At 67.9% G+C, this 53923-nt stretch carries 56 protein-coding genes and 1 tRNA gene (1 of these 57 only partly in view); 22 read left to right on the plus strand and 35 right to left on the minus strand.

Going from position 1 to position 53923, the window contains the following annotated elements:
* Positions 1-948: glutamine synthetase family protein (locus HMPREF2886_RS24650; protein WP_083318623.1), on the minus strand; the 948-nt coding region annotated here is incomplete at its 3' end.
* Between the two features lie 325 nt (positions 949-1273).
* Between HMPREF2886_RS24650 and dsdA the strand changes: the two genes are divergently transcribed.
* Positions 1274-2620 (plus strand): D-serine ammonia-lyase, encoded by a 1347-nt coding sequence (gene dsdA, locus HMPREF2886_RS24655; RefSeq protein WP_033975501.1) that lies wholly within the window; start codon positions 1274-1276, stop codon positions 2618-2620.
* 56 nt (positions 2621-2676) lie between these two features.
* Positions 2677-3555, plus strand: coding sequence for a DMT family transporter (locus HMPREF2886_RS24660; RefSeq protein WP_070748573.1), 879 nt, complete (start codon positions 2677-2679; stop codon positions 3553-3555).
* 4 nt (positions 3556-3559) lie between these two features.
* On the opposite strand, the gene HMPREF2886_RS24665 is transcribed toward HMPREF2886_RS24660, so the two are convergent.
* Positions 3560-4570, minus strand: a complete 1011-nt coding sequence (locus tag HMPREF2886_RS24665; RefSeq protein WP_003119630.1) for a DUF2955 domain-containing protein — start codon at positions 4568-4570, stop codon at positions 3560-3562.
* A 22-nt stretch (positions 4571-4592) separates the two neighbouring features.
* On the minus strand, positions 4593-5651 hold the full coding sequence (locus HMPREF2886_RS24670; RefSeq protein WP_033975503.1) for an HlyD family secretion protein: 1059 nt from the start codon (positions 5649-5651) through the stop codon (positions 4593-4595).
* A gap of 467 nt (positions 5652-6118) precedes the next feature.
* On the opposite strand from HMPREF2886_RS24670, the gene lecB reads away from it, so the two are divergent.
* Complete coding sequence (gene lecB / locus HMPREF2886_RS24675; protein ID WP_003098728.1) at positions 6119-6466, plus strand: fucose-binding lectin LecB; 348 nt, start codon at positions 6119-6121, stop codon at positions 6464-6466.
* A 53-nt stretch (positions 6467-6519) separates the two neighbouring features.
* Here the strand turns inward: lecB and HMPREF2886_RS24680 are convergent, their stop codons facing one another.
* From HMPREF2886_RS24680 to HMPREF2886_RS24700, 5 genes are all read right to left on the minus strand, one after another.
* Positions 6520-7038 (minus strand): AmiS/UreI family transporter, encoded by a 519-nt coding sequence (locus HMPREF2886_RS24680; RefSeq protein ID WP_033968569.1) that lies wholly within the window; start codon positions 7036-7038, stop codon positions 6520-6522.
* 42 nt (positions 7039-7080) lie between these two features.
* Complete coding sequence (gene amiR / locus HMPREF2886_RS24685) at positions 7081-7671, minus strand: transcriptional antitermination factor AmiR (protein WP_033968567.1); 591 nt, start codon at positions 7669-7671, stop codon at positions 7081-7083.
* A complete protein-coding gene (amiC, locus tag HMPREF2886_RS24690) occupies positions 7668-8825 on the minus strand; it encodes an aliphatic amidase expression-regulating protein AmiC (protein ID WP_033968566.1) in 1158 nt (385 codons plus the stop codon). The genes amiR and amiC overlap by 4 nt, the downstream gene beginning before the upstream one ends.
* 25 nt (positions 8826-8850) lie before the next feature.
* The gene (locus tag HMPREF2886_RS24695) at positions 8851-9966 is read right to left on the minus strand and encodes an AAA family ATPase (RefSeq protein ID WP_003098718.1); all 1116 of its coding nucleotides are present in this window, start codon (positions 9964-9966) and stop codon (positions 8851-8853) included.
* 83 nt (positions 9967-10049) lie between these two features.
* Entirely contained in the window at positions 10050-11090 is a 1041-nt protein-coding gene (locus HMPREF2886_RS24700) for an aliphatic amidase (protein ID WP_070748575.1), read from the minus strand.
* A 266-nt stretch (positions 11091-11356) separates the two neighbouring features.
* On the opposite strand from HMPREF2886_RS24700, the gene HMPREF2886_RS24705 reads away from it, so the two are divergent.
* Positions 11357-11695, plus strand: a complete 339-nt coding sequence (locus HMPREF2886_RS24705; RefSeq protein WP_033968564.1) for a YdcA family protein — start codon at positions 11357-11359, stop codon at positions 11693-11695.
* Between the two features lie 50 nt (positions 11696-11745).
* Here HMPREF2886_RS24705 and HMPREF2886_RS24710 read toward each other — a convergent pair.
* A tRNA-Arg gene (locus HMPREF2886_RS24710) sits at positions 11746-11822 on the minus strand.
* A 119-nt stretch (positions 11823-11941) separates the two neighbouring features.
* Here HMPREF2886_RS24710 and HMPREF2886_RS24715 point away from each other — a divergent pair.
* From HMPREF2886_RS24715 to HMPREF2886_RS24730, 4 genes are all read left to right on the plus strand, one after another.
* Complete coding sequence (locus tag HMPREF2886_RS24715; RefSeq protein WP_033975507.1) at positions 11942-12460, plus strand: GNAT family N-acetyltransferase; 519 nt, start codon at positions 11942-11944, stop codon at positions 12458-12460.
* Positions 12461-12652: 192 nt separating this feature from the next.
* Positions 12653-12931 (plus strand): hypothetical protein, encoded by a 279-nt coding sequence (locus HMPREF2886_RS24720; protein WP_033968561.1) that lies wholly within the window; start codon positions 12653-12655, stop codon positions 12929-12931.
* Between the two features lie 88 nt (positions 12932-13019).
* On the plus strand, positions 13020-13166 hold the full coding sequence (locus HMPREF2886_RS24725; RefSeq protein WP_003091766.1) for a hypothetical protein: 147 nt from the start codon (positions 13020-13022) through the stop codon (positions 13164-13166).
* A gap of 51 nt (positions 13167-13217) precedes the next feature.
* Positions 13218-13403, plus strand: a complete 186-nt coding sequence (locus HMPREF2886_RS24730; RefSeq protein WP_003091768.1) for a PA3371 family protein — start codon at positions 13218-13220, stop codon at positions 13401-13403.
* 38 nt (positions 13404-13441) lie between these two features.
* On the opposite strand, the gene phnP is transcribed toward HMPREF2886_RS24730, so the two are convergent.
* The 13 genes from phnP to phnC all read right to left on the minus strand — a co-directional run bounded on the left by phnP (position 13442) and on the right by phnC (position 24067).
* Complete coding sequence (gene phnP, locus HMPREF2886_RS24735) at positions 13442-14212, minus strand: phosphonate metabolism protein PhnP (RefSeq protein WP_033968559.1); 771 nt, start codon at positions 14210-14212, stop codon at positions 13442-13444.
* Positions 14203-14760: a phosphonate metabolism protein/1,5-bisphosphokinase (PRPP-forming) PhnN gene (gene phnN / locus HMPREF2886_RS24740; protein WP_003109293.1), complete on the minus strand. Its 558-nt coding sequence runs from the start codon at positions 14758-14760 to the stop codon at positions 14203-14205. The genes phnP and phnN overlap by 10 nt, the downstream gene beginning before the upstream one ends.
* Positions 14760-15923 carry an alpha-D-ribose 1-methylphosphonate 5-triphosphate diphosphatase gene (locus HMPREF2886_RS24745; RefSeq protein WP_033968555.1) on the minus strand — a complete coding sequence of 388 codons (1164 nt, stop codon included), beginning with the start codon at positions 15921-15923 and terminating at the stop codon, positions 14760-14762. Before HMPREF2886_RS24745 ends, phnN begins: the two co-directional genes overlap by 1 nt.
* Positions 15913-16629 carry a phosphonate C-P lyase system protein PhnL gene (phnL, locus tag HMPREF2886_RS24750; RefSeq protein WP_003098702.1) on the minus strand — a complete coding sequence of 239 codons (717 nt, stop codon included), beginning with the start codon at positions 16627-16629 and terminating at the stop codon, positions 15913-15915. Before phnL ends, HMPREF2886_RS24745 begins: the two co-directional genes overlap by 11 nt.
* 49 nt (positions 16630-16678) lie before the next feature.
* The gene (gene phnK / locus HMPREF2886_RS24755) at positions 16679-17494 is read right to left on the minus strand and encodes a phosphonate C-P lyase system protein PhnK (protein WP_042169985.1); all 816 of its coding nucleotides are present in this window, start codon (positions 17492-17494) and stop codon (positions 16679-16681) included.
* Positions 17491-18375 carry an alpha-D-ribose 1-methylphosphonate 5-phosphate C-P-lyase PhnJ gene (locus HMPREF2886_RS24760; protein ID WP_070748577.1) on the minus strand — a complete coding sequence of 295 codons (885 nt, stop codon included), beginning with the start codon at positions 18373-18375 and terminating at the stop codon, positions 17491-17493. Before HMPREF2886_RS24760 ends, phnK begins: the two co-directional genes overlap by 4 nt.
* The gene (locus HMPREF2886_RS24765; protein WP_033968553.1) at positions 18372-19472 is read right to left on the minus strand and encodes a carbon-phosphorus lyase complex subunit; all 1101 of its coding nucleotides are present in this window, start codon (positions 19470-19472) and stop codon (positions 18372-18374) included. Before HMPREF2886_RS24765 ends, HMPREF2886_RS24760 begins: the two co-directional genes overlap by 4 nt.
* Entirely contained in the window at positions 19472-20101 is a 630-nt protein-coding gene (gene phnH, locus HMPREF2886_RS24770) for a phosphonate C-P lyase system protein PhnH (protein ID WP_003113122.1), read from the minus strand. Before phnH ends, HMPREF2886_RS24765 begins: the two co-directional genes overlap by 1 nt.
* A complete protein-coding gene (gene phnG / locus HMPREF2886_RS24775) occupies positions 20101-20559 on the minus strand; it encodes a phosphonate C-P lyase system protein PhnG (protein WP_003098697.1) in 459 nt (152 codons plus the stop codon). The genes phnH and phnG overlap by 1 nt, the downstream gene beginning before the upstream one ends.
* 9 nt (positions 20560-20568) lie before the next feature.
* On the minus strand, positions 20569-21291 hold the full coding sequence (gene phnF, locus HMPREF2886_RS24780; RefSeq protein WP_079385229.1) for a phosphonate metabolism transcriptional regulator PhnF: 723 nt from the start codon (positions 21289-21291) through the stop codon (positions 20569-20571).
* Positions 21292-21311: 20 nt separating this feature from the next.
* Positions 21312-22106 carry a phosphonate ABC transporter, permease protein PhnE gene (gene phnE / locus HMPREF2886_RS24785; protein WP_070748579.1) on the minus strand — a complete coding sequence of 265 codons (795 nt, stop codon included), beginning with the start codon at positions 22104-22106 and terminating at the stop codon, positions 21312-21314.
* Positions 22107-22173: 67 nt separating this feature from the next.
* Positions 22174-23178, minus strand: a complete 1005-nt coding sequence (gene phnD / locus HMPREF2886_RS24790; RefSeq protein WP_003091795.1) for a phosphonate ABC transporter substrate-binding protein — start codon at positions 23176-23178, stop codon at positions 22174-22176.
* A gap of 52 nt (positions 23179-23230) precedes the next feature.
* Positions 23231-24067 (minus strand): phosphonate ABC transporter ATP-binding protein, encoded by an 837-nt coding sequence (phnC, locus tag HMPREF2886_RS24795; protein ID WP_003130253.1) that lies wholly within the window; start codon positions 24065-24067, stop codon positions 23231-23233.
* Between the two features lie 360 nt (positions 24068-24427).
* On the opposite strand from phnC, the gene amrZ reads away from it, so the two are divergent.
* From amrZ to tsaA, 4 genes are all read left to right on the plus strand, one after another.
* On the plus strand, positions 24428-24754 hold the full coding sequence (gene amrZ / locus HMPREF2886_RS24800; protein WP_003091802.1) for a transcriptional regulator AmrZ: 327 nt from the start codon (positions 24428-24430) through the stop codon (positions 24752-24754).
* A 153-nt stretch (positions 24755-24907) separates the two neighbouring features.
* Positions 24908-25273: a DUF2784 domain-containing protein gene (locus HMPREF2886_RS24805; protein WP_003098694.1), complete on the plus strand. Its 366-nt coding sequence runs from the start codon at positions 24908-24910 to the stop codon at positions 25271-25273.
* Positions 25274-25370: 97 nt separating this feature from the next.
* The gene (rhlG, locus tag HMPREF2886_RS24810) at positions 25371-26141 is read left to right on the plus strand and encodes a 3-oxoacyl-ACP reductase RhlG (RefSeq protein WP_033968550.1); all 771 of its coding nucleotides are present in this window, start codon (positions 25371-25373) and stop codon (positions 26139-26141) included.
* Positions 26142-26193: 52 nt separating this feature from the next.
* The gene (gene tsaA, locus HMPREF2886_RS24815) at positions 26194-26889 is read left to right on the plus strand and encodes a tRNA (N6-threonylcarbamoyladenosine(37)-N6)-methyltransferase TrmO (protein WP_033968549.1); all 696 of its coding nucleotides are present in this window, start codon (positions 26194-26196) and stop codon (positions 26887-26889) included.
* 24 nt (positions 26890-26913) lie between these two features.
* On the opposite strand, the gene HMPREF2886_RS24820 is transcribed toward tsaA, so the two are convergent.
* Positions 26914-27864 (minus strand): LysR family transcriptional regulator, encoded by a 951-nt coding sequence (locus HMPREF2886_RS24820; protein WP_033968548.1) that lies wholly within the window; start codon positions 27862-27864, stop codon positions 26914-26916.
* A 126-nt stretch (positions 27865-27990) separates the two neighbouring features.
* Here HMPREF2886_RS24820 and HMPREF2886_RS24825 point away from each other — a divergent pair, with 126 nt between their 5' ends.
* The 8 genes from HMPREF2886_RS24825 to HMPREF2886_RS24860 all read left to right on the plus strand — a co-directional run bounded on the left by HMPREF2886_RS24825 (position 27991) and on the right by HMPREF2886_RS24860 (position 38456).
* Positions 27991-29166 (plus strand): M20 aminoacylase family protein, encoded by a 1176-nt coding sequence (locus tag HMPREF2886_RS24825; RefSeq protein WP_070748581.1) that lies wholly within the window; start codon positions 27991-27993, stop codon positions 29164-29166.
* Positions 29167-29197: 31 nt separating this feature from the next.
* Positions 29198-30514: an MFS transporter gene (locus tag HMPREF2886_RS24830; protein WP_070748583.1), complete on the plus strand. Its 1317-nt coding sequence runs from the start codon at positions 29198-29200 to the stop codon at positions 30512-30514.
* Positions 30515-30796: 282 nt separating this feature from the next.
* A complete protein-coding gene (gene nosR, locus HMPREF2886_RS24835) occupies positions 30797-32944 on the plus strand; it encodes a transcriptional regulator NosR (RefSeq protein ID WP_070748585.1) in 2148 nt (715 codons plus the stop codon).
* A 42-nt stretch (positions 32945-32986) separates the two neighbouring features.
* Positions 32987-34897, plus strand: coding sequence for a TAT-dependent nitrous-oxide reductase (gene nosZ, locus HMPREF2886_RS24840; protein ID WP_033975518.1), 1911 nt, complete (start codon positions 32987-32989; stop codon positions 34895-34897).
* The gene (locus HMPREF2886_RS24845) at positions 34894-36180 is read left to right on the plus strand and encodes a nitrous oxide reductase family maturation protein NosD (RefSeq protein ID WP_073648725.1); all 1287 of its coding nucleotides are present in this window, start codon (positions 34894-34896) and stop codon (positions 36178-36180) included. Before nosZ ends, HMPREF2886_RS24845 begins: the two co-directional genes overlap by 4 nt.
* Positions 36177-37085, plus strand: a complete 909-nt coding sequence (locus HMPREF2886_RS24850; protein ID WP_070748587.1) for an ABC transporter ATP-binding protein — start codon at positions 36177-36179, stop codon at positions 37083-37085. Before HMPREF2886_RS24845 ends, HMPREF2886_RS24850 begins: the two co-directional genes overlap by 4 nt.
* Entirely contained in the window at positions 37076-37903 is an 828-nt protein-coding gene (locus HMPREF2886_RS24855) for an ABC transporter permease (RefSeq protein WP_070748588.1), read from the plus strand. Before HMPREF2886_RS24850 ends, HMPREF2886_RS24855 begins: the two co-directional genes overlap by 10 nt.
* Before the next feature lie 16 nt (positions 37904-37919).
* Positions 37920-38456, plus strand: coding sequence for a nitrous oxide reductase accessory protein NosL (locus tag HMPREF2886_RS24860; RefSeq protein WP_058178449.1), 537 nt, complete (start codon positions 37920-37922; stop codon positions 38454-38456).
* Between the two features lie 82 nt (positions 38457-38538).
* Here the strand turns inward: HMPREF2886_RS24860 and fpr are convergent, their stop codons facing one another.
* On the minus strand, positions 38539-39315 hold the full coding sequence (gene fpr / locus HMPREF2886_RS24865) for a ferredoxin-NADP reductase (RefSeq protein ID WP_070748590.1): 777 nt from the start codon (positions 39313-39315) through the stop codon (positions 38539-38541).
* A gap of 273 nt (positions 39316-39588) precedes the next feature.
* Between fpr and HMPREF2886_RS24870 the strand changes: the two genes are divergently transcribed.
* Entirely contained in the window at positions 39589-40515 is a 927-nt protein-coding gene (locus HMPREF2886_RS24870) for a LysR family transcriptional regulator (RefSeq protein WP_003091833.1), read from the plus strand.
* Position 40516: 1 nt separating this feature from the next.
* On the opposite strand, the gene HMPREF2886_RS24875 is transcribed toward HMPREF2886_RS24870, so the two are convergent.
* From HMPREF2886_RS24875 to HMPREF2886_RS24895, 5 genes are all read right to left on the minus strand, one after another.
* On the minus strand, positions 40517-40858 hold the full coding sequence (locus HMPREF2886_RS24875; RefSeq protein WP_033968533.1) for a YceK/YidQ family lipoprotein: 342 nt from the start codon (positions 40856-40858) through the stop codon (positions 40517-40519).
* 53 nt (positions 40859-40911) lie between these two features.
* The gene (locus tag HMPREF2886_RS24880) at positions 40912-42045 is read right to left on the minus strand and encodes an ABC transporter permease (protein WP_003098675.1); all 1134 of its coding nucleotides are present in this window, start codon (positions 42043-42045) and stop codon (positions 40912-40914) included.
* Positions 42042-43214 (minus strand): ABC transporter permease, encoded by a 1173-nt coding sequence (locus HMPREF2886_RS24885; RefSeq protein ID WP_033968531.1) that lies wholly within the window; start codon positions 43212-43214, stop codon positions 42042-42044. Before HMPREF2886_RS24885 ends, HMPREF2886_RS24880 begins: the two co-directional genes overlap by 4 nt.
* Before the next feature lie 3 nt (positions 43215-43217).
* Positions 43218-44189 carry an HlyD family secretion protein gene (locus HMPREF2886_RS24890; RefSeq protein ID WP_003091837.1) on the minus strand — a complete coding sequence of 324 codons (972 nt, stop codon included), beginning with the start codon at positions 44187-44189 and terminating at the stop codon, positions 43218-43220.
* Between the two features lie 112 nt (positions 44190-44301).
* A complete protein-coding gene (locus HMPREF2886_RS24895; RefSeq protein WP_003091838.1) occupies positions 44302-44787 on the minus strand; it encodes a phosphate-starvation-inducible protein PsiE in 486 nt (161 codons plus the stop codon).
* A 174-nt stretch (positions 44788-44961) separates the two neighbouring features.
* Between HMPREF2886_RS24895 and HMPREF2886_RS24900 the strand changes: the two genes are divergently transcribed.
* Positions 44962-45249, plus strand: coding sequence for a DUF3509 domain-containing protein (locus HMPREF2886_RS24900; RefSeq protein ID WP_003091839.1), 288 nt, complete (start codon positions 44962-44964; stop codon positions 45247-45249).
* Here HMPREF2886_RS24900 and HMPREF2886_RS24905 read toward each other — a convergent pair.
* The 6 genes from HMPREF2886_RS24905 to HMPREF2886_RS24930 all read right to left on the minus strand — a co-directional run.
* Entirely contained in the window at positions 45242-46597 is a 1356-nt protein-coding gene (locus tag HMPREF2886_RS24905) for a TolC family outer membrane protein (protein WP_003113107.1), read from the minus strand. The two genes, HMPREF2886_RS24900 and HMPREF2886_RS24905, sit on opposite strands and share 8 nt — an antisense overlap.
* The gene (locus tag HMPREF2886_RS24910) at positions 46594-47925 is read right to left on the minus strand and encodes an HlyD family type I secretion periplasmic adaptor subunit (protein WP_070748592.1); all 1332 of its coding nucleotides are present in this window, start codon (positions 47923-47925) and stop codon (positions 46594-46596) included. Before HMPREF2886_RS24910 ends, HMPREF2886_RS24905 begins: the two co-directional genes overlap by 4 nt.
* Entirely contained in the window at positions 47922-49712 is a 1791-nt protein-coding gene (locus HMPREF2886_RS24915; protein WP_003453185.1) for a type I secretion system permease/ATPase, read from the minus strand. The genes HMPREF2886_RS24910 and HMPREF2886_RS24915 overlap by 4 nt, the downstream gene beginning before the upstream one ends.
* A 217-nt stretch (positions 49713-49929) precedes the next feature.
* Positions 49930-50547: a heme acquisition protein HasA gene (gene hasA, locus HMPREF2886_RS24920; RefSeq protein WP_003091842.1), complete on the minus strand. Its 618-nt coding sequence runs from the start codon at positions 50545-50547 to the stop codon at positions 49930-49932.
* 85 nt (positions 50548-50632) lie between these two features.
* Positions 50633-53308, minus strand: a complete 2676-nt coding sequence (gene hasR / locus HMPREF2886_RS24925; RefSeq protein ID WP_083318613.1) for a heme uptake receptor HasR — start codon at positions 53306-53308, stop codon at positions 50633-50635.
* A 209-nt stretch (positions 53309-53517) separates the two neighbouring features.
* Positions 53518-53923, minus strand: partial view of a FecR family protein gene (locus HMPREF2886_RS24930; RefSeq protein WP_070748596.1) — the final stretch only. 581 nt of this gene lie beyond the right edge of the window; 406 of the gene's 987 nt are visible here — the last part of the coding sequence; its start codon lies beyond the right edge, outside the window; its stop codon occupies positions 53518-53520.

Consider the following 53923-nt stretch of genomic DNA (forward strand, 5'->3'; position numbering starts at 1 on the left):
GGCGCCCGGCAGGCGATTCTCGACGCGCCGCGCGGACGGCCCGCTGGCCGGGATGCGCAGGCCGGCGGCGCGGTTGTCGTGGGACCAGCAGGCGTTGTTCGGTGAAGCGTAGGGATGGCAGAGGCGCTGGAAGGAGTTCACATGCGGCGCGAAGAAGGGCGTGAAGTCCGCCAGGCAGGCCTGCTGGCCGCCGATGAAGTGGCGGAACGCGGCGGAAGGCTCGCCATCGGCTTCGCTGAAGATGTTTCGCCCGCCGTCCAGCTCGACGATGCTCTGGTGGATGTGCATCGAGCTGCCCGGCGTCTTCGCCAGCGGCTTGGCCATGCACACCACGATCAGGCCGTGCTTGAGCGCGACCTCCTTGAGCAGGTGCTTGAAGAGGAAGGTCTGGTCGGCCAGCAGGACCGGGTCGCCATGCAGGAAGTTGATCTCGAACTGGCTGGTGCCCATCTCGTGCATGAAGGTGTCGCGCACCAGGCCCAGCGCATCCATGCAGCGATAGACGTCTTCGAAGAACGGTCGCAGTCCGTTGTTGGAAGACACGCTGAAGGCCGAATAGCCCAGCTCGCGCCGGCCATCCGGCCCCAGCGGGGCCTGGAACGGCTCGTTGGGATCGGTGTTCGGGGCGAAGACGAAGAACTCCAGTTCGGTGGCCACCACCGGCTGCCAGCCGTGGGCGGCGTAGCGCGCCACCACCTGCTTGAGCAGGCCGCGGGTGGACAGCCCGGACGGCGTGCCATCCAGTTCCTGCGCGTCGCAGATGGCGAAGGCGCGCGGAGTGTTGCTCCAGGGCAGGCGATGGACCTGGGTCGGCTCGGCGACCAGCGCCAGGTCGCCATCGTCGCTGCCATAGAAGCGCGCCGGCGGGTAGCCGCCCATGATGCATTGCAGCAGCACGCCACGGGCGAGCTGCAGGCGCCGGCCGCTGAGGAAGCCCTCACCGGTCATCACCTTGCCGCGCGGCACCCCGTTGAGGTCGGGGGTGACGCATTCGATTTCTTCAACTCCAGCCAGCCGTTCGGCGAGTGAGCCTTGGCCTTCGATAGTCATGACTTCTTATCCTTGTTGGTATCGCGGATGCCGCACCGGGTGGCGGCCGCGTACAAAATACGCATCGCTTGTTCAAGATATCAAGCATGCGGCACATTCTCGCGTGTGCAAAGCCTTTCGCTGCAGAGGCGTTCTGCCTTGCCTGCCGGGTACGAGGAAAAACGCCGGCCAGGCGTATATCCTCTGTGCCTTCGCTGCCCTACCCGCCACAGGAGTACTGCCGTTGATTCTCGGAACACCCAAGGCCGACTGGCTCGCCGAGTTCCCGCGCCTGGCCGACCTGATCGCCCTGCGCCCGAGCGAGTGGTTCAACCCGGCCATCGCGCCGAGCGCCGAAGCCCTGGCCGACGTCGGCCTCGGCGCCGCCGACGTGGCCGACGCCAGCGCCCGCCTGCAGCGCTTCGCCCCGCTGATCGCCCGGCTGTTTCCGGAAACCGCCGCCAGCGGCGGCATCATCGAGTCCGACCTGGTCGAAGTCGCCGCCTTCCACGACGCCCTGCGCCAGCATTACGCCGCCGAACTGCCCGGCCGGCTCTGGCTGAAACGCGATAGCCACCTGCCGATTTCCGGCTCGATCAAGGCCCGCGGCGGCATCTATGAAGTGCTCGCCCATGCCGAGCGCCTGGCCCTGGAGCACGGCCTGGTCGGCCTCGACGACGACTACTCGCGGCTGGCCGAGGCGGATTGCCGGGCATTCTTCGCCCGCCACCGGATAGCGGTGGGCTCCACCGGCAACCTGGGCCTTTCCATCGGCATCATCGGCGCCGCGCTGGGCTTCCAGGCCAGCGTGCACATGTCCGCCGACGCCCGCCAGTGGAAGAAGGACAGGCTGCGCGCCCACGGCGTGACGGTGGTGGAGTACGCCTCCGACTACAGTGTCGCGGTGGAACAGGGCCGCCGCGAGGCGGCCGGCGATCCCTACACCCATTTCGTCGACGACGAAAACTCCCGCGACCTGTTCCTCGGCTACGCCGTCGCCGCCGAGCGACTGCGCGGCCAGCTGGACGCCGCCGGCATCCGCGTCGACAGCGAGCACCCGCTGTTCGTCCACCTGCCCTGCGGGGTCGGCGGCGGTCCCGGCGGGGTGGCCTTCGGCCTCAAGCTGGCGTTCGGCGACGCGGCGCACTGCCTGTTCGCCGAGCCGACCCATTCGCCCTGCATGTTCCTCGGCGTCTATACCGGCCGCCACGAGCAGGTTTCGGTGCAGGACTTCGGCATCGACAACCGCACCGCCGCCGATGGCCTGGCGGTGGGGCGTCCGTCGGGTTTCGTCGGCCGCGCCATGCAGCGCCTGCTCGACGGCTACTACACGGTGGACGACGACGAACTGTTCCGCCTGCTCGCGTTGCTCGAACGCAGCCAGGGCATCCGCCTGGAGCCTTCGGCCCTGGCCGGCGCGCCGGGCATCGCCCGGGTCACCCGTGAGCCGCAGGGCTATCGCGAACGCATGGGGCTGACCTCGGCGCGCCTGGCCAATGCCACCCACCTGGTCTGGGCCACCGGCGGCGGCATGGTGCCCGAGGCGGAAATGCGCGCCTACCTGGAGCGAGGCCGCTCGCTGCTGGACTGACACCGACACGCGCGGGGCGCCACGACCGTCCCGCCACCTCCCGACGAGGACCTTGCATGCGCACACCCGCCTGGCTCGGCAGCGGCATGCCGCTGCTCTTCGTGCTGCTCTGGAGCACTGGATTCCTCGGCGCCAAGTTCGGCCTGCCGTACGCCGAGCCCTTCACCTTCCTGGCCATCCGCCTGCTCCTCGCGGCCGCCCTGCTGGCCGCCTTCGCCCTGCTCAGCGGTGCGCCCTGGCCGGGCTCGGCACGGCTGGCCGGGCATGTCGCGGTCGCCGGCCTGCTGGTCCATGGCCTGTACCTGGGCGGGGTGTTCCTCGCCATCGAGCACGGCATGTCGGCCGGCCTGACCTCCCTGTTGGTCGGCCTGCAACCGCTGGCTACCGCGGCCCTGGCCGGCATCTGGCTCGGCGAGCGGGTCAGCCGCCGGCAATGGCTGGGACTGGCGCTCGGCCTGGCTGGCGTAGCCCTGGTGGTGCTCGGCCGCATCCACGGTGGCGCCGACGGCCTGGCCTGGGGCGCGGTGCTGATGGCGCTGGCGGCGATCACCTGCGGCACGCTGTACCAGAAGCGCTTCTGCGGCGGCATGGACCTGCGCACCGGCGGCGTCGTCCAGTACCTGGCCAGCGGCGCCCTGCTCGGCCTCGCCGCGCTGCTTTTCGAAAGCCGCGAGGTGCAGTGGAGCACGCCGTTCGTGCTGATCCTCGGCTGGCTGGTGCTGGGGCTCTCGTTCGGCGCCGTCGGCCTGCTCTACACGTTGATCCGGCATGGCGCCGCGTCGAAGGTGGCGAGCCTGTTCTACCTGGTGCCGCCAGTGACCGCGCTGGCCTCCTGGCTGCTGTTCGACGAGCGCCTGGCGCCGGCGGCGATCGGCGGCATGCTGCTGGTGATGCTCGGCGTCGCGCTGGTCAACTGGCCGGGCCGGCGCGCCTGAGGCCTCAGTGGCTGTAGTGCCGGGTGGCGGCGAAGCGGTTGAGGAACAGGTGGATCACCAGCACCGTCATCAGCGTGATCAGCACCGCGAAGCACACCGAGGTAAATCGGTAGAGCACGCTGTACATCATGTCGTGGGTTGGCGTCAGGTACTGGCCGAGGACGATCGCCAGGGTGGTCAGCGCGCCGAAACCGATCCCCGGTACGCCGTTCTCCAGCATGTGGATGCGCGCGCAGAACATCGCCGAGATCCACAGCAACAGGGCGACGAAGGGCAGGATGTCGTAGTGATCGTAGAGCAGCACCTGCAAGCCCACCGCCAGCGCACAGCCGAGCAGCGTACCGAGGGCGCGGATGCGCCCGGCGAAGTGCACGCCCTTCCAGTGCATGGGGAACAACACCAGGATCGAGGCGATCTGCGCCGACAGCGAGTCCTTCAGGTCGAAGGTCTGGAAGACCACGAAGGACAGGGTCGCCACCGTGGCCCCGAGCAGCGTCTCGTGGCGCCGGCTGGGGGCATCCTTGGCCGGCGCCTGGCGCGGCGGCCGCGGTTCGACGTCGGGGAACAGGTAGAACATCAGCACGGCGATGGCCACCGTCAGCCAGGTGGCGACCATGTTGCTGGCGAGCATGTCGAACAGATCGACGTCCGGATAGCTGGCAAAGTGCAGCAGCATCGAGAGGAATACCGAACTCAGTGCGCCGAAGAAGAATAGCGGGCCGCGCGCCATCAGGGCGAAGCGGTAGACGAAGAGGCCGAAGACGATAGGCGTCATCAGCAGCGGCCGGTCGCCGAACAACCCGTACAGCACCAGTACCTCGACGCTGATCACCACCGAGTTGGCGAGGAACTGGCGGACGATGTGCAGGTTGATCACCGGCGTCAGGCCGAGCAGCAGCATCGGGTAGACGCCGAAGAACGAGCCGTAGTCCCAGTTCATCAGCTTGCAGACGAAGAACCCCAGGGTGCCGCCGCCGGCGATGCGCAGGCACTGGCGCAGGTCGTTGGCGGACATCGCGAGCTTGGCCGGCATGGCGTCAGTAGACGTAGTGCAGCAGGCTGATGGCGACGATCTGCGCGCGACCGAGCAGGTGGCTCAGGCCGTCGCCGGGATAGAGCTGCACGGTGGCCTTGGCGCCGGTGGGCAGCAAGCCTTCGGGAAGTTCGTCGAGCACCACGTGCAGGCGCTGGCGCTGAGCGTCGCGGACCCAGCGGTCGGAGGTGACCGGCGCGGCGAGGTCGCCGTTGGCGTCCAGCTGGCCCTCCTTGACCCCGGCGTCGATGGCCGCCACCCGCGCGCCGAACACTTCGCCGGGACGCGCGTCGAACACCACCGCCGCACGGTCGCCAGGGCGCACGTAGCGCAGCGATTTCTCGCGGAAGTCGGCGACGATGTCGATACGATCGTCCACCACCGCCGCCACCGGCGTACCGGCCGGAACGTAGGTGCCCGGGGTCAGTTGCAGGTTGCTCAGGGTCCCGGCGCGGTCGGCCCGGACGCTGCTGTATTGCAGTTGCAGGCGGGCCTGGGCCAGGGCATTGCGCGCCTGGCGCAGGCGCAGGTTGTCCTCGCCGGTCGTGCCGCGTCGCGCGCTCAGCTCGCCGATCCGCGCCTGGGCCGCGGCGACCCGGGCACGGGCGGCCTGGGCCTGGGCGCTGACCTGCTCGTGCATCTGCTGCGACACATGGTGGCGCTGCACCAGTTGGGCGGTGCGGCGCGCCTCGCTGTCCAGCTCGCCGGCGCTGCTGCGCGCGGCCAGGAGGTCGGCTTTGGCCGAGGCGATGGCGGCATCCAGTTCGCGGTTGGTGCGCTCGGCTTCCTCCAGTGCCAGTTCGGCCTGGCGCACGGCCAGTCGGAAAGGCTCGGGATCGAGGCGGAACAATACTTCGCCGGGCTGCACGTGGCCGTTGTTGGACACCAGCACCTCGGCGACCTGGCCGCTGACACGCGGCGCGACGCGCACCACCGGCCGGGTCAACTGGGCCTGCGGGGTGAGCGGCATCCACAGGTCGGCGACCAGGAAGTAGACGAACAGCAACACGAATACCGCGATAGCGACTTGAACCCAACGGGCAAATCGTTGATCGGGAGTCATAGGGTACGAGCCTCGAATCCAGCGGGAATGCAGTCGCCGCAGCGGGGCCTGAATGCGGGGGTTGGCGCGGCCGGGATGGAACCGGCGACCCGGACGACGGCCAGTGGGTAGCCGTCGCCGCTGCGGCGACCAGGTGACGCAGTATATTTCGAGACAATCACCCCTGGCCTGCCGGCATCGGCAATAGATCGTTACATAAAACGTAATAATCGAACGAGCCGGCACGGCAGGCGGCTGCCGCAGTCCGGCACCGGGCCATGCATCGCCAGTGCCAGGCTCCCCCTGTAGCCCTCCTGCGAACTCTAGCAGTGGCCGCGCCCGGTCGACGGCGTAGATTGGCTGAACGATGCGTCCTTCCTGCCTGCGCATCGCCTGCCGCCAAGGACTGCGGATTTCTCCCGACACGCCATACCGCGCGCCAGACGGCTGCCTGAAAAGGCAGGCCAGGTATTCAGTGGAGATACACCATGGCAACACAAGGAGTGTTCACCCTTCCCGCCAACACCCGGTTCGGCGTCACCGCCTTCGCCAACTCGTCCGGAACCCAGACGGTGAACGTGCTGGTCAACAACGAGACGGCCGCGACCTTCAGCGGGCAAAGCACCAATAACGCCGTCATCGGCACCCAGGTGCTCAACTCCGGCAGCAGTGGCAAGGTACAGGTCCAGGTCAGCGTCAACGGCCGCCCCTCGGATCTGGTCTCGGCACAGGTAATCCTGACCAACGAGCTGAACTTCGCCCTGGTCGGCTCTGAAGACGGCACCGACAACGACTACAACGACGCCGTCGTGGTGATCAACTGGCCGCTCGGCTAGGCGTTCGGAAGGGACGGGATGGCAGCAAGCCGCCATCCCTTTCCGACTTCCTGCTATGCCTTGAGCACCTGTCCGAGCAGCAGCAGGCCGGGCAACCAGGCGGTGAATATGGCGCTGGCCAGGGTCAGGTAGGCCACCGGCTTCTGGATGCCGCGGGACAGCCCCAGCAGCAGGAAGAAACAGAACCAGAGCAACGCCCAGACTGTCCAGTTGACCGCGTTCCACAGGCCGAACGGACCACTGGCGCCGGCGAACGACTCGATCGCCACGGTGCAGGCGGTGAGGCTGACGAACAGGCAGAACCAGCCGAGGCCCTTGCCGTCCACCTCGAGGAACTGGTTGGCGGCCACCCACAGATAGGTAAAAGCGAATAGCAGGGTCAGCGCTCCGGCCTTCAGCGAGCCCTGCCCGGCTGCTGCGGAAAAGATCAGGTAGAACGCGACGCAGGCGCTCAGCACGCCGACCAGGAAGTTGATCACCGCCACCTCCCGACCGCTGATCTTGCCCAGCAACCAGACGGCATTGAGAAACAGCACCGCGCCAACGTACAGCAGAACCAGTCCCAGCATCATGACGATACCCCTCTTGTTATTGTTCTGGTCGGCCCGGATCGCTCAGGCGGACGGCTCGTTTCCCAGCAACTCCTGAGCGATCTTCAGGATCGGCTCGCGCCGCTTCATCGCTTCCCGCGACAGGTGCTGGTGCGCCTCGCGCTCGTCCCAGCCATGGCGCTGCATCAGCAACACCTTGGCCTGGTTGATCCGGGCCTGGCCGGCGATGCGTTCCTGGAGCTGCTCGGTCTTCTGCTTCAGCTTCGCCATTTCCTCGCTGATGCGCCGCGCCGATACCAGCACAGGCAGCACCCGGTGGGCATCGAGCGGCTGGGTGATCACGCCGTGGCACTCCAGCTCGATGATCTGCGAGAGCACCGCGGGGCTTTCGTACTCCACCAGCGCCACCAGGGTAGTGCGCGGAGTCCCGGCGGCGAGCAGCGCAGCGATCTCGTCGTGGTGGCGATTCTGGAAAATGCTGGTGAAGACCACGTCCACCGGCACGTCGAAGGCTTCCGGCGGCGGCCAGCACTGGCGCACCGAACAACCGATGCGGATCAGCTGCAAGACCAGGGCGTCGCTGACCTCCCCCGGCGGGTTGAGGACCAGCACCTGCAACTCGCGCAGGCTGCCGAGCAGCGAGTTGGCGCTCATGGGAGCGCTCCCCCGCCCATGCTGGCGGACCAGTCGTCGAGGTTATGCACGACGACATAAGGGTCGGGGCGAATCGGTTCGGGCGACTGCCAGCGGACCTGGAACACGCCGCGCGCATCGATTTCCGCGATGCGCGAAGACAGGCGGCTGTGGTTGTTCTGGCGCTCCACCCGGACCGGCCCCTGTGGCGCGTCGATGTCGATGTCGTACAGGTGCCGCTGCACGTCTTCCACCCGCCAGTTGCCTGCGGCCTGCGCGGCGCGGCCGAGCAACAAGGTCTGCCAGTAGGCCGCCTCGGCCCAGGCGGTGATGGTCGCGTTCTCCGGGAAGAAACCATGGCAGGCCTGGACGAAGGCCCGGCTGGCGGGCGTATCGATGCTGGAGAAGTAAGGCGCGACCACCACCTGCCCCTCTGCCACGTCGCTCTCCATCTTCGCCACCTCCGCCTCGCTGGTGGTCAGGCTGGCGATCGGCGGCCGCCTGCCATCGCCGTAGCGACGGGCGATGGCGCGATACAGCTCGGCGGTGCCGGTGCCCACCACGGTGGAGAAGACCACGTCGGCGCGCGCCTGGTAGATGCGCTCGACGGCGCGCTGCAAGTCGTCGTCGGAGGGATACAGCGGAATGTAGATTTCCTCGAGCACCGTGCCGCCGTGCTGGCGATACAGGTGGCGCATCACATGGTTGCTTTCCCGCGGATAGATGTAGTCCGAGCCGATGAACACCACCCGCTCGCCGTAGTGGCGAATCAGGTACGCCGCCAGCGGCGCACTGTTCTGGTTCGGCGCCGGACCGCCGTAGACGATGTTCGGCGAATACTCGAAGCCCTCGTAGGGGGTCGGGTAGCAGAGCAGCGCGTCGGCGCGCTCGACCACCGGCATCACCGCCTTGCGCGTGTGCGACATGTAGCAGCCCACGAGGAACCGTACCCCCCGGTTGCGAATGAAGTCCTCGGCGCACAGCCGATAGCGGTCCGGGTCGCCGCCGGGGTCCTGGGACAGCGTTTCGATCGGGCGACCGCCGACGCCGCCCTCGCGGTTCAGTTGCTCGACCGCGAGCAATGCGCCATAGCGCTGCGAGCGCTCGATATCGGCGGTGACGCCGGTTTCGGAGAACAGCAGGCCGATCAGCGGCCGCTCCTGGTGCGATCCCATCCGTTTCCTCTCCTGTGACTGTCGCTCAGCGCCGTACGAAGCGAACCCGCTCGTGCTCCAGGCTCGCCAGGTAGGTCGTGCAGTTCCCGTCGCCCGGCTGGTGGTGATCGAGCAGATGCTCGGCCAGCGGTACCTCGAGATGATGACGGACGCTGCGGCGCAACGCACGGGCGCCGAACTGCCGGTCGAAGCCGGCGCGGGCGATCTTCGCCAGCACCTCCGGGGTCGCCTCCAGGCGGCAGCGATGCTTCTCCAGGCGCCGGTTGAGCCGCTGCACCTCCAGCTCGACCAGGCGCGCGACGACGTCGCGTTCGATCCAGTTGAAGGTGACCACGCTATCGAGACGATTGACGAACTCCGGCGAGAAGGTCTTCAGCAGCCGGGCCCGGACCATCCCGTCGATGTCCCGCCGCCGGCGCTCGCCGCCGACCGGCAGCAGGCGCCAGGGCAGGCGCTGGCGACGCTCGTCGTAGCGCTGGATCTCATGGGCGCAGAGATTGCTGGTCATGAACACCAGGGTGTTGCGGAAATGGTAGGTGCGTTCGCCGGAAGCGACCCGTAGCAGGCCGTTGTCGAGTACGTTGAGCAACGCATGGACCACTTCCGGGCTGGCCTTTTCCAGTTCGTCGAAGAGAACGATGCCGGGGCGCCCGGGACTGCCGTCCAGCTTGTCCTGCTCCAACAGGGTGGTGCCCTCCTTCGCCCCGACGTAGCCCGGCGGCGCACCGGTGAGGGCGGCGGCATAGTGCTCCTGGGACAGGGTGTTCATGTCCACCCGGCAGAACCCCTCGGCGTCGCCGTGCAGGGCCCTGGCCAGGGCGCGCACGATCTCGGTCTTGCCGACCCCGGTGGGGCCGAGGAACAGCGCGCTGAACAGCGGACGGCGCGGGTCGGCGATGTCCGCGCGAACCACCTTGAGCATGTCCTCGACGGCCTGTAGCGCCGGTTCCTGGCCGAGCACCTCGGCGCGCAGGCAGTCCATCACCGCCGCCGGGTCGAAACGGAAACGGCTGTGCAGGGCGCTGCGGTGACTCAGGTGGGCCTGGAGCAGACTTGCCTCGGCAAGATTCTCCCGCGCCAAGGCCTGTTCCTCGTCCTGCTGCCGGCGGGACTGGTCGAGCATGTCGCTCAGAAAAGGCATGGATGAAACTCCTTCTGCCACAGGGGGGAAATGGCGGAGACGGCGTGCCGCACGACGGCACGCCGGGCTGGCGGCGTCTGCCGTCAGGCTTCCTTCTCCAGTCCCTCGTAGGGCAGCCGGCCGACCGGGCATTGCGCCACGCCGGTGGTCGAGCGGGTCAGTCGCTCGACATTGTCGCGCGCCTTCTCGGCGTCGGTGACCCAGGTGCGGTAGAACTCGAACGGACACTCCGCCAGGCCCCGGTCGCCGTCGCCGGACGCCTGCAAGCCGTTGTAGCCGCGGTGGAGGATCTTGAACAGGTGGTTCTGCGACTGATCGTTGGCGCGCGCATCGCGGATCTGCGAAAGCGACAGCTGGGCGTACTGGATACCCATTTCCTCCTCGCCGCACTCACCGAGGGTACGGCCGTCGAAGCCGATGATCGCCGAGTGGCCGAAGTAGGAATACACGCCGTCGAAGCCGGCGGCGTTGGCCACCGCCACATAGCAGTTGTTGGCCCAGGCCATGGCCTTGGCCATCATCACCTGCTGGTCCTTGGCCGGGTACATGTAGCCCTGGCAGCGCACGATCAGCTCGGCGCCCTTCATCGCGCAGTCGCGCCAGATTTCCGGGTAGTTGCCGTCGTCGCAGATGATCAGGCTGATCTTCATGCCCTTCGGCCCTTCGCTGACGTAGGTCTGGCCACCGGGATACCAGCCCTCGATGGGGCACCAGGGAATGATCTTGCGGTACTTCTGGACGATCTCGCCGTTGTTGTCGATCAGCACCAGGGTGTTGTACGGCGCCTTGCGCGGATGCTCCTCGTGCCGTTCGCCAGTGAGGGAGAATACGCCCCAGACGTTGGCCTTGCGGCAGGCGCGGGAGAATATCTCGGTTTCCTCGCCGGGGATCGCCACCGCGGTTTCCATCATCTCCGCCGGATCGTACATGATGCCCTGCAGGCTGTACTCGGGGAACACCACCAGGTCCATGCCGGGCAGGCCCTGCTTTATGCCGACGATCATGTCGGCGATCTTCCGGGCGTTGTCCAGGACCTCCGCCGCGGTGTGCAGGCGCGGCATCTTGTAGTTGACCACCGCCACTCCGACGGTGTCGTTGCTGCTGGAAATATCGCCGTGACGCATGGGTATCACCTCTTGTTGTTATTTTCTCGGGACGAAAAAAGGCCCTCCCGGGTAACCCCGGGAGAGCCCATTTGCTCTGTGCGTATGCGTTAGGTTCGGTCCCGCGACATCGACGCTGATGCGCATGACCTGATGGCGCCACTTATAAGCCCCGTCGGAAGGGGCTGTCAAGGTTCGTGTAACGTTATGTAATCGGCGCGATCGCGAAAGCACATGGTGCGAGCCTGAGATAGCATGCAGCCATCATTCGCACGGAAGCTTCGCTAATGAAACTCGGACTCTTCGCCTGGATCGCCCTCTTCCTCCTGTCGGTCTGCGCATTTCCGGCACTGGCCGCCAATAGCCCCTGCTCGGGAAAGAAAGGCGGTATCGCCGGTTGCGACGGCGACATCTTTCTCTGCAACGACGGCTCCATCAGCGCCTCGAAGCGCAGTTGCGCGGCCTACTTCGGCAACGCCGGCGGACGTACCGGACAACCCGCCGTACAGCGTCTGCAAGGCACGACGCAGGGCTGTGCCTGTGGCAGCGGCTCGTTCTGCACGGGCCCGCGCGGAGGGGTGTACTGCCTGACGCCGGGCGGCAAGAAAAGCTATCGGAGAAAGTGACGGCAAGCGGACTGGCGAAGCGGCGAGGGAAGCTGGAGCAGAGCATGAAATGGCGTCCCGGAGAGGGGTCGAACCTCCAACCTTCCCCTTAGGAGGGGGATGCTCTATCCAATTGAGCTACCGGGACACACCGGACATGGCGAGCGGTGCGCCGCGTCCGGGCGGCATGTTAACGGCAGAGAAAGCGTTTGTCATGCCACTGCCACCAAGGCTGCGCATAATTTTCCGCAACCCTGGAGGTGCAGCATGAACCAGACCGTCGCCATTCCCGCCGCACAGGACCTGCCGGACGCCCCGCGCCAGCCGCGGATACCGGACTCCCCCTTCGCCAGCTTCGATGTGCGGATCGCCAGCGAGCACGACGCGCCGCGCCTGTCATTGCTGCTACAGCAACTCGGTAGCGCCGATCCGCGCCCGGACCCGGCGTTGCTGGCCATCCAGCTGCAACGACCGCGCAGCGACCGGGTCACCCTGGTGGCCGAACGCGGCGAGCGCCTGCTCGGCACCTGCACCCTGCATCTGATCGAACACCTGGCGCACGATTTCGCCCGCTCGGCGATTCTCGAAGACATGGTGGTCGACCGCCACGCCCGCGGCCAAGGCGTAGGCCGCGAACTGATCGGCCGGGCCGTGGAGCGCGCGCGCAGTTGGGGCTGCTACAAACTGGCGCTTTCCAGTCATCAGGACCGGGAAACCGCGCAGCGCTTCTATGCCGCGCTGGGGTTCACCAGCCACGGCGTAAGCCTGGCGCTGCATCTGGGCTGAAATCATCATGCATTTTGCAACCGGCAAAATGCCAATCCGTGCAAAGCGCATGCTACAGAGTTCCAGGCACAGACATATATAATTGATTTAAAAGGATTTTTTATAGAAAAAAGTTGGCACAACCGCTGCTACAAGACCCTCAGGATCAAACCTTGGCCATCTGCCTGGCAAAGCTACGAAATGGAGGTGAACATGAGCAGCTCACGCAACCTGGTCGGCACCGGACTTCTTTCCCTGCTGGCTCTCGTAGTCTTCCAGAACAGCGCACTGGGCGACGAGGACAGGACGCAGGAACGCAACGGCGAAAGGCCGGTAGTGCTGGACAGCAACGCAACGCCGCAGTGGGCACCCGCTGCGCAGCGACTGGTGATCCAGGCGCCCGACGAATCCCCGCGCATCGTCACCGTAGGCGAGGACGAGCGCGGCACGGCGCTGGTGACCGCGGCCGACGAACAGGCCTGGACATTCTGACGAAGCAAGCGCCGGGAGACCGGCATCCAACGACGCTAAACCGCCGCACAGGTCCCCGGGATGCTGGCGGGCGGAAGGGAGAAAGAACATGTGGATCCTGGCTTTGCCGCTGACCGCCCTGGCCCTTTCGGTCGGCGTCTACGGGCTGCTCTGGCTGATAGAGCGCGGAGGAGACGAATATCCAGCGAAGCTTCCGCTGAGCGACAAGGGCGCCACGGAACCTCGGCGCCACTGAGCCGGCACAAGGAACAGCGAGCCCGACGGAGAGGGCTCCGGGAGTGAAACCATGTCACGATCCGCCGTCATTCTTCTGTTCGTGGTGATCGCCAGCGCGATCCTGGCGCTGAGCCTGCCGCCCGACGCCACCCTCCTCGCCTGGTGCGCCTGGGGACTGCTGGGCATATCCGGCGCCTGGCTGCTGTTTGCGCTGGTGGTGGGTCGGCGAATCCGCTTCGATCCCAGCCTGGACTGATTTCGCCCGCAGCGCTTTGCCTGGCGCTACAGCGTCGCTCACAGCGGCAGGCACATGCCGTCGCGCGCCAGTTCCACCCCTTCGGGCAACGCAGCGGGGTGGTCCAGCAGCCAGGCGTCCAGCGTATGCCCGACGTGGGTCAACACGGCCCGCCGGGGACGCAGCGATTCGATGCACTCCAGTGCCCGCGTGAGGTCGTTGTGGTTGCGCGGCGGCCGCTCCTGCGGCGGCATCGAGCAGTCCAGCACCAGCAGGTCCAGCGGCGCCGCGAGCAATCGCGAGGCGCTGTCCGCCGGCAGCCCGACGGTATCGGTGAGGTAGGCCAGGCGCCGTATCGTTCCCTCCTCGGAAGCCCCCTCCAGCAAGTAGCCAAAGGTTGGCTTCGAGTGGACCAGCGGCAACGCGGTCGCCGCCAGCGCGCCCCACTGGCGCCGCTCGAAGGCGCCGAAGGGCTGGCTGAAATCGAGGATGCCCGGATGCTTGTAGAGGTCGGCGAGGCCCTCCGGGTCAGCCGGGCCGTGCACCGGGATCACCAGGCCCTGGCCCCAGCGCAGGTGCAGCAGGCCCTGGGCGTGGTCGGCGTGGTAATGGGTCTGGAGGACGCCGTCGAGGCTATGGGGCGGGAAGCGCTCGCAGAGATCGACCAGGCCGCTGTCGATCAGCCAGCGCTGGCCGGCGCACTCCAGCAGCGCGCTACAGGGACGGCGACGCAGGCCGGCGTCGGCGCGGGCGTTGCGACAGGCCGGGCAATCGCAACCGTAGACCGGCACCTGGCGGGCGTCGCCGGTGCCGAGCAGGGTCAGGCGCATGCGCGGTCACTGCCGAGACGGGCCAGGAGGCTGCGTAGCGTGTCGTCGAGGTCACCGGAGTTGTCCAGTTGGAACAGCGGGCCCTCCAGGCCGGCGGCGAACTCGGCGTTGCGCGCCAGGCGCGCCTCGATTTCCTCGGGGCTTTCCCGGCCACGCGCCAGCAGGCGCTGGCGCAGCACCTCGGGTTTCACCCCGAGCAGGACCGCGAGCAGATCCGGATAGCGCCGGCGGGCCTGCGCCAGGTAGCCGCGCGAGCCGTTCACCAGCACGTCGTAGCCCTGCGCCAGCCACTCGTCGATCTGCACCGGGATGCCATAGCAAAGGCCGTTGGCGCGCCAGCTCATGGCGAACGCCGAGGCCCGCTCGAGGGTGTCGAACTGCGCCGGGGTCACCGCCTGGGCGTCCTCCCCCACCGCTTCCGCGGAGCGCGTGATCACCCGCCGCACGATACGGCAGCCGCGTAGCGCCAGGGGCTCGCGCGCGGCCTGCAACAGGCTGTCCTTGCCCGAGCCGGAAGGCCCCATCAGATAAATCAGTCTGCCTGTCATCAGAACACTCTCTGCCCGCCGCGCCAGACCTGGCGCACCACCGGCTGGTTGTTGCCGAGCGCCCGCGCCTGCAGCAGATCGGCGCGCAGGCCGACGCGGATTTCGCCACGATCGGTCAGCCCGGCGGCCAGCGCCGGGGTACGGCTGACCATCGCCACCGCGCGCGGCAGGTCGTAGCGGATCGCATCATACTCGCTGTGCTCGCCGGCGAGCAGCAAGGCCGCATGCAGCAGGCTGGCCGGATAGTAGTCGCTGGAAAGGATATCCAGCACGCCGATTCCCGCCAGTTGCGCCGCCGCCACGTTGCCCGAGTGGGAACCGCCGCGGACCACGTTGGGCGCCCCCATCAGCACCTGCAGGCCATGCTCGTGGCTGGCCCTGGCGGCCTCCACGGTGGTCGGGAACTCGGCGATGGCCATGCCGTAGCCGGCCGACTCGCGGACATGCGCGAGGGTCGCGTCGTCATGGCTGGCCACCGACAGGCCGCGTCCCTGGCAGACATCGACGATGGCCGCACGGGCGGCGTCGCTGTAGCGCTCGGAGTTGGCTACCTGCTCGACGATGAAGGCGTCCATCTCGGCATCGCTCAGGTGGTACTTGCCCTGGTAGTACTCGCGGTACTTCTCCAGCCTGGCGAACTGGCGCTGGCCGGGGGCGTGGTCCATCACCGAGACCAGTTGCACCAGCGGATGCTCGACCAGTTCGCGGAACACCTCCAGCGTCTGCGGATGGCTGACCTCGCAACGCAGGTGCAGGCGATGGTCGGCGCGCGCGTCGCCGCTGGCGGCGGCCTCGCCGATGGCCTCGAGCATCTTCGGCAACTGCTGCATGCGCCTGCCCTTGGGGTTGACGTCGCCGATGGACAGCGCGTCGAACACCGTGGTGATCCCCGCGGCGACGATCTGCGCGTCGTGCGCCAGCACCGCCGAGGCCGACGGCCAGTCGACGCCGGGACGCGGGCTCATGTGCTTCTCCAGGTTGTCGGTGTGCAGCTCGACCAGGCCGGGCAGCAGGTAGTCGCCCCCCAGGTCCTCGGCCCCGGCCAGGTGGCTGCGGCCTTCGTCGACCGCGGCGATCAGGCCGTCGCGCAGCAGCACGCTGCCGACGAAGACCCGCTCGGCGCTGACTACCCGGGCATTGCTGAGAACGCGTTCAGACGACATGGGCTTGCTCCTGGCGGGAAAGCTCCTGGCTCATGTCCAGGTAGCGGCTGGCCACCGCCTCGCGGGCGGCGCGGTCGTGGAAGATGCCGATCAACGCGGCGCCGGCGGCCTTGGCTTCGCCGATCAGTTCCAGCACTACCTGGCGGTTGGCTTCGTCGAGGGACGCGGTCGGCTCGTCGAGTAGCAGGATCGGCCACTCGACCATGAAGCCGCGGGCAATGTTGACGCGTTGCTGCTCGCCGCCGGAAAAGGTACCCGGCGCCAGTTGCCAGAGGCGTTCCGGGATGTTCAGCCGGGCCAGCAGGCTGCGCGCCCGCAGTTCGGCGCTGTCGCGGCTCCAGCCACGGGCCAGGGCCGGCTCCATGACCACGTCGAGGGTCGCCACCCGCGGGATCACCCGCAGGAACTGGCTGACATAGCCGAGGGTCTGGCGACGCACGGCGAGCACCTCGCGAGGCTCGGCGCCGACCAGTTCCAGCCAGTCGCCGGCGTGGCGCAGGCGGATGCTGCCGCCGGCCGGCAGGTAGTTGCCGTAGAGCGTGCGCAGCAGGGTGCTCTTGCCGGCACCGGAGCGTCCGTGGAGCACCAGGCATTCGCCGCCGGCGACATTGAAGTTGAGCCCGCGCAGCACATTGAGCACTACGCCCTGTTGCTGGTGCAGGGTGAAGGTCTTGCTGAGGTCGCGGACCTCGATCAGGTTGTTCATCGCTACTTCTCCGGGCGCCCGTCGCGCGGACCGGCGCCGACGCTTCGGCTCAGGGTTGCAGGACCGACGACACCAGCAATTGCGTGTACGGATGCTGCGGGTCGTCGAGAATCTGGTCGGTGAGACCGGCTTCCACCACCCGCGAACGGCGCATGACCATCAGGCGGTCGGCGAGCAGGCGCGCCACCGCCAGGTCGTGGGTGACGATCACCACCGCCAGGTCCAGCTCGCGCACCAGGCCACGCAGCAGGTCGAGCAGGCGCGCCTGCACCGACACGTCGAGGCCGCCGGTGGGCTCGTCCATGAACACCAGGCGTGGCGCCGAGACCAGGTTGCGGGCGATCTGCAGGCGCTGCTGCATGCCGCCGGAAAAGGTTCGCGGCAGGTCGTCGATGCGCAGCGGATCGATCTCCACCTGTTCCAGCCAGTCCAGCCCGGCCTGGCGCAGCCGACCGTAGTGGCGCACGCCCTGGGCCATCAGCCGTTCGCCGATGTTGGCGCCGGCGGACACGCCCATGCGCAGGCCGTCGCGCGGGTTCTGCTCGACGAAGCCCCACTCGGTGCGCAGCAGGGTGCGCCGCTCGGCTTCGCTGGCGGCGTAGAGGTCCAGCCAGCGGTCGCCGTCGTCGCGGTAGGCGACCGTGCCGGCGTCCGGCGGACAGCGCCCGGAGAGCAACGAGAGCAGGGTCGACTTGCCCGAGCCGGACTCGCCGACGATGCCCAGCACCTCGCCAGGGTAGAGATCGAAGTCGACCTCCTGGCAGCCCTTTTCCGGCCCGTACAGGCGGGTCAGGCCGCGTACCGAGAGCAGCGGCCGGTCGCGCGCGTCGAGGCCCGCATCGATGGATTCGCAGACCGCGTTCATTGCGCATCCTCCCCTTCTTCCTGGCGGGCACGCCGCTGCGTGCAGTAATCGGTGTCGGAACAGACGAAGCGCTTGCCGCCACGGTCGTCGATGATCAGTTCGTCCAGGTAGGACTCGTGGCTGCCGCAGAAGGCGCAGCTTTCCTCCCAGCGCTGGACCTCGAAGGGGTGGTCCTCGAAGTCCAGGCTCGCCACCCGGGTGAACGGCGGCACCGCGTACAGGCGCTTCTCGCGACCGGCGCCGAACAGCATCAGCGCCGGGTTCATGTCCAGCTTGGGGTTGTCGAACTTGGGAATCGGCGAGGGATCCATCACGTAGCGCTCGTCCACCGTCACCGGGTAGGCATAGCTGGTAGCGATATGGCCGAAGGTGGCGATGTCCTCGTAGAGCTTCACGTGCATCACCCCGTAGTCGTCGAGCGCGTGCATGGTCCGGGTCTCCGCCTCGGAAGGCTCGATGAAGCGCAGCGGCTCGGGGATCGGCACCTGGTAGACCATGATCTGCTCGCCGCTCAGCGCGGTTTCCGGTATCCGGTGGCGGGTCTGGATCACCGTCGCCTCCGGGGTCCGTTCGGTGGTGGCGACCCCGGCGGTGCGGGCGAAGAAACGCCGGATGGATACCGCGTTGGTGGTGTCGTCGGCGCCCTGGTCGATCACCTTGAGCACGTCGTCGGCACCGAGGATGGCCGCGGTCACCTGCATGCCGCCGGTGCCCCAGCCGTAGGGCAGCGGCATCTCGCGGCCGCCGAAGGGCACCTGGTAGCCGGGGATCGCCACCGCCTTGAGCAGGCCGCGGCGGATCATGCGCTTGGTCTGCTCGTCGAGGTAGGCGAAGTTGTAGCCCTGCTCCGGCGCGGCGCTGGCTTGCGGGGAAAGGCTCATGCGCGCTTCTCCTGGACAGTGGGTTGCGCGGATTCGGCGACGCCGGGACGACGCAGCTTGCGAATCAGCTCCAGCTCGGACTGGAAATCGACGTAGTGCGGCAGCTTCAGGTGCGAGACGAAGCCGCCGGCCTCGACGTTGTCGCAGTGCATCAGGACGAACTCTTCCTGCTGCGCCGGCGACACCACCTCCTCGCCGTATTCCTCGGCGCGCAGGGCGCGGTCGACCAGGGCCATGCCCATCGCCTTGCGCTCGGCGTAGCCGAAGGCCAGGCCGTAGCCACGGGTGAATTGCGGCAGCTCCTCGCGGGAACCGACGAACTGGTTGACCATCTCGCACTCGGTGACCTCGATCTCACCCACCGGCACCGCGAAGCCGAGTTCCTCGGGCTCCAGCCAGACCTCGCAGGCGCCGATGCGGATCTCCCCGGCGAACGGATGGTTGCGGCCGTAGCCGCGCTGGGTCGAATAGCCCAGGGCGAGAAGGAAGCCCTCGTCGCCGCGGGCCAGGGCCTGCAGGCGCTGGGCGCGGCCGGTGGGGAAGTCGAGCGGCTCGCGGGTGATATCCGGCACCGCGCCGGGCAGTTCGTACTCCGGCGTCATCAGGCCTTCCCGGTCGAGCAGGCCGAGCACGCGCGGACAAGGCTCCAGGGAGGCGCCCCGCTCCACCTCGGGGCCGGGGTAGTCGCCCTCGGCGAGCAGGCTGAAGTCGAGCAGGCGATGGGTATAGTCGAAGGTCGGACCGAGCAGTTGCCCGCCCGGCAGGTCCTTGTAGGTCGCCGAGATCCGTCGTTGCAGGCACATCCCGGCGGTATCCAGCGGCAGGCTGGCGGCGAAGCGCGGCAGCGTGGTGCGGTAGGCGCGGAGGAGGAAGATCGCTTCCATCAGGTCGCCGGCCGCCTGCTTGATCGCCAGTGCCGCCAGTTGCTCGTCGTACAGAGAACCTTCGGTCATCACCCGCGACACGGCCAGCGGCATCTGCTGGCGGATCTGCTCCACCGACAGCTCCGGCAGCGCGGTATCGCCGCGGCGCTTGCGCGCCAGCAGGCGATGGGCGTTGTCGATGGCCTTCTCGCCACCCTTGACGGCTACGTACATCAGGCCACCTCCTCGACGGGTTCGCTGACACGGGTACTGCGTGGCAGGCCGAGGATGCGCTCGCCGGCGGCGAAGAAGGCATCCAGGCCCCTGGGGAATTCGGTGCGTGCGGCGCGCTGTGCCCAGAACCCGGCGCTCACCGGCAACGCCACCTGGCGCACCTCGGCGATGCCCGGTCCGCGCCACTCCAGCGAGGCGCCGCCATCGAGGCCGGCAAGCTGGATCAGCAGGGTGCAGGACTGGTCCGGATAACGGTCGCTGCCGCTGTCGAAGCCGCTCAGGTCGTCCAGCTCGCCTTCGTCGAGCAAGGCGAACAGCGCCTGCTCGCGCTCGGCGACGATCGGGCAGCCGCAATGGAAGGCCAGGTTGGCGCGCAACGTCGGGCTGTCGAGACCCGGCGCCAGCCACAGCGGGGTGTCGGAGTCGAGGAAGCTCAGGCACAGCGCGTAGCTGGCCGGTTGCAACGCGGCCAGCGCCGGTGCGCGGTCGAGGTTGCGCACCAGCCCCGGTTCGGCGAGGGCCTTGAGCGCCGCGCGGAAACTCCGCTGGGCGTCCAGGACCGGGTCCTGGAACGCCGGTTGCAATAGCGCGGCGGTATCCGCCGGGCTGGGAAGCGAAGCGCTGGTCATCAATCTTCTCCTCGGACCAGGGTGAAGAACTCCACCTTGGTAGTGGCGATTTCCGCCTCCTGGGCGGCGCGGCGCTCGGCTTGGGTGCGGGCCAGCGGTTCGATCAGGCGCGCCTGCCAGGCCGCCGCGTCGGCGCCCTGCAGGTGCGCGTCGGCCAGGGCGGCCAGCTCGGCGTGGCGCTTGTCGCGCCCGGCGACATAGCTGTAGCCGGTGCGTCCGTCACCGAGCCGCACCACGCAGCGGGTCACGGTCATCTCGCCGAGGTTGAACGGGCTGCCGGTGCCGCCCATGCGTCCGCGCACCAGGGTCATGCCGGTCTCGGCGGCGCGCAGCAGGTGATAGTCGGCATCGCGCAGGGCGTCCGCATGGGCGTCCAGCTCCTCGCGACGGGCGCGGGCGAGCACGCCCATCCAGCGCTGTCGCGCGGCGATGGTGGGATCGGAATGCAAGGCGGTCATGGGCTTCTCCTAGGGGGCGACCTGGTACTGGAAGCGATCGGCGCGGCTGATCGACTGGGCCAGCTCCACCGGTTGGCCGGTACGGTCGCGGGACAGGGTGAGGACGGTGAGCAACGGCGCGTGGCGGGGCATCAGCAGGCGCGCCGACTCCTCGCGGTTGGGCAGGCGCGCACCGATCAGGCTGTAGGTGCGGGTCAGCGGCAGGCCTTTGTCGGCCAGGTAGCGACGCAGCGAACCGCCCTGGTAGTCGGCGAGCAGCTCGCTGCGGGAAACGGCGTAGCAGTGGCGGATCAGGCTCACCGGCTGGCCGTCGAGATAACGCAGGGTGGCCAGTTCCAGCACCCGCCCGCCCTCGCCGATCCCCAGGTGGGTGGCCTCGGCGGCGCCGGCCGGACGCTGGCGCGCCTCCAGCAGCCGTGCCTCGACCCGGTGGCCCTGGGCCGAGAGCGACTCGGTGTAGGCGTTGGCGGCGCCCATCGGGTAGATCGTCGGCGCCTCCAGGACCTGGGTGCCCTTGCCCTGGCGCCGCAGCACGCGGCCTTCGAGCACCAGTTCGTCGAGCGCCCGGCGCAGGGTATGGCGGTTCACCGCGAAGCGCTGGGCCAGCTGGATCTCGCCGGGCAGGTAGTCGCCGGGGCGGTAGGCCAGCAGTTCCTGGCGCAGCCGTTCGGCCAGTTCGCGGTACAGTGGTTCGCTTTGTCTAGACAAGTGCATGGTTTGGAAAGGGCGCACCAGGCGCCCTCCTCGCGTCGTCAGATGAACAGCTTGCGCAGGCGTTGTGACAGAACGTCGATCAGGCTCACCACCACGATGATCACGATCAGCACGGCGCAGGTCTGGCCGAACTGGAAGCCGCGGATGGCCTCCCAGAGGATCACGCCGATGCCGCCGGCGCCGACCATCCCGACCACGGTGGCGGAACGCACGTTGGACTCGAAGCGGTACAGCGAATAGGAGATCCACAGCGGCAGGACCTGCGGGATGACCCCGAAGATGACCTCCTGCAGGGCGCTGGCACCGGTGGCACGGACGCCTTCGACCGGACCGGGGTCGATCGCCTCGACCGCCTCGGCGAAGAGCTTGGCGAGCACCCCGGTGGTACTGATGAACAGCGCCAGCACGCCGGCGAACGGGCCCAGGCCGACGGCGACCACGAAGAGCATGGCGAAGACCATCTCGTTGATCGAACGGCAGGCATCCATCACCCGCCGCACCGGCTGGTAGACCCACCAGGGCACGATGTTCTCGGAGGCCAGGATCGACAGCGGGATGGCGCAGACGATCGCCAGCACCGTGCCCCAGAGGGCGATCTGCACGGTGACCAGCATCTCGCTGAGGTAGAGCTTCCAGTTGCCGAAGTCCGGCGGGAAGAAGTCGGCGGCGAAGGACGCCATGTTGCCGGCGTCGCGGAACAGCACGGCCGGGTTCATTTCCGCGCCCTTCCAGGACCAGGCGAGGATGGCGAGGAACAGGCCCCAGCCGACCAGGCGTCCCCAGGATGGCTTGCCGGTGGCGTCCGCCGCGGCGGTGGTGCTCAGAGTGCTCATATCGGGAATCTCGACAGCGGTATTGGCGAATCGGGTGGGGCGCGGCGCCGGCCGCGCCCGGGGTGGATCAGCCGGCGTTGGCGGCGGTTTTCTGCTCGCGCTCGGCCATGCGTTTCTCCAGCTTGGCCAGCTCCTCGTCGAGGGCCTTCAGCTTGGCGGCCTTCTCCTCGGCACCAAGGTTGGCGTTGTTCGCCACGTCGGTGCGCTGCTTGAACAGTTCGAGCTGGCGGATCGGCAGCAACTGGTCATCGTCGGAGGGCTGGAACTTCGACCATTGCAGGTCGGCGAGGACCTTCTTCTGCTCGGCGTTGGCGCCGTACTTGAAGAAGAAGTCGCGCAGCTTGTTCTTCTGCTCGTCGCTCAGGTTGTTGCGCCACACCAGCGGGTCGCCCGGAATCAGCGGCGACTTCCAGATCACCTTGAGCTGCCTGGCCTTCTCCGGCTGGGTCAGTTCCAGGCGCTCCATGCCCTCGGTATTGAAGGTGGCGACGTCGACCTGCTTGTTGGCCACCGCCAGGGCGTTGACCTCGTGGCTGGAGTTGAGGGTGCGCTTGAAGGCCTTGACCGGGTCGACGTTGTTCTTGGCGAACACGTAGTAGCCGGGCACCAGGTAGCCGGACGTGGAGTTCGGATCGCCGTTGCCGAAGGTCAGGCTCTTGGCGTTCGCCAGCATGTCCTCGACGCTATCGATCTTGCTGTCCTTGTTGGCGATCAGCAGGCTCCAGTAGCCCGGCGCGCCGCTGGCGGCGACGGTCTGGGCGAAGATCTCGCCGTGGGCGCGATCCACCGCTTCCATGGCGGCCTTGTTGCCGTACCAGGCGATGTCGACCTTGTCGAAACGCATGCCCTGGATGATCCCGGCGTAGTCGGGGGCGAAGAAGGCCTTCACCTGGTAGCCGGTCTGCTGGCTCATGTCCTTGAGGAAGGGTTCCCAGATGCTCTTGAGGTTCTGCGACGATTCGGTGGAGATGATCCCGAAATTGATCACCGGCTGGTCGGCGTGCGCCATCCCGGCAAGGGAGCCGGCGAGCAGGGCGGAAGCCGCGAGCACACGACTGAAGCGTTTCAACATGGAGAGAACTCCTGGGCAGGGTTTGGCGGGTCTTTATGCGATTCGAATGACGTCAGGCGCGCGCGAGGGTCAGTTCCGGCTGGCTCTCCGCCCCGCGCCGGGCACGGTCGGAAAACAGCAGCGGGGTATCCCCTTCGGCGCCGTAGAGTTCGTTGAGGAAGCCTTCGGAAAGATGCTCGCTGCTGCCGTCGAAGAGGATCCGGCCGCCCTTCAGGGCCACCGCTCGCGGGCAATAGCGCAACGCGTAGTCGACCTGATGCAGGGTCACCACCACGGTCTTGCCGTCGTGGCGGTTGATGTCGGCGAGGATGTCCATCACTTTGCGCGCCGACTCCGGGTCGAGCGAGGCGATCGGTTCGTCGGCGAGAATCACCTCGGCCTTCTGGGTCAGGGCGCGGGCGATGGCCACGCGCTGCTGCTGGCCGCCGGAGAGGGTCGAGGCGCGCTGCCCGGCGAAATCGGCCAGGCCGACCCGCGCCAGCGCTTCCAGGGCCTGGCGTTTCTGCTCGGCGCTGAACAGCCCCAGCGAACCGCGCCAGCGCGGCATGCGACCGAGGAAGCCGAGCAGGACGTTGTCCAGCACGCTGAGGCGGTTGACCAGGTTGAACTGCTGGAAGATGTAGCCGATGTCGGCGCGCAGGCGACGCACTTCGCCACTCAGGCGGCCGGACGCCTGCAGGCGGCGGCCCAGCACGTCGATGCTGCCGCCGTTGTCGCGGTCGCAACGGGCGAGCCCGGCGACGTGGCGCAGGAGCGTGGATTTGCCGGAGCCGGATGCACCGATCAACGCCACCATCTCGCCCGCCTGGATCTCCAGCTTCAGGTTGAAAAGCGCCTGCTTGCGGGCAAAGGTCTTGTTCAGGCTGTCGACACGGATCACCGCGCTCATCGTTCTCCCTCCAATCGGTTGCACGAAGACGCCAGCGGCGCCATCTGGTGTAGACCAAGATAGAAGGAGACTGTGTCAGCCCGGTGAAGTGACGATGACAGTCGAGTGACAATCCCTTGAACGACCGATGGTCAGAAGGCCATCATCCAACCCCCAGTAAAAAACTAGGCTTTTGCTGAATCGCTCGCATTTCAGATAGCTGGTACTGGCAAAACGCCGGCACGCAACGCACAATTGACGTCAACTAATTGTTGTTTCCGAAATAACAGACTGAACGGCTGGCGGAAATCGTGGTCATAGGCCCGAGAACAATGAACGCTTCCTCGGCACCGCTTTTCCCTGACTCTACAGGTTCAATGTATGCGCCCACTGAAACAGGCAACTCCTACCTACTCCAGCCGTACCGCTGACAAATTCGTCGTTCGTCTGCCCGAGGGCATGCGTGAGCAGATCGCAGAAGTCGCTCGCAGCCATCATCGCAGCATGAACTCCGAGATCATCGCCCGACTCGAGCAGAGCCTGCTCCAGGAAGGGGCGCTGCAAGACAATCTCGGTGTTCGCCTGGACAGCCCGGAACTCAGCCTGCACGAGCGCGAGCTGCTGCAGCGTTTCCGCCAGCTGACCCACCGTCAGCAGAACGCACTGGTCGCCCTGATCGCACACGATGCGGAGCTGGCCCAGGCCTGAGCGCCGAAGCCCACGCGTAGCGCTTGAAATGGCCGGCATTCGCCGGCTTTTTCTTTATGGATGGCCAAACCATGGGCGAGTAACCGCAAGGCGGTTATCCGCCGGCCCCTGTAGCGCTGGCGTTATCCCTCCAACGCGACGAGGGAGAGCCGAATGAGCTATCGCCTGGCCGCCGATGCCCTGGTCTGGCTGCACCTGGGCTTCATCCTGTTCGTCCTGTTCGGCGGCCTGCTGCCGTTGCGCTGGCCACGCCTGGCCTGGCTGCACCTGCCGGCGGTGGCCTGGGGCTGCGCGGTAGAGTTTCTCGGCCTGCCCTGTCCGCTGACCCCGCTGGAGAATCGTCTGCGCCGGGCCGCCGGGGACGCCGGCTACAGCGGCGGCTTCGTCGAGCACTACCTGTTGCCGCTGATCTATCCCGCCGGCCTGACCCCGGCGGTGCAGTGGATCCTTGGCGCCATCGTTCTGCTGCTCAACCTGATCGCCTACCTGTATCTGTTGCATCGCCGCGGTAGCCGCTGAGTCACGGATGCCACGTCATTCCGTACCTGGATAGTGCTGCGCCGGCAGCGAGGCGAATCGTAGGCTGGGCTCCCCTGCCCAGCCCGGAGTCATTCCCATGCATCCCTATTTCAGTCTCGCCGGTCGCGTCGCCCTGGTCACCGGCGGCAGCCGCGGCATCGGCCAGATGATCGCCCAGGGTCTTCTCGAAGCCGGCGCCCGCGTCTTCATCTGCGCACGTGACGCTGAAGCCTGCGCCGACGCCGCCACACGCCTCTCGGCCTACGGCGACTGCCAGGCGATCCCCGCCGACCTTTCCAGCGAAGCCGGTGCCCGGCGCCTGGCGCAGGCGCTCGGCGAACTCAGCGCGCGGCTGGATATCCTGGTGAACAACGCCGGCACCAGTTGGGGCGCACCGCTGGAAAGCTATCCGGTGTCCGGCTGGGAAAAGGTCATGCAGCTCAATGTCACCTCGGTGTTTTCCTGCATCCAGCAACTGCTGCCGCTGCTGCGCCGCTCGGCCAGCGCGGAGAACCCGGCGCGGGTGATCAACATCGGCTCGGTGGCGGGCATCAGCGCCATGGGCGAACAAGCCTATGCCTACGGGCCGAGCAAGGCCGCGCTGCATCAACTGTCGCGGATGCTGGCGAAGGAACTGGTCGGCGAGCACATCAATGTCAACGTGATCGCTCCCGGACGCTTCCCGAGCCGCATGACCCGTCATATCGCCAATGACCCGCAGGCACTGGAGGCGGACAGCGCGTCGATTCCCATGGGCCGCTGGGGTCGCCCGGAGGAGATGGCGGCGCTGGCGATCAGCCTGGCCGGCACCGCCGGCGCCTACATGACCGGCAACGTGATCCCCATCGACGGCGGTTTTCATCTCTGAGCGCCGCCAATCCGGGTAACATGACGCCCCCGACCGCTCGCCTCGTCCCGCCATGACCCACAGCGTTTCTCCCATCGGCTACATCCGCTCCTGCTTCATGGAGAAGTTCGCCATCCCGCGCCAGCCGCTGCTCGCGCCGGCGGCGCGGGGGACCCTGGAACTGCTGCCGCCGTTCGACCAGGCGGAAGCGCTGGAAGGCCTGGAGCAGGTCAGCCATGTCTGGCTGCTGTTCCTCTTCCACCAGGCCCTGGAGGACAAGCCGCGACTGAAGGTGCGCCCGCCGCGCCTGGGCGGCAATCGCTCGCTGGGAGTCTTCGCCACCCGCGCCACCCATCGGCCGAACGGCATCGGCCAGTCGGTGGTGCGCCTGGAGGGTTTCGAAGCGGGGCGCCTGTGGCTGTCCGGGATCGACCTGCTCGACGGCACCCCGGTACTCGATATCAAGCCCTACGTACCCTACGCCGACGCCGTGGCCGACGCCCGCAACGGCATCGCCGACGCGCCGCCGCCGGGCATCGCCGTGGAGTGGAGCGAGCAGGCGCGGCGCCAGGCCCATGAGCACGGCCAGCGGTTGCAGCAGCCGGTGGCCGAGCTGATCGAGCAATGCCTGGCCCAGGACCCACGTCCGGCCTACCAGAAGCCGGAGCCCGGGCGCCGCTACGGAGTGCGCCTGTGGGACCTCGACGTGCATTGGCACTACCCGCGCCCGGACCTGATCCGCGTGCTCGACGTCAGTCGCGGTAGCTGAACCGCCACAAGCTATCGAGCGCGCTTAGAACAACAGCTCCAACAAGTCCGCCAAACGCCGCTCCTCGGCGTTGCGCGAGCGAACACAAGCCTTCAGCACCTGCTGCAGGCACTGGATAAAACAGCGTGCTGCCGGGTCCAGCGCCTGGTCACGCAAACGGATCAGGCTGATGTCGTCGTCGGCCAGTGCCTCGTCCAGCTCCAGCGCCCGCACTCGGCCACGCATGGGCTCGCAGAGGAGCATCGGCTCGGGCGAATAGCCGAGCATCCCCGCATCGACGATCAGACTGGTGAGCATAGCGCTCGACTGGGCACAGACGATACGCCCGGAGCAGACCGTATAACCGTACCGACCGAAAAGCTTCTGTACGACCTGCTCGTATCCAGCCTGGGTGAAGTTCATCACCCAGTCCTGCTCCAGCAGCTCCGCCAGTGAGTGCGCGGCCTGCGACGGATGGCCTTCGCAGGCGACCACCTTCATACGGTAGCGGGCCAACGGCTCGTGGACGAACTCCTGAGACGGTAGCGCCCCCGCCGGCCCTAGGGCGAAATGCATCACTCCGCTGCGCAACAGTGGCAGACTCACCGCCTGCAGGCCTTCGTAGAGTTCCAAGTGGACCGCCGGCATCTCTCTACGGAAGATTCGCACTGCCGCCGCCAATAGAGTCTGTCCGAACCAGGGGGTGACCCCCACGCACAGCTTCGTCGGTACCTCGCCTCGCAGGCTCGCCAGATCGCGCTGAGCGTTTTCCAGTTGGCTGGCGATCTGCCTGGCATGGGGCAACAGAACCAGTCCGGCATCGCTGAGCCGCGCGCCACCGGCATGGCGCATTAACAGCGGCAAGCCCTGTTCTTCCTCCAGTTCGCGCAGCGCCCGGGTAACCGCAGACTGGGACAAGCCGAGACCACGGGCGGCCGAGCGAATCCCGCCACCCTCGGCGACGGCGATCAAGGCCTGTAGCTGGTGCAGTTTCATGCAAATCTCCCACCTGAACACCAAAACGGATCACGACAACTTTTTTTTGGCTTATGCCGACCGAACGCCGGCGCTAGGTTAAGCCACCGCCCTCCCGCCAACCAGCGTACCCAGGACAAGAACGACATGAACACGCACCGTATCGATCCCGGCATCGCCGCCATCGCTCCCGCCATGACCGAACTCCGCCGCGCCATCCACGCGGAACCGGAGCTGGGCTTCGAGGAGTTCGCCACCCGCGAGAAGGTCATGAGCCATCTGCGCGAGTGGGGCTACGAATTGCACCTCGACCTAGCTGTCACTGCGGTGGTCGCCACTTTGCGCAATGGCCAGGGCCCGACGCTGGGCCTACGCGCGGAGCTGGACGCCCTGCCCATCCTGGAACAGAACGTCCGCCCCTGGAACAGCCGCGTCCCCGGCAAGATGCACGCCTGCGGCCACGACGGACATACCGCGATGCTCCTGGCGGCAGCCTGCGAACTGGCCCGCGAACGCGATTGGCGCGGCACCCTGCAACTATTCTTCCAGCCGGCCGAGGAAGGCCATGGCGGCTCCGGCGCCAAGCGCATGCTGGACGAAGGGCTGTTCCATCTGTTCCCCTGCGACGCCCTCTTCGCCCTGCACAACTTTCCCGGTATTCCGGTCGGCTGCTTCGCCACGCTCCCCGGTCCTTTCATGGCCTCGTCCGACAGCATCCGCATCGTCATCCATGCCAGTGGCGGCCACGGCGCCATGCCGGACAAGGCGGTCGACCCGGTGGTGATCGGCGCCTCGCTGGTGATGGCGCTGCAGACCGTGGTATCGCGCAATGCCCCGCCCAGCGAGACAGCTATCGTCACCATCGGCGCCTTCCTCGCCGGCGACGCGCCCAATGTGATCCCGCAGAGCGCCGAACTGCGCCTGAGCGTCCGCGCGCTGAACCCGCAAATCCGCCAGTTGCTCAGGCACCGTATTCAATCCCTGGCGGAAGGCCACGCGGCGAGCTTCGGCGCCAGCGCCGAAGTCAGCTTCGAAAACGGCTACCCAGTACTAGTCAACGACCCCGGCGCCACCCAACTGGCCACCGAGGTGATCCGCGACTGGCTGGGAGAAGAGGGCCTGGCACAGGAGGTGAAACCCATCTGCGCCAGCGACGACTTCGCCTTCTGGCTGGAGGAAGTACCCGGTTGCTACCTGCTGATCGGCAACGGCGAAGGCCACGGCAGTTGCGAGGTGCACAACCCCGGTTACGACTTCAACGACCAGGCCCTGCCATGGGGGGCCACCTTCTGGGTCAGGCTGGCGCGACGCTTCCTGGTCTGACAAACGACGGGCCTTCCCGAGGAAACACACGATGACAACAAGAACAACAACATCTTTCGATCTCAGCCAGGACCGTCCTCGACCGGCCAAGCGCAAGGCCATCGCGGCGATCTGCCTGGGCAACGCCCTGGAGTTCTACGACTTCCTGGTCTATAGCATGCTGGCGACGCTCATGGCCCGGCTGTTCTTCCCCTTCGGCGACCACCCGCTGGTCCCGCTGTTGCTATCTCTGGCGGTGTTCGGCACAGGCTTCGTCATGCGCCCACTCGGCGCACTGGTCATCGGCCTGTACGCCGACCGCGCCGGGCGCCGCTCCGCCATGCGCCTGACCCTCTGGCTGATGGCGCTCGGCGCGTTGCTGTTCGCCATCGCCCCGACCCATGCCCAGGCCGGCCTGCTCGGCCCGACGGTGGTGATCCTCGCCCGCCTGTTGCAGGGCTTCGCCCTGGGCGGCCAGATCGGCACCTCCACCACCATGCTGATGGAGTACGCCGACAAGGACACACGCGGCTATTACTGCAGTTGGCAAGTCTTCAGCCAGAGCCTGGGCATTCTCTTCGGCGGCCTGCTGGTCACGGCGCTGAGCAACCTGCTGACGCCGGCGGCCATGGATAGCTGGGGCTGGCGGGTAATCTTCGCGGTCGGCATCCTCGCCATCCCGGTCAGCGAATACATCCGCCATCGCCTGGAGGAAACCCAGGCGCACCGCGCGGCCAGCGCCAGGCCCCGGCCAATTCGGATCAACCGTATCGCCTTGCTGCTCGCCCACCCACGTCAGCTGTGCGCCGGCGTTCTGCTGGTGATCGGTGCCACCGTGCCTGTCTACATGATCCAGTTCTACCTGGCCAACCACGCTATCGGCGTACTGGGCATGCCCCTGGCCGTCGGAACCTGGGCGGCCATCGTCGCCTGTCTACCGCAGTTGTTCCTGTCCGCCCACGCCGGCCGGCTGAGCGACCGCATCGGCCGGCGCAAGGCGATCTTCTGGCCCATGCCGATCCTCCTGCTGGCGACCTACCCGGCCTTTCTGGTGATCAACCAGAATCCACACATCGGCGTTCTGCTGACAGTGGTATTCCTGCTCAGCATCCCGCTGACCTACACCATCGTGCCGAACCTGGCGATCCTTCCGGAGCTGTTCCCGGTGGAGATCCGCGCCAGCGGTATGTCCCTCGCCTACTGCATCGGCGTGACCCTGTTCGGCGGCTTCGCGCAGTTCTTCGCCGCCGGCCTGGTGGGACTTACCGGCAACCCCAATGCACCGGCCTGGTATATCTTCGGAGCCCTCCTGCTGGCCCTGGCCGGCCTCCTGCTGGCCCCGGAAACCGCCGGCCGGGAACTCGACTGAACCAGAGGTCCGCCAGGCCCGCTCCGCCCTGCGGCGAGCCTGACGGAAAATGCCGAGATATGCGCATCACGCCATCTCCAGACGCTCTTTCACGAAGTACCCTCGAACAGCCTCGGCAAATGACAGCTCTCTCCTTAATCTCCACTTCTTGACTTTCATCAAGCGCGTTCCGCCCCCGCTCCTCCTAGCATCCGGCAACGGAAGCGATTCCACCGCCAGGCGCAGACCCCACCGCAGCGCGGCGTCCCTTTTCTCGCCGGTAGCCAGTAGTAGATGGAACCTATGCGCGCCCTTCGTTTTTCCGCCGGATCGTGGCGGTGTGTCTTCGCCTGGATGCTCCTGCTGGTCGGCCTCGCCGCCCAGGGTGCCGAACTCAGCGAGCTGGAGCGCCTGCGCATCGCCCAGGTATTCCCCGCGGTCGAGCGGATCGGCGACCCCGAAGGCGACTACGGCGTACGCCGCCTGAGCAAGGGCGAGGAAACCCTCGGCTACGCCTTCCAGACCCTCGGCGTCACCGACATCCCGGCCTATTCCGGCAAGCCGATCAACCTGCAGGTGATCCTCGATCCGCAGGCGGTTATCCGCGACGCCTACGTCCTCGAACACCACGAACCGATCCTGCTGATCGGCATCCCGGAAGAGAAGCTGCATGCTTTCAGCGCCAGGTACGACGGCGTGCGCGCCGACCAGCGGGTGGTGGTCGGCCGCTCCAGCGACCCGCAGGCGGTTACCGTCGACGCGGTGAGCGGCGCCACGGTGACGGTGATGGTGGTCAACGAGATCGTCATGCGCGCCGCGCACAGGGTGGCGGTTTCCCTCGGCCTGATCGAGGACCGCGGCAATGTGCGGCCCAAGCCGGCACAGGTACGCCAGCAACCGGCAGCGCCGGCGAGCTGGAGCGAATTGCTCGGCAACGGCGCGATCCGCCGCCTGCAGTTGAGTCGCGGGCAGATCGACGACGCCTTCAAGGGCAGCGAGGCCGAAGGCATCGGCGAAGCCGACGCGGCGCACCGCGACGAGCCGTTCATCGATCTCTACAGCGCCCTGCTCAACCCTCCCGCGGTGGGCCGCAGCCTGCTCGGCGACAACCAGTACCGCGAACTGATGGCGTCGCTGAAGCCAGGCGAATACGCCTTCGTCGTGCTCGGCGACGGCGAGTATTCCTTCAAGGGTTCCGGCTACGTGCGCGGCGGCATCTTCGATCGGGTCCAACTGCGCCAGTTCGGCGACATCATCAGCTTCCGCGACCTCGACTACCAGCGCCTGTCGGACGTCTACGCCGAAGGCATGCCGGAGTTCCGCGAGATGGCGATCTTCGTCGCCCGCGCCAGCCAGCGTTTCGATCCGGGCTCGCCCTGGACCCTGGAGTTGCTCGTGCGGCGCCAGACCGGCCCGGTGGCGGGGGTATTCACCAGCTTCGAGCTGGCCTGCCAGACGCCCGAGGAATACCTGGAGCGGCCGCAGCCAACGGCCGAGGAACTGGCCGCCCTGGAAGAGGCCGCCCGGCCGCTGTGGCTGCGGGTCTGGTACCAGAAGAATTTCCAGATCGGGGTCCTCTGCACCGCCCTCGTCCTGCTCCTGGCGATCCTCTTCCTCCAGGACCGCCTGGTGCGACGGCCGCGCCTGATGCAGCGACTGCGCACCGCCTACCTGGCGTTCACCCTGGTCTACCTGGGCTGGTACAGCCTCGGCCAGCTATCGGTGGTCAACGTGCTGACCTTCGTCCACGCGCTGTTCGAAGGCTTCCGCTGGGAGCTGTTCCTCAGCGACCCGCTGCTGTTCGTCCTCTGGACCTTCACCGCAGCCAGCCTGCTGCTCTGGGGCCGCGGCGTGTTCTGCGGCTGGCTGTGCCCGTTCGGCGCGCTGCAGGAACTGCTCAACGAACTCGCGCGCAAGCTCCGCGTGCCGCAGTTCCAGGTGCCGTTCGCCGTGCACGAGCGGCTCTGGGCGATCAAGTACATCATCCTGCTGGCGCTCTTCGGCCTCTCCCTGGAATCCCTGGCGCTGGCCGAGCAGGCCGCGGAAGTGGAGCCGTTCAAGACCGCCATCACCCTCGGCTTCGACCGCCAGTGGTGGTTCGTCGCCTACGCCGTCGCGCTGCTGGCGGTCAACCTGTTCACCCGCAAGGTCTATTGCCGCTACCTCTGCCCGCTGGGCGCGGCCCTGGCGATCCCGGCCAAGGCGCGCCTGTTCGACTGGCTCAAGCGCCGCGCGGAATGCGGCAAGCCGTGCCAGCTCTGTGCCCGCGAATGCGAGATCCAGGCGATTCATCCGGACGGCCGCATCGAGGCCAACGAATGCCACTACTGCCTCGACTGCCAGATGACCTACCACGACCAGAACAAGTGCCCGCCGCTGGTGAACAAGCGCAAGAAGCGCGCGAAGAGCGCGCCTGCGGACAGCGGGCAGATACCCGCGGAGAACCTCTGACCTGGCTCCCTTTCCCCTGACTGCCCTTGAGGACGACACGAGATGAGCGACGACACGAAAAGTACCCACGAAGAAACCCATGGCCTGAACCGCCGCGGCTTCCTCGGCGCCTCGGCGCTGACCGGAGCCGCCGCCCTGGTGGGCGCCAGCGCCCTGGGCAGCGCGGTGGTCGGCCGCGAGGCCCGGGCCGCGAGCAAGGGCGAGCGCAGCAAGGCCGAGGTCGCCCCCGGCGAACTCGATGAGTACTACGGGTTCTGGAGCGGCGGACATTCCGGCGAAGTACGCGTACTCGGCGTGCCGTCGATGCGCGAGCTGATGCGCATCCCGGTGTTCAACGTCGACTCGGCCACCGGCTGGGGCCTGACCAACGAGAGCAAGCGGGTCCTCGGCGACGGCGCACGCTTCCTCAACGGCGACTGCCACCATCCGCACATCTCGATGACCGACGGCAAGTACGACGGCAAGTACCTGTTCATCAACGACAAGGCCAACAGCCGGGTCGCGCGCATCCGCCTGGACGTCATGAAATGCGACCGCATCGTCACCATCCCCAACGTCCAGGCGATCCACGGCCTGCGCCTGCAGAAAGTGCCGCACACCCGCTACGTGTTCTGCAACGCCGAGTTCATCATCCCCCATCCCAACGACGGCTCGACCTTCGACCTGTCCGGCGACAACGCCTTCACCCTGTACAACGCCATCGACGCCGAAACCATGGAAGTGGCCTGGCAGGTGATCGTCGACGGCAACCTCGACAACACCGACATGGACTACAGCGGCAGGTTCGCCGCCTCCACCTGCTACAACTCGGAAAAGGCCGTCGACCTCGGCGGCATGATGCGCAACGAGCGCGACTGGGTGGTGGTGTTCGACATCCCGCGCATCGAGGCCGAGATCAAGGCCAGGCGCTTCGTCACCCTCGGCGACTCGAAGGTGCCGGTGGTCGACGGCCGGCGCAAGGACGGCAAGGACAGCCCGGTGACCCGCTACATCCCGGTACCGAAGAATCCCCACGGGCTGAACACCTCGCCGGACGGCAAGTACTTCATCGCCAACGGCAAACTCTCGCCGACCTGCACCATGATCGCCATCGAGCGCCTCGCCGACCTGTTCGCCGGCAAGCTGGCCGACCCGCGCGACGTGGTGGTGGGCGAGCCGGAACTGGGCCTCGGCCCGCTGCACACCACCTTCGATGGCCGAGGCAACGCCTATACCACGCTGTTCATCGACAGCCAGCTGGTGAAGTGGAACCTCGCCGACGCGGTGCGCGCCTACAAGGGCGAGAAGGTCGACTACATCCGCCAGAAACTCGACGTGCAGTACCAGCCGGGGCACAACCACGCCACCCTGTGCGAGACCAGCGAAGCCGACGGCAAGTGGATCGTGGTGCTCAGCAAGTTCTCCAAGGACCGCTTCCTGCCCACCGGTCCGCTGCACCCGGAGAACGACCAGTTGATCGACATTTCCGGCGAGGAAATGAAGCTGGTCCACGACGGCCCGACCTTCGCCGAACCGCACGATTGCATCCTCGCCCGCCGCGACCAGATCAAGACCCGCAAGATCTGGGACCGCAAGGACCCGTTCTTCGCCGAAACGGTCAAGCGCGCGGAAAAGGACGGCATCGACCTGATGAAGGACAACAAGGTCATCCGCGAGGGCAACAAGGTCCGCGTCTACATGGTCTCGATGGCGCCCTCCTTCGGCCTCACCGAGTTCAAGGTGAAGCAGGGCGACGAAGTCACCGTGACCATCACCAACCTCGACGAGATCGAGGACGTGACCCACGGCTTCGTCATGGTCAACCACGGCGTCTGCATGGAGATCAGCCCGCAACAGACCTCGTCGATCACCTTCGTCGCCGATAAGCCCGGGGTGCACTGGTACTACTGCAGCTGGTTCTGCCACGCCCTGCACATGGAAATGTGCGGGCGGATGCTGGTGGAAAAGGCTTGATCCACGCAGCGCGGTCGATGGCCGGGCGCCGGGCGGGGCCGCTCCTCGCCCTGCTCCTGCTCGGCCTCGCCACGGCCCGCGCGGAGCCGGTCGACGGCCTGCCGCTGCGGGCCGACGGCGATGGCCGCTGGAGCCTGGCGGTAGGCCGCTACGCCGGCAACTTCGTCATCGACCGGCCTCTGCACCTGCGCTGCGAGGCCGGCGCCGAACTGGACGGCGGCGGCCACGGCAGCCTGCTGACCCTGACCAGCCCCGGGATCACCGTCGAGGGCTGCCGGCTGCGCAACTGGGGGCGCAACCTGACCGAACTCGACGCCGCGATCTTCGTCGGCAAGGCCGCCAGCGGCGCCGTGATCCGCGGCAACGACCTGCGCGGCGCGGGCTTCGGCGTCTGGCTCGACGCCACGGCGGGCGCGCAGGTGCTCGACAACCGCATCGAGGGCGACGAAAGCGTGCGCTCCCAGGATCGCGGCAACGGTATCCACCTCTATGCGGTGAAGGACGCCCTGGTCCGCGGCAACCGGGTCAGCCACACCCGCGACGGGGTCTACATCGACACTTCCAACGACAGCAGCATCGAAGCCAACCGCTTCGAGGACCTGCGCTACGGCGTGCACTACATGTTCACCCACAACAGCCGGGTGATCGACAACCTGACCCGGCGCACCCGCACCGGCTACGCGCTGATGCAGAGCCGCAAGCTGACCGTGACCGGCAACCGCTCCATCGACGACGAGAACTACGGCATCCTGATGAACTACATCACCTACTCGACCCTGGCCGGCAACCGCGTCGAGGGCGTGCGCAGCGGCAGCACCGGCGACGCGATGATCTCCGGCGCCGAGGGCAAGGCGCTGTTCATCTACAACTCGCTGTTCAACCGCATCGAAGGCAACAGCTTCGCCGACAGCGCCCTGGGCATCCACCTCACCGCCGGCTCGGAGGACAATCGCATCGCCGGCAACGCCTTCATAGGCAACCGCCAGCAGGTCAAGTACGTCGCCAGCCGCGAGCAGGAGTGGTCCGCCGACGGCCGCGGCAACTACTGGAGCGACTACCTGGGCTGGGACCGCGACGACGACGGCCTCGGCGACGCCGCCTACGAGCCCAACGACAACGTCGACCGGCTGATCTGGCTGTACCCGCAGGTACGCCTGCTGCTGAACAGCCCGAGCATCGAGCTGCTGCGCTGGGTCCAGCGCGCCTTCCCGGTGGTGCGCTCGCCCGGCGTGCGCGACAGCCATCCGCTGATGCGGATGCCCGCCGCGGAGCCGAGGCCATGAGCCTGGTCGAGATCGACGGCGCGACCCTGCGCTACGGCGCCCTCACCGCCCTGAGCGGGCTCGACCTGCGCCTGGAGCCCGGCGAGGTGCTCGGCCTGCTCGGCCACAACGGCGCCGGCAAGACCACCACCATCAAGCTGGTCCTCGGCCTGCTGGCCCCCAGCGCAGGCCGCGTGCGGGTCCTCGGCCACGATGCGAGGAGCCTGGAGGTGCGCCGCCAGCTCGGCTACCTGCCGGAGAACGTGACCTTCTACCCGCAGCTCAGCGGCGCGGAAACCCTGCGCCACTTCGCCCGCCTCAAGGGCGTGGCGCCGGCCGAAGCCACGCGCCTGCTGGAACAGGTCGGCCTCGGCCATGCCGCCAGGCGGCGCCTGAAAACCTACTCGAAGGGCATGCGCCAGCGCCTCGGCCTGGCCCAGGCGCTGCTCGGCGAACCGCGCCTGCTGCTGCTCGACGAACCGACGGTGGGCCTCGACCCGCTGGCCACCGTCGAGCTCTACCAATTGCTCGACCGCCTGCGCGGCCAGGGCACCGGGATCGTCCTCTGCTCCCATGTGCTGCCCGGCGTCGAGACGCATATCGACCGCGCCGCGATTCTCGCCGGCGGCCGCCTGCAAGTGGCCGGCAGCCTCGCCGAACTGCGCCGCAAGGCGGCTCTGCCGACCCACGTGCGCCTGGCCAGCCCGCATAACCCACAGTGGCTCGAACGCTGGCGCCGGGCCGGCCTGGCGGCGCGGAGACTGGACGGCCAGCGCATCGAGGTACTGCTGGACGATGCCGAGCGCGACGGCGTGCTGGAAGCGCTGCTGGCCGCGCGCGAGTTCGACCTGGAGGTCCTGCCGCCGTCGCTGGAGGACCTCTATCGCCACCACATGCCCCCCGCCGGAGCCACGCCATGCCCGTAGTCTGGACCATCGCCCGCAAGGAACTGGCCGACGGCCTGCGCAATCGCTGGCTGCTGGCGATCAGCCTGCTGTTCGCCCTGCTCTCGGTGGGCATCGCCTGGTTCGGCGCCGCCACGGCCGGCCAGGTCGGCTTCACCTCGGTGCCGGCGACGGTCGCCAGCCTGACCAGCCTGGCCACCTTCCTGATGCCGCTGATCGCCCTGCTGCTGGCCTACGACGCCATCGTCGGCGAGGAGGAAGGCGGCACCCTGCTGCTGCTCCTGACCTACCCGCTGGGGCGCGGCCAGTTGCTGCTCGGCAAGTTCCTCGGTCACGGGCTGATCCTCGCCCTGGCCACCCTGATCGGCTTCGGCAGCGCGGCGCTGGCGATCCTCGTGCTGGTGCCGGAGGTCGAGGCGGCCATCCTGCTGGGCGCCTTCGGCCGCTTCATGGGTTCCTCGCTGCTGCTCGGCTGCGTGTTCCTCGCCCTGGCCTACGCCCTGAGCAGCCGCGCCGGCGAGAAATCCAGCGCCGCCGGGCAGGCCCTCGGCCTGTGGTTCTTCTTCGTCCTGCTGTTCGACCTGGCCCTGCTGGCGATCCTGGTCCTCAGCCAGGGTCACCTGAGCCCGCGACTGCTGCCCTGGCTGTTGCTGCTCAACCCGACCGACCTCTACCGGCTGATCAACCTGTCCGGCTTCGACGCAGCCGCCGCCGGCGGGGTGGTTCCCCTGGCCAGCGACCTGCCGGTGTCCGCCAGCGCCCTCTGGCTGGCCCTGGCCCTCTGGGCCGGCGCTGCCCTGACGCTGGCCCACGGCCTGTTCCGCCGCCGCCCCATCTGACTCACGAGGTTCCGCCATGCAACGTCATACCCTCCCCCTGCGCCCTCTGCTCGGCACGCTCCTGCTCGGCCTGTTGCTGGCCGGCTGCGATGCGTCGCGGGACGACGCCACGGCACTCGGCCCGGTGCCGATCGCCGGCGGCGACGAATGCCACGTCTGCGGCATGCTCATCGAGGAAATACCCGGTCCCAAGGGCGAGGCGGTGCTTCCCGGCGCGGTGCGCAAGTTCTGCTCCACCGCGGAACTGTTCGGCTGGTGGCTGCAACCGGAAAACCGCCAGGGCCAGGCGCGCCTGTATGTCCACGACATGAGCCAGGCCGACTGGCGGCACCCCGACGACGCCCACCTGATCGACGCCACCCGCGCCTACTACGTGGTCGGCATCCAGCGGCCGGGCGGCATGGGCGCCACCCTCGCCTCGTTCGCCGACGAAGAGGCCGCGACGCGCCTGGCGGCCGAGGAAGGCGGCCGGGTACTGCGCTTCGACGAGATCGACCAGGCGGTGCTGCAAGGCGTGGGCGGCGACCACCCGCACCGGCATCCGGCGCACTGAGCGGGGGCCGGAAAGCAGAAAGCCCCTGCCGCGGTTACGGCAGGGGCTTTCTTCGCCTGGCGCGACGAGGCGCGGCGGAGGACTACTTCTCGACGAAGGCACGCTCGATCAGGTAGTCGCCCGGCTCGCCCATGCGCGGCGAGATCTTCAGGCCGAAGCTATCGAGCACGGCGCTGGTCTCTTCCAGCATGCTCGGGCTGCCGCAGATCATCGCGCGGTCGTCCTGCGGGTTCATCGGCGGCAGGCCGATGTCCTCGAACAGCTTGCCGCTGCGCATCAGGTCGGTCTGGCGACCCTGGTTGCGGAACGGCTCGCGGGGCACCAGCGGGGAGTAGATCAGCTTCTCTTTCACCTGGTCGCCGAAGTACTCGTGTTCCGGCAGGACCTTGGTGATGAAGTCGGCGTAGGCCAGTTCGCTGACCCAACGCACGCCGTGGACCAGGATCACCTTCTCGTAGCGCTCGTAGGTTTCCGGGTCCTGGATGACACTGAGGAAGGGCGCCATGCCGGTGCCGGTGCTGAGCAGGTAGAGGTGCTTGCCGGGCAGCAGGTCGTCGTGCACCAGGGTGCCGGTCGGCTTGCGGCTGACCATCAGCTCGTCGCCTTCCTTCAGGTGCTGCAGGCGCGAGGTCAGCGGGCCGTCCGGGACCTTGATGCTGAAGAACTCCAGGTGCTCTTCGTAGTTCGGGCTGGCAATGCTGTAGGCGCGCATCAGCGGGCGACCGTCGACTTCCAGGCCGATCATCACGAACTGGCCGGTCTTGAAGCGCAGACCCGGGTTACGGGTGGTCTTGAAGCTGAACAGGGTGTCGTTCCAGTGGTGCACGCTGAGAACGCGCTCGGTGTACAGATTGCTCATCAAAGACTCCTAGGAAAACGCGGGCGCACACCAACAGCAGCAGACGTGACGCAGTTGCGCGGCATTTTATCGGTTGCCAAAATATCCGCAAAATGAATTGTCTGGATAATGCTTATCCAGAATATGGATATGGGATAACACGATATCGGTCGGCCGCCGGCCGCCGAGGGCTCCCATCGCTCCCGCGGACGGGGCGCAAGGATAACCGAGCCAACCCCGCCGACGGAACGGCAAAATGTCGCGGGGCCTTTCGCTCTAGACGAGGAAGCCTGGATGAAATTCACCCTCCGCCAGCTCGAGGTGTTCGTCGCCGTGGCCCAGCAGGAGAGCGTCTCCCGCGCCGCCGAGGGGCTGTCGCTGTCGCAGTCGGCGACCAGCACCTCGCTCGGCGAGCTGGAGCGGCAGTTCGACTGCAAGCTGTTCGACCGCGCCGGCAAGCGCCTGACCCTCAATGCCCTCGGCCGCCAACTGCTGCCACAGGCGGTGGCGCTGCTCGACCGCGGCGAGGAAATCGAGAACCTGCTCAACGGCAAGACCGCCTTCGGCTCCCTCGACCTCGGCGCCACCCTGACCATCGGCAACTACCTGGCCACGCTGCTGATCGGCGCCTTCATGCAGCGCCAGCCGGACTGCCGGGTGCGCCTGCACGTGCACAACACCGCCCAGGTGGTGCAGCAGGTCGCCCACTACGAGCTGGACCTGGGCCTGATCGAGGGCGACTGCCGGCATCCGGACATCGAGGTACAACCCTGGATGGAGGACGAACTGGTGGTGTTCTGCGCCCCGCAGCATCCCCTGGCGCGGCGGGGCGGCGCCGACCTGGAACGGCTGACGCGGGAGGCCTGGATCCTCCGCGAGCAGGGTTCCGGCACCCGCCTGACCTTCGACCAGGCCATGCGCCATCACCCGCGGCCGCTGAACATCCGCCTGGAGCTGGAGCACACCGAGGCGATCAAGCGTGCCGTGGAGTCCGGCCTGGGCATCGGCTGCATTTCCCGCCTGGCCCTGCGCGACGCATTCCGCCGCGGCAGCCTGGTACCGGTGGAGACGCCCGGCCTGGACCTGCGCCGGCAGTTCTACTTCATCTGGCACAAGCAGAAGTACCAGACCGCGACCATGCGCGAGTTCCTCGACCTGTGCCGCAGCGAGACCGCCGGGATCAGCCGCAGCGACGAGATCGTGCTGCCGCTGATTCCCTGACTCAGTTGGCCAGGGACAGGTTGCCGTCGCGGTACTGGCGGTACGAGGTATAGGGCAGCGCGAGGGTGTCGATCACCCCGGACAGCGCGAAGTCGAGGGCCAGCACCTCGAGGATGCCGTCGGCTTGCGCCGGCGCCACCGGCGACCCGGTCTTCACGTTGAGCCGGCAGAAGGTGTAGCTGACCCCGCTGTACACCCGCGGCAGGCTGGTGCAGGCGGTCGCCTTCAGGCGCAGGTCGTGGGCGGCGCTGGCGTCGTCGCGTACCAGCGTGTTGACGGAACCGCACCCAGCGAGCGTGGCGAGCCCCAGAAGCACCAGCAAAGAAAGCCCCGAACGAAACATTCCTTCATCTCCCTGTGCGAACGCCAGCCGAGCATGGCCGGCCTTGCGCCACTTCACCAACCCTTGACGTTGTCCCAGCGCCAGTTGCGGTACTGGTACAGCAGCGTACCCAGCAATGCGTAGGTGGCGGCCATGCCCAGCAGCACCAGGGCATGGTCGCTGACTTCGCGCAGCGGCAGGTCCATCTGGTTCATCTCGGCGATGGCGCGGATCGCCCAGGTCGAGGGGATCGCGTCGGCCAGCCAGCGTACCCAGTCCGGCATGGCCTGTTCCGGCCAGCTGTAGCCGGCCATGTAGAACAGCGGCAGGGTGATGAAGGTCATGGTCAGGTACACCGACTCCTCGGTGGGCAGCAGCTCGGCGATGAACTCGCTGAGGGCGATCACCGCGATCAGGAACGGCAGGACGATCCCCAGCAGCATGAAGAACGAGGCCGACTGGCGATAGCCCAGCAGGTGCGGCCAGATCACGTAGAAGAGCATCGCCAGCACGGTCCAGATCAGCAGTTGCGCGCTGTAGCGGCCGAAGCGGGTCGACAGCGGTTGGCGCATGTAGCGCGGGGTGCCGCCGCGCAGCATGATGTTGCCGCGGGTGCAGCCGAGCAGCAGGCTGTGTTGCAGGATCAGCGACAGCAACCCCGGAAGGACGATGGCGGCGAAGCTGATGCCGGGGTTGAACAGGTCGGTCAATTGCCCTACCAGCGGGCTCAGCACCACCTGCGCCTGGGTCGCGGTGAAGCCTTCGCGTTCCAGCAGGGCAGCGTTGTAGCGGTTGGTCAGCGCGCTGTAGACCGCCGAGATGTCCTGCTGGATCTGGCCGTTGGCCATGCGGTTGGTGGCATCGCCGAAGTACGGGATCACCAGCGCCTCGCCGCGCAGCAGGCGCTTCTCGAAGTTCAGCGGGATCACGATGATCGCGTACAGCTCGCGCCAGGCCAGGTCGCGCTTGGCCTGCGGCAGGCTGTCGTAGCCGACCACGGCGACCTTCGGCGCCGAATCGAGCAGCCGGACCAGCTCGCGCGACACGTCGCTGTGGTCCTCGTCGACCACCGCCACCGGCAGGTCGAGGGCGGTGTGGTTCATGTACGGCAGCGAGGTGATGCACACCGAGGCCACGACCATCAGCCACATCGGCTTGGACAGCATGGCCTTCAGGGTTTCCCGGAGGATCTGCAGGTAGTTCTTCATATCGGGCTCAGGTCCAGGCGGCTGCGCAGGCGCATCTTGGCGATCATGTAGGCGATCAGCGGGTACAGCGCCAGCTTGGCGCAGGTGTAGAGCGCCGAACTGGGCGGCGCCTGGCGCAGGAACTGGTCGAACAGGCCGTGCAGGGTATGGGTCAGCGGCTCGGCCTCGGCGATCACCCGCGCCAGGGTCGGCATCGCCAGTTCCGGGATCAGCACTCCCGAGTAGGTCTGGGCGACGCCGATCAGCATGCCCACCAGCGAATAGGCGGTGAAGCGGTTGGCGGTGAAGACGAACAGCATCAGCCCGACGCTCTGCGCGGCGATCACGTAGAACAGCGTGATCATCAGCATCGCCAGCGGGCTGCCGTTGATGCGCGCGCCGGAGAACGCCACCAGCAGGAAGATTTCCAGCATCAGCAGCGCGGTGAACAGCAGCGTGTAGGGCGCCAGCTTGCCCACCAGGCGTACGCCGAGGGCCTTGGCCCGCAGGATGTGCGGCGAGGAGGCGCGCAGTTCCGGCGCCTCGCGGGCCAGCACATGGACCATGGTGACGATCACGAACAGCTGCAGCAGGTGCACGATGGCGGCGAACTGCTGGTAATAGATGTAGTTGCCGCTGGCATTGAACAGGCTGTCGTAGGACACGCTGATGCTCGCCAGGTGCGGCAGCGCCGCCGGCATCCCGGCGGCCAGGCGCGGACGCAATTCGCCGTTGAGGCTGGCGACCAGCGCCGAGAAGTCCTGGGTGGCGGCGTAGCCGGCCGAATACAGCAGCGCGTTGTAGTACAGCTCGGCCTTCGGCGCGCGTCCGCCGAGCACGTCGGCCTCGAAGTCCGGCGGGATGTAGAGCAAGGCGTAGGCGTCGGCCCGACGGATCGCGTCGAGCCCCTCCTGGACGCCGGCGGGTACGGTGATCACCTGGGCGTGAGAGGTCGCGTCGAGGTCGCGGATCAGCTTGCGCGACAGCTGGCTATGGTCCTTGTCGATCACCGCCAGCGGCATGTCCAGCAGGGTACCGGCCTGGTAGACGCCGCTGATCACGCCGAACAGCAGCAGCGGCCAGCACCAGCCGAGCCAGTGGATGGTCCAGCTGCGGCAGGCGATCCGCGTCTCGGTATTGAACGCCTGGACGAAACGGCTGGCGTTGCGCTTCAGCGCGGCCCACGCCATCGCTCAGTTCGTCCAGCGCCACAGCGCGCTCATGCCCGGGCGCAGGCCGGGTGTCGGCTGCAACGGGTAGAAGCGGGTCTCGAAGGTCTTCAGGTCGAAATCGCCGGTGGCGCGGGTCGCGCGCCTGGTCGAGAAATCGCCCAGCGGGGCGATGTAGCGCAGCTCGGTCTCGACCTCGGCGCCGCCCAGGCCGGGCACCTGCATGACGATGCGGTCGCCCTTGCGCACCTTGGCCAGGATGTCCTCGCGCAGGTTGAAGACGAAGTAGCTGTCGTCCAGCCGTACCAGCGTCAGCAGCGGACTGTAGGCGTTGATCAGTTCGCCCTGTTCGGCGGGGATCGGCCCGACCTCGCCGTTGACCGGCGCGCGCACCTGCAGGTCGTCGATCTGCGCCTGTAGCTCGGCGATCTGCGCGTCGGCCCGGCGCACCGCGGCCTGCAACGCCTGGCGACGCTCCTCGCGGTCGCCCTTGAGGCCTTCGTCGAGATTGGCGCGCGCCTCGGCGACGCGGTCGCGGGCGACATCGCGCTCACGCCGCGAGAGGTCGAACTGGGTCCGCGAGAGGAAGCCGCGCTCGACCATCTGCTGGTTGCGCTGGAAATCCGACTCGGCGTTGCGCAACTCGGCCTCGGCCTGTGCCAGGCTGGCCTTGAGCGCGCGGATGCTCTCCTCGCGGGTACCGTGGAGCGACTCGTCGAGCTGCGCCTGGGCCTGGTTGCGCGCCGCGTGCAGGGCATCGAGCTGGGCTTCCAGCTCGGGGCTGTCGAGGCTGATCAGCAGGTCGCCCTGCTTCACTTCGTCGCCGCGCCGCACGTGCAGCACCTGGACCCGGCCCTTGGCCTTGGAGGAAACGATGACGTTGGTGGCGTCCGCCTCGCCCTGCAACAGCAGGGGCGGATTGTGCAGGCGCAGGTAGAGGGTGATGGCGACGATCGCGAGGATCAGCAGCGGGGTAAAGAGTTTCCATCCCTTCATGGGGCAGGCTTCCTGAACACGACCGGGCGATGGTAGTACATTGCCAGGCCGTTGCGCTGGCCGGCGCGCCGAGCGGAAGCGCGCCGGAGTCCGGCTCCGGCGCGGCGACGAATCAGGCTTCCCCTTCGGCGTCCTCGCTCGCCACCCGCCGCGCGGCGGCCCCGTCGGACTTCGCCGAAGGGAAGCGCGCCGAGGCGAAGCGCACCACCAGGATCGCCAGCGCCAGCAGGAGCAACGCCACCGAGACCAGGATGATGCCATCGTCCGGCGTATGGTTGTGCTGGATGTCGGCGATCATCAGGCGGGTCAGCGCGGTCATCGCCACGTAGATCAGGAAGCGTACCGGCATGTGGTTGGTCTTGAAGTAGATACCGACCATCGCGCCCAACTCGAGGTAGATGAACAGCAGGAGGATGTCGTCGATCGACGCATGCCCCTTGTTCACCATCCCCAGGAAAGCCGCGCCCGCCGCCCAGAACACCGTGGCGCCGATGGCGAACAGGGCCAGGTAGTGGAAGGCCTCCACCAGCAGGTTGCCGAGGCTCTCCGCCTGGTGGTGCATGCTTGCGCGCAGGCGCTCGGCCCAATTCTGTTTCATAGCTTCTCCCGACAAAGACGACGGCCACCTGGCCCGAAGCGTGCAAGGCCCAGGCCAAGGCACGTGCGCAGATAGACGTCCGCACGTCGGCGCAGGGTACAGCCCGGCGGTGACAAAGAACTTTCCGGGCGGCACCCAGTCCCAACCAGCACGACAGCATTCAGGTGGTCCGCCATGACCGACAGCAGCCCTTTCCAGCTCCTCACCGAGGCCTTCCAGGCCGAGTACCGGGTCAACCTCAGCCTGGAGCGGCCGGACGGCAGCATCGTCCTCACCCTTTCCAACGAACGCGGGGTCGCCGCCAAGCGCCTGATCCGACCGGCGCAACTGCATGACCTGGAGCAGTTGCAGCGGATGATCGAGAGCATCCGCTTCGGCATCGCCATCGAAAACGGCACCAGCGCGCCGCAACTGTTGCAGGCGATGACCCAAGGCAAGGCACGCTGGCCGATAGCTATCTGATGGCAGCGGTGACCTGCGCGCGTCCTTCGCCGGCGCCGAAATAGGCAGCCAGCACCGCCAGGTCGCGGTCTTCCAGCACCCCCGCCAGCTGGCGCAGGCGCAGCCAGGCGTTGAGGTAGGCGTAGCGCGCTTCCGCCAGGTCGCGGCGGGCGCCGTAGAACTGCTGTTCGGCGTCCAGCACGTCGCGATTGACCCGCTCCCCGCCGGCGACGCTGCGCCGCGTCGCTGTCACCTGTTCGCGCGCCGCGGCCACCGCCATCTCGTAGGCACGCACCTTGGCCAGGCTGCTGGCGGTCAGGTCGAACTGGCTGTGCAGGTCATTGATCACACTGGCCACCTGGGCATCCAGCTCGGCCTGGGCCTGGGCGTACTTGTCGCCGGCCTGGCGGGTCGCTGCCGACACCCGCCCGCCCTCGAACAGCGGCAGGCTGAGACGCAGGCCGACACTGTCGGTGTCGTATTTCTGCTCGTAGGTGCTTTCCGAAGCCGAGTGCGTCTTGCTGCTGCTGGCGTAGAGGCTGAGCCTGGGCAAGTGGCCGGCACGATTGCGCTCCACCTCGTAGGCTGCCGCCTCCAGCGCATGGCGCTGGGCGCCCAGCTCGGCGCTGCGTTGCAGGGCCACCTGGCGCCAGCCTTCGAAGGTCGCCGGTTGCAGGCGCAGCGCCGGGAAGCGCTCGATGGGCGCGGCCAGTTCGCGATCCTCCAGTGCCTGCCCGAGCATCGCCTCCAGCGTACGCCGCGCCGCCGCCGCGCGATCGCTGGCGGCGATCTCCTCGGCGCGGGTCAGGCTCAGCCGGGCGCGGGTCTCCAGCAGGTCGGTGCGGGTGCCCTCGCCTTCCTCGAAGGCACGCTGGTTGAACGCCAGCTGGGTTTCCAGGGCACGCCGCTGGGCTTCGGCCAGGACCACCTGCTCGCGGGCGAACAGGGTTTCGCTGTAGGCGGCGAACAGGCGCACCGCCAGTTCCTGGCTGCGCCCGCGGAACTGTTCGTCGGCGAACAGCGCCTGGGCCTCGCCCTGGCGGTAGCGCGCGTAGGCCTCGTAGTCGAACAGCGGCTGCTCCAGGCTGAGGGTCGAGGCGTAGCTGCGATAGTCGCGCTCGACGCGGGCGTCGCCCTGGCTGACGGTGGAGTCGTTGCGCGCCTTGTTGTAGTCGTAGCGCAGGCTCGGCAGCAGGCCGGCACGGCCGATGGCGCGGTTTTCGCTGCCGGCGCGGCGCTCGTGGAGCGCCGCCTGGAAGGTCGGGTCGTGGCGCACCGCCAGTTGGTAGGCGTCCAGCAGGCCCAGCGCCTGGGCCGAAGAGGCCGAAAGCAGCGCGGAGGACAGCAGGCAGGCTCGCAGGCGATTCATTCTTCCTCCAGCGCCAGGTGGGTACGGTCGGCCAGTGGCTTGAACAGGTAGTTCAACAGCGAGCGCTCGCCGCTGCGAACGAAGGCCTCCACCGGCATCCCCGGGCGGACCTCCAGGCCGGCCAGGCGACGTACGCCCTCCTCGCCTACGCGGATGCGCACCCGGTAGTACGGCGCCTCGCTGCGCTCGTCCAGCAGGCGGTCGGCCGAGACCAGGGTCACTTCGCCCTCCACCCGCGGCGTAGTGCTCTGGTTGAAGGCGCTGAACATCAGCTCCACCGGCAGGCCGACGCGGACCTTGTCGACCATCTCCACCGGCAGCCGAGCGTCCACCAGCAGCGGCTGGCGCTCCGGGAGGATTTCCATCAGTTGCTGGCCGGGCGCGATCACGCCGCCCTCGGTGAACACTTCCTGGCCGACCACCAGGCCGGCGACCGGCGCCCGTACCTCGCTGTTGGCCAGGTCGAAGCGCGCGCTGGCCAGGCGATTGCGCAACTCCTCGGCGCGCACCTGGGCGTCGGCCAGGCTGGCGCGCACCTCTTCCTGGAACTTCTCCCGCCGCTGGGCCATGCGCAGGCGCAGTTCGAGGATCTGCCGGCGGGTACTGCCGAGGCTGCCGAGGTCGCCGGCGATCTCGCCGTTGACCTGGGCCAGCAGGCGCTCGCTGTCGAGCAGGCGGTTGCGCGGCACGTAGCCCTCGCTGGCCAGTTGGCGCAGGCCGCGCAACTGTTCCTCGAGGGCGGCGCGCTGCTGCTCCTTGCTGCGCAGCGCGGCTTGCAGGCCGTCCAGTTGCGCCTGGCTGCCGGCGACCGTCTCGGCGAGACCATCGAGTTCCAGGCGCAGCGCCCGCCGACGGCTGTCGTGCAACTGCCGCTGCTGTTCCAGCAGGGTCGGCAGGCGCGGGTCGTCCAGCGCCAGCAGCTCGGCGGGAAACTCGATCCGCGCCTTTTCATCGCGCTCGGCGCTCAGCCGCGCCAGACTCGCCAGCGCCGCCAGGTACTGGGCGAACAGGCCATCGGCCTGGGCCCGGGCCTGGGTAGCGTCCATCTCCAGCAGCACCTGTCCTGCCTCCACCCGCTCGCCTTCGTGCACGCGGATGTGCCTGACCAGGCCACCGGTAGGGTGCTGCACGGCCTTGCGGCTACCGGCCACCATCACCGTGCCGGAGACCCCGACACCCTTGTCCAGCGGGGCCAACCCGGCCCACAGGAGAAAGCCGACGAAGCCGAGCAGCACCAGCCCCCAGCCGAGCCGGGAAAAACGCTTCTCGTCCAGTTCCAGCGCCGCGCCGCCGGCGCCGACTTCGCGCAACCGCGCCTGCCCGCTCATCGCGCCGCTCCTCCCGGCACACCGCCGACCGGCATCCCCGGTCCCGGCCGGTAGCCGAAACCGAACGCCGGCGTCGGCCGTGTCGGCGCCGGGGCCGCAGCGGCCGGCGGCGAGGCGCTGGCAAGCACCTCGGCGGTCGCGCCGAAACGCTGCAGGCGCCCGCCATGCAGCAACAACAGCTTGTCGGTCAGCGCCAGCACCGCCGGCTTGTGGGTGACCAGCACCAGGCTGCTGCCGTGCCGGCGCATCGCCGCGATGGCCTCGGCCAGGGCCGCCTCACCCGCCTCGTCGAGGCTGGCATTGGGTTCGTCGAGCACGATCAGCGCCGGTCGCCCGTACAGCGCGCGGGCCAGGCCGATGCGCTGGCGCTGGCCGCCGGAGAGTCCGGCGCCGCCGTCGCCAAGGCGCGTGTCGTAGCCCTGCGGCAGGCGCAGCACCAGGTCGTGCACGCCGGCCAGGCGCGCCGCCGCCACCACCTTCTCGGCATCCACCTCGGCGAAGCGCGCGATGTTCTCGGCGATGCTGCCGGCGAACAGTTGCACGTCCTGGGCCAGGTAGCCGATGTGCGGCCCCAGTGCCGCCGCACTCCACTGCCGCAGGTCGGCGCCGTCCAGGCGCACCGCGCCGGACAGCGGCTGCCAGGCGCCCACCAGCAAGCGCGCCAGGGTCGACTTGCCGGAACCGGACGGCCCGATCACGCCGAGCGCTTCGCCAGGCTCCAGGGCGAAACCGAGGTCCTGCAACAATGCCTGCTCGCGTCCCGGCGCGGCCGCGCAGAGCCGCTCGACGCGCAACGCGCCGCGCGGCGCCGGTAGCGGCATGCCCAGGGCGGCCGGCGGATTCTCCTCGAGCAGCCGCGCCAGTCGCTGGTAGGCCTGCCGCGCGCCGCTCCACTGGCGCCAGACCGCGATCAACTGGTCGATGGGGCTGAGCACGCGGCCCATCAGGATCGAGCCGGCGATCATCATCCCCGGGGTGATCAGGCCTTCCACCGCCAGCCAGGCGCCGAGGCCGAGCACCAGCGACTGCAGGGCCAGGCGCACGCCCTTGGAGGTCGCGCCGATCGCCGCGCTGCGCTCGCTGCCGAGGTTCTGCCGGGCAAGGAAGGCCTGGTGCTGGGCGAACCAGCGCGCGCGCATGGCCGGCAACATGCCCATTGCCGCCAGGGTTTCCGCCTGGCGCAGGTTGGCCGAGGCCTGCTGGGTGGCGAGGATCGACAGTTGCCCGGCCTCGGCCAGCGGTTCGCGCGAGCGGCTTTCGTTGACCCAGGCAAGCAGCACCAGCAGCAGCGCCCCAACCAGGGCAAGCAGGCCGAGCCAGGGACTGAAGAGGAAGATCACCAGCAGGTAGAGCGGGAACCAGGGCGCGTCGAAGAAGGCGAACAGGGCGTTGCCGGTGAGGAACTGGCGCAGGCTGGTCAGGTCGTTCAGCGCCTGCCCGACGGCCTGCTCGCCGCGCTCCAGGCTGGCGCGGAACGAGGCGTCGTAGATGCGCTGGTTGAGTTGCATGTCGAGCTGGCCGCCGAGGCGGATCACCACCAGGCTGCGCACCCACTCCAGGGCGCCGAGCAGCAGGTAGAGGCCGAGCACCATGAGGGTCAGCATCAGCAGGGTCATGTGGTTGCCGGAGCCGAGTACCCGGTCGTAGACCTGCAGCATGTACAGCGACGGCGCCAGCATCAGCAGGTTGATCACCGCGGTGAACAGCGCGACGCTGCGCAGCGCCGGGCGGAAGCGGCCGAGGGTGGCGAGGATTTCATTGCGCGGCGAGGCCGGCCGGAGCTTCATCGGAGTCGGGTCCTGTGGGTGTCCGGGCCGCGAGCGGGCCCGGAGGACATTGCGGCAGTCTCCGCTTGCCGGGCACGGCCGGCGGAGGAACAATCCGGGGGCCGCCGTCGCCACGGGTGCGAGGCGCAGCGACGGCGGTTCGCGCGCCGGAGAGGAGCGCCAACTCCTCTCCGGCCTTTAGCGCAAGCAGTCCACGAACGCTATCGTGGACAGTTGCTCAGGCCGCCAGGGCCAGGTCGTGCGGCAGTTCCTGCACGCCGACCACGCCGATTTCCGCCGCTGCCGCAGCCGGGGTGGCATGGGCGACGCCGGCCGCGGCCAACTGGTCGAAGGTGGAGTTGATCGACAGGCTCGGGTCGACCGCTTTCAGCAGCGCGTCGATCTGCCCCTGCAGGGCGCTGCTGTCACCGCTCATCAGGCCGTAGACCACCTTGTGCACGGTGCCGTCGCGGCCCTGGGCGATCGGCGAATCCAGGCCCAGGTTGCTGAAGCTCACCTCCTGGCTGTCCAGGGCGTAGCCACCGCTGGAGGCGCCGCCGGTCAGGGTGTCGCCGAGGGCGATGCTGTCCAGCTTGCCCCACAGGGTGTGGCTGGGGTTGCTGAACAGGGTGTAGTGGAGGTCGCCGCCGGCGATGAAGGCCGCGTCGCTGGCGGTGCTCTTCAGCGCGTACTGGCTGCCGTCGAACGGACCGGGGTTGAAGCCGCCGGTATTGCTGCCGTCCACCACCTGGCCCGGACGATGGTTGACGTCGCCGAAGTAGGCCGACCAGTCCGCCAGGTAATCCGCTACGGTCCAGCCGCTGTAGGTGGTGCTGTAGGAAATCGAAATGCTCATGCCAAAACTCCAATTCAACGAGTGGTGAATGCCGGAGCGCACGGATGCCCGCTCCGGTTTTGCCCTTCACTGGGCAAAACGGGGGTCAGAACTGGTATTCGAGGGTGCCTTGCAGGGTCCGCCCGCGACCGAGGGTGAAGGCCAGCACGTCGCCCAGCGGCACCAGGTAGGCGCGGTCGGTGACGTTCTCCATGGCCAGGCGCAGGGTCAGTTCATCGCTCACCCGGTAGCTGCCGTACAGGTCGTAGACGGTGTATTCCTTCCAGTCCGCCGGGTACACGCCGGCCTGCGACACCGTGGCGCCGCCAGCCACCGAGTAGCCTTCGCTGTAGCGGGCACGGGCGCCGACGTCCAGCCTGCGGTCGAAGAAGCGCATGCCCAGGGTCAGCGAGCCGCGATCCATCGGCATGTGTTCGGCGGAGCCGAGCACCGCGCTGCAATGGGTGGCGGCGTTGGCCTGCTCGTCCGGCCGCATGTCGATCACCGGCGGGCGGCGACCGCTGCCCTTCACCGTCTGGGTGACGCCACCGAGCCAGGCGGTCTTCGAACAGAAGTCGTTGCTGCCGATCATGTGCGTGTAGGAGAGCTGCCCGTAGGCCAGCCCGGCATCGTAGTCGAGCTGGTACTCGACGCCACGGAAGCGCGTGCTGTCGAGGTTGTTGACGTAGGCGCTGTTGCCGATCCCGGCCATGCCGTAGCCCGGCGGCTGCATGCCCATGCCCATGAAGATGAAGTCGTCGACCCGGGTGTCGAAGTAGGCGACCTTCAGGCCCAGGCGGTCGTCGCTGAACCAGAGGTTCTCCTTCAGCACGTTGAAACCGACTTCCCAGGCCTTCGAGCGCTCCGGACTGAGGAACGGGTTGGGGTACATGTTTTCCGCGCCGCCGCCGTGGGGGCGGCCGGTGATCAGGCTCTCGGTCACCGCCGGCGGGCGCCAGCCCTTGCCGTAGGTGGCGAACAACTGCAACCAGTCGACGCCGGGCTTGACCGACAGGCCGAAGGTCGGCGAGAAGCGCCCCTCCTCGCGGCCGACGGCGTATTGCAGCGGCATGTCGGTCTGCCGGGTGGTGCCAAGGATGAAGGTGCGCGCGTTGAAGCCGGTGTCGCCGCGCAGGCGGTAGCGGTCGTAACGCAGCCCGGCGTTGAGGTTGAGCCAGTCGTCGTAGTCGTAGTCGAGACGGGCGAACAGGCTACCGAGGGCGCGGTCGCCCTTGGGGGTCATGCCTTCGGCCGCAGGGAAGCCGACCGCCGAGGTGCTCGCCCGCGGCTGGCTGGAGTCCGGCCGCACCTTGTCGTAGAAGAACTCCAGGCCATAGTTGGCGCGCAGCGTGGAGAGATCGTCGAGAGCGAAGGTCGAGGTGTTCTGCGCCTGCGCGCCGTAGGTGTCGGTCTGGTAGGTGATCGAGTAGCCGGGGGTGATACCGCGTTGCAGGGTCTGCTGGCGGTTGCGGTTGTCGACGTAGTAGAGCTTGGCCTTGAAGTCCACCAACGGGTTGTCCGGCGCGTAGCCGTAGTCGATGGCGAAGTTCTGCGCACGCACGTCGCTGCTGCCGAGCTTTTCCCAGAGCGCCTGGTTCTCGGTGTTGAGCATGTTGGCGTCGTCGTAGGACACCTGGGTGGTCAGGTAGCTGAACTGCAGGCGCTGGTCCTGCGGCAGGGCGACGCCAAGCTTGGCCAGTCGCGAGCGCATCACATAGCCGGAGTAGGCCACCGGCGAATGCTTGACCCGCTGCCCGGCCTCGGGATTGAACCAGGCGCCGGTGCGCAGCTCGCCAATGCTGCCCTTGGTCCCCGGGTCGTAGTCGCCCAGGTGGCGCTCGCTGGCGGCGACCAGCATGTCCCAGACCTCGGTGCCGATGGCGAAGGCCGCGCTGCCGATGAAGTGGGTGCCATTGGCGTCGCCGCCCAGGCCACTGGTGAGGCGTACCCGGCCACCGACCTGCTTGCCCGGCCTGACCAGGTCGCGGGCCTCCAGGGTGCGGAAGTTGGCGATCCCGCCGATCACCCCGGCGCCGCCCATGGCCGAGCTGGCGCCCTTGTCGATGACCACCTCGCTGAGCAGCTCGGGATCGACGTAGAGCGTCCCGTTGCGCTGCTGGTGGCCGCTCTGCTGGTAGTTCTGGCGCATGCCGTCGACCGACATGTTGACCCGCCCGTAGTCCTGGATGCCACGGATGTTCACCGACAGGCCGGGGTCCTGCTGGCTCACCGAGGAGTACACCCCGGGGGTTTCCTCGAGCATGTCGGCGGCATGCCGCGGCGGGTTGCGCTCGATCTGCTCGCGGCCGATCACGCTGACCGAATGCGGCGTCTGGTAGACCCAGTCGTCCGGACGCGCGGCGGAGATCACCGAGGGCGACATCTGCACCAGGTCGTCCTGGCTGACGCGGATCAGGCTCAATTGGTCCTTGCCGGAGAAGCGGTATTCCACCGGGCTGCCCTGGAGCATCTGGCTCAGGCCGTCGGCCAGCACGTATTCGCCGTGCACCGCCGCGCTGCCGAGACCGGCGAAACGCTGGCTGTCGAAGAACACCTGGACCCCGGCCTGCTCGGCGAATCGCAGCAGGGCGCGGTTCAGCGGTTGTGCCGGGATGTCCAGCCGGACCCGGCGCAGCGCGGTCTGCTGCTGGCTCGCCGAGTCCGCCCCGTCTTGCGCATGCAGCGGTAGCGCGGCCGTTCCCAGCAGGACCAGGCCCAGCCCCAGGGCCAGTTGCGCCCCCTTGCGACCGCCTCGCACGGCACTCCATCCACGATGTTTCATGACAGCGCCTACACTCCATCGTTTTGTGTAATAAGAATCAGTCTCGTTAAGAGAACGATGGAGGCAGGGAAAGTCAGTAACGGAAATCGAGAAATTTTTTCTCCGGCGGGAACGGCGGCTCGAGAATGCGCTTCCCGGCCCCTGCCGGAACAAGCGCACGGGACGACTGCCCGGACCGTGGTCGAGGCTCTCGGAAGCGATCGCGCCGCTCAGTACAGCAGCGTCACTCCCGCCAGGCTCAGGCTGCGCACTCCCAGCTCATCGCTGATCGACTGCAACGAGGCCTCCAGGTCGGCGACCCGGAATACCCCGCTGACCCGCCGCTGCGCCAACGCACCGGGAGCCACCAGCAAATGCCCCGGCCGGTAGCGATTGAGGCGCGCCACCACCTCGCCCAGCGGCTGCTCGTCGAAGACCAGCAGGCCGCGCCGCCAACTGGTCAGGTCGTCGAGGCGACCGCCCAGCGGCGCCTCGACGCCGCCCTCCGCGCTGTAGCGCAGGCTCTCGCCCTCGCCCAGCTCGCGGCGCCCGACGGTCCCCGTGCGCGGATGCGCCAGGGCCACCGCGACGCGGTGTTCGAGCACCCCGACCTGGACGCTGCCGTCCTCGTTGCGG

Origin of the sequence: Pseudomonas sp. HMSC066A08, from assembly GCF_001813025.1 — a bacterium.
Lineage (GTDB): Bacteria > Pseudomonadota > Gammaproteobacteria > Pseudomonadales > Pseudomonadaceae > Pseudomonas > Pseudomonas aeruginosa.

Bases quoted from the DNA above. Each gene is read 5' to 3' on its own strand.
- HMPREF2886_RS24745 (WP_033968555.1), bottom strand. From the start codon at position 15,923: ATGTCGTCTGAACGCGTTCTCAGCAATGCCCGGGTAGTCAGCGCCGAG.
- HMPREF2886_RS24720 (WP_033968561.1), top strand. From the start codon at position 12,653: ATGAGCAGCTCACGCAACCTGGTCGGCACCGGACTTCTTTCCCTGCTG.
- HMPREF2886_RS24725 (WP_003091766.1), top strand. From the start codon at position 13,020: ATGTGGATCCTGGCTTTGCCGCTGACCGCCCTGGCCCTTTCGGTCGGC.
- HMPREF2886_RS24700 (WP_070748575.1), bottom strand. From the start codon at position 11,090: ATGCGTCACGGCGATATTTCCAGCAGCAACGACACCGTCGGAGTGGCG.
- phnP (WP_033968559.1), bottom strand. From the start codon at position 14,212: ATGCGCCTGACCCTGCTCGGCACCGGCGACGCCCGCCAGGTGCCGGTC.
- HMPREF2886_RS24765 (WP_033968553.1), bottom strand. From the start codon at position 19,472: ATGTACGTAGCCGTCAAGGGTGGCGAGAAGGCCATCGACAACGCCCAT.
- phnK (WP_042169985.1), bottom strand. From the start codon at position 17,494: ATGAACGCGGTCTGCGAATCCATCGATGCGGGCCTCGACGCGCGCGAC.
- HMPREF2886_RS24890 (WP_003091837.1), bottom strand. From the start codon at position 44,189: ATGAAGGGATGGAAACTCTTTACCCCGCTGCTGATCCTCGCGATCGTC.
- HMPREF2886_RS24900 (WP_003091839.1), top strand. From the start codon at position 44,962: ATGACCGACAGCAGCCCTTTCCAGCTCCTCACCGAGGCCTTCCAGGCC.
- phnD (WP_003091795.1), bottom strand. From the start codon at position 23,178: ATGTTGAAACGCTTCAGTCGTGTGCTCGCGGCTTCCGCCCTGCTCGCC.
- nosR (WP_070748585.1), top strand. From the start codon at position 30,797: ATGCGCGCCCTTCGTTTTTCCGCCGGATCGTGGCGGTGTGTCTTCGCC.
- hasR (WP_083318613.1), bottom strand. From the start codon at position 53,308: ATGAAACATCGTGGATGGAGTGCCGTGCGAGGCGGTCGCAAGGGGGCG.
- HMPREF2886_RS24715 (WP_033975507.1), top strand. From the start codon at position 11,942: ATGAACCAGACCGTCGCCATTCCCGCCGCACAGGACCTGCCGGACGCC.
- HMPREF2886_RS24680 (WP_033968569.1), bottom strand. From the start codon at position 7,038: ATGATGCTGGGACTGGTTCTGCTGTACGTTGGCGCGGTGCTGTTTCTC.
- lecB (WP_003098728.1), top strand. From the start codon at position 6,119: ATGGCAACACAAGGAGTGTTCACCCTTCCCGCCAACACCCGGTTCGGC.
- HMPREF2886_RS24760 (WP_070748577.1), bottom strand. From the start codon at position 18,375: ATGAGCCTTTCCCCGCAAGCCAGCGCCGCGCCGGAGCAGGGCTACAAC.
- phnL (WP_003098702.1), bottom strand. From the start codon at position 16,629: ATGAACAACCTGATCGAGGTCCGCGACCTCAGCAAGACCTTCACCCTG.
- HMPREF2886_RS24895 (WP_003091838.1), bottom strand. From the start codon at position 44,787: ATGAAACAGAATTGGGCCGAGCGCCTGCGCGCAAGCATGCACCACCAG.
- HMPREF2886_RS24670 (WP_033975503.1), bottom strand. From the start codon at position 5,651: ATGACTCCCGATCAACGATTTGCCCGTTGGGTTCAAGTCGCTATCGCG.
- phnE (WP_070748579.1), bottom strand. From the start codon at position 22,106: ATGAGCACTCTGAGCACCACCGCCGCGGCGGACGCCACCGGCAAGCCA.
- amiC (WP_033968566.1), bottom strand. From the start codon at position 8,825: ATGGGATCGCACCAGGAGCGGCCGCTGATCGGCCTGCTGTTCTCCGAA.
- hasA (WP_003091842.1), bottom strand. From the start codon at position 50,547: ATGAGCATTTCGATTTCCTACAGCACCACCTACAGCGGCTGGACCGTA.
- rhlG (WP_033968550.1), top strand. From the start codon at position 25,371: ATGCATCCCTATTTCAGTCTCGCCGGTCGCGTCGCCCTGGTCACCGGC.
- HMPREF2886_RS24905 (WP_003113107.1), bottom strand. From the start codon at position 46,597: ATGAATCGCCTGCGAGCCTGCCTGCTGTCCTCCGCGCTGCTTTCGGCC.
- fpr (WP_070748590.1), bottom strand. From the start codon at position 39,315: ATGAGCAATCTGTACACCGAGCGCGTTCTCAGCGTGCACCACTGGAAC.
- HMPREF2886_RS24855 (WP_070748588.1), top strand. From the start codon at position 37,076: ATGCCCGTAGTCTGGACCATCGCCCGCAAGGAACTGGCCGACGGCCTG.
- nosZ (WP_033975518.1), top strand. From the start codon at position 32,987: ATGAGCGACGACACGAAAAGTACCCACGAAGAAACCCATGGCCTGAAC.
- HMPREF2886_RS24860 (WP_058178449.1), top strand. From the start codon at position 37,920: ATGCAACGTCATACCCTCCCCCTGCGCCCTCTGCTCGGCACGCTCCTG.
- amrZ (WP_003091802.1), top strand. From the start codon at position 24,428: ATGCGCCCACTGAAACAGGCAACTCCTACCTACTCCAGCCGTACCGCT.
- HMPREF2886_RS24665 (WP_003119630.1), bottom strand. From the start codon at position 4,570: ATGTCCGCCAACGACCTGCGCCAGTGCCTGCGCATCGCCGGCGGCGGC.
- HMPREF2886_RS24805 (WP_003098694.1), top strand. From the start codon at position 24,908: ATGAGCTATCGCCTGGCCGCCGATGCCCTGGTCTGGCTGCACCTGGGC.
- HMPREF2886_RS24825 (WP_070748581.1), top strand. From the start codon at position 27,991: ATGAACACGCACCGTATCGATCCCGGCATCGCCGCCATCGCTCCCGCC.
- HMPREF2886_RS24875 (WP_033968533.1), bottom strand. From the start codon at position 40,858: ATGTTTCGTTCGGGGCTTTCTTTGCTGGTGCTTCTGGGGCTCGCCACG.
- HMPREF2886_RS24880 (WP_003098675.1), bottom strand. From the start codon at position 42,045: ATGAAGAACTACCTGCAGATCCTCCGGGAAACCCTGAAGGCCATGCTG.
- tsaA (WP_033968549.1), top strand. From the start codon at position 26,194: ATGACCCACAGCGTTTCTCCCATCGGCTACATCCGCTCCTGCTTCATG.
- amiR (WP_033968567.1), bottom strand. From the start codon at position 7,671: ATGAGCGCCAACTCGCTGCTCGGCAGCCTGCGCGAGTTGCAGGTGCTG.
- phnC (WP_003130253.1), bottom strand. From the start codon at position 24,067: ATGAGCGCGGTGATCCGTGTCGACAGCCTGAACAAGACCTTTGCCCGC.
- HMPREF2886_RS24695 (WP_003098718.1), bottom strand. From the start codon at position 9,966: ATGCCTTTTCTGAGCGACATGCTCGACCAGTCCCGCCGGCAGCAGGAC.
- HMPREF2886_RS24885 (WP_033968531.1), bottom strand. From the start codon at position 43,214: ATGGCGTGGGCCGCGCTGAAGCGCAACGCCAGCCGTTTCGTCCAGGCG.
- phnG (WP_003098697.1), bottom strand. From the start codon at position 20,559: ATGACCGCCTTGCATTCCGATCCCACCATCGCCGCGCGACAGCGCTGG.
- phnN (WP_003109293.1), bottom strand. From the start codon at position 14,760: ATGACAGGCAGACTGATTTATCTGATGGGGCCTTCCGGCTCGGGCAAG.
- HMPREF2886_RS24870 (WP_003091833.1), top strand. From the start codon at position 39,589: ATGAAATTCACCCTCCGCCAGCTCGAGGTGTTCGTCGCCGTGGCCCAG.
- HMPREF2886_RS24820 (WP_033968548.1), bottom strand. From the start codon at position 27,864: ATGAAACTGCACCAGCTACAGGCCTTGATCGCCGTCGCCGAGGGTGGC.
- HMPREF2886_RS24850 (WP_070748587.1), top strand. From the start codon at position 36,177: ATGAGCCTGGTCGAGATCGACGGCGCGACCCTGCGCTACGGCGCCCTC.
- HMPREF2886_RS24830 (WP_070748583.1), top strand. From the start codon at position 29,198: ATGACAACAAGAACAACAACATCTTTCGATCTCAGCCAGGACCGTCCT.
- HMPREF2886_RS24915 (WP_003453185.1), bottom strand. From the start codon at position 49,712: ATGAAGCTCCGGCCGGCCTCGCCGCGCAATGAAATCCTCGCCACCCTC.
- HMPREF2886_RS24705 (WP_033968564.1), top strand. From the start codon at position 11,357: ATGAAACTCGGACTCTTCGCCTGGATCGCCCTCTTCCTCCTGTCGGTC.
- phnH (WP_003113122.1), bottom strand. From the start codon at position 20,101: ATGACCAGCGCTTCGCTTCCCAGCCCGGCGGATACCGCCGCGCTATTG.
- HMPREF2886_RS24660 (WP_070748573.1), top strand. From the start codon at position 2,677: ATGCGCACACCCGCCTGGCTCGGCAGCGGCATGCCGCTGCTCTTCGTG.
- HMPREF2886_RS24910 (WP_070748592.1), bottom strand. From the start codon at position 47,925: ATGAGCGGGCAGGCGCGGTTGCGCGAAGTCGGCGCCGGCGGCGCGGCG.
- HMPREF2886_RS24730 (WP_003091768.1), top strand. From the start codon at position 13,218: ATGTCACGATCCGCCGTCATTCTTCTGTTCGTGGTGATCGCCAGCGCG.